The sequence below is a fragment of the Nannocystis sp. genome (assembly GCF_016714285.1).
Lineage (GTDB): Bacteria > Myxococcota_A > Polyangia > Nannocystales > Nannocystaceae > Nannocystis.
In genome coordinates this window covers 286,795-330,134 of sequence record NZ_JADJNN010000010.1, presented here as the reverse complement: position 1 = coordinate 330,134, position 43,340 = coordinate 286,795, and the positions used below count along the sequence as shown (strand labels likewise).

Below are 43,340 nucleotides of genomic sequence, written 5' to 3'. Positions count from 1 at the left end.
AGCTTGTTGGCCGCGCGCTCCATGGTGATGTCGGCGATGCTGGCGGCGTACAGCTCCTTCTTGAGGAAGCGACGCAGCAGGATGTCTTCATGCAGCCACTGGCGGTATCGAGCGTTCTCGAACCACTTGGAGCTCCACGTACGGACAACCCCGATGCGGAAGCCGATCGGATGTGTTTTCTGGCCCATTAGCTGCGTCCCTCCGCCACTTCGAGCGTGATGTGGCTGGTTTTCTTCAGGATCCGGTTGGCGCGACCCATCGCGCGGGGACGCCAGCGCTTCAGCGTGGGACCCTGGTCCACGGTGACCTTGGAGACGACGAGGTTGTCGACGTTGACGTCCCCCCGATCCTCGGCGTTGGCCACGGCCGAGACGAGCAGCTTGAAGAACTGCTTGGCGCCGGCCTTATGGAGGAAGCGCAGGTTGTTGATCGCGGCGGTGACCCGCTGCTCGCGGATCAGGTTGGCGATGATCCGCGCCTTGCGCGGGGTGAGCCGCGTGTTGTTGAGTCGTGCGATGGCCATGAGCTGATCTCCGACGCCTACTTCTTGGTCGCCTTGCGGTCACCGGAGTGCCCGCGGAATGTCCGGGTCGGGGCGAACTCGCCGAGCTTGTGACCCACCATGTTCTCGGTGATGAACAGTGGGATCCACTTGTGGCCGTTGTGGACCATGACGTTCGCGCCGACGAACTGCGGCAGGATCGTGGAACGCCGCGACCACGTCTTGATCACCTTGCGGTTGCCCTCGCGGATGGCACCATCGACCTTGCGGGCGAGGTGTGAGTCGACGAACGGGCCTTTCTTTACGGAGCGAGGCATGCTTACTTCTTCCTGCGGCTGACGATGAAGACTTGCGTCCGCTTGTTGTGGCGCGTGCGGTAGCCCTTGGAGAGCATGCCCCACGGGGAGCAGGGGTGACGACCACCGGAGGTACGACCCTCGCCGCCGCCCATCGGGTGGTCAACGGGGTTCATCACGACACCGCGGTTGTGCGGGCGGCGGCCGAGCCAGCGCGTGCGACCGGCCTTGCCGAGCTGCACCCGGCTGTGATCGCCGTTGCTGAGGGTGCCGACGGTGGCGCGGCAGTTGACGTGGACCCGACGAACCTCGCCTGAGGGCAAGCGGACCTGCGTCCAGTCGCCCTCACGGGCCATCAGACGGGCGCCGACACCGGCCGTTCGCACCAGCTGACCGCCGCGGCCGATCTTGATCTCGATGTTGTGGACCACGGTGCCGACCGGGATGACCTTGAGCGGCAGACTGTTGCCCGGCTTGATGTCGGCGGCCTGGTCGCTGACGACCGTATCACCGACGCTCAGCCCCTCGGGAGCGAGGATGTAGCGCTTCTCCCCGTCCGCGAAGTGGACCAGGGCAATGAAGCTGGTGCGATACGGGTCGTACTCGATCGTGGCGACCTTGCCGGGGATGCCGAAGTTGTCGCGCTTGAAGTCGATCTGGCGGTACAATTTCTTGTGACCGCCGCCGCGAAAGCGCGAGGTGATTCGGCCGTTGTTATTGTGGCCGGTATGGTTGTGGAGGTGCTTGACCAGCGGACGATGCGGCGTGTCAGTCGTGACCGCGCTGCGCTCGTTGGTGCTCATGCCGCGGCGACCTGGCGAGGTCGGCCTGTAGATCTTGATGCCCATGACGATGCTCCGTAAAAGCGGGGGGCCGGTTAGCCCGCGGCCTTGTCAGCCTTTTCAGGCGACTGGTCTGGTTGCTCACCGTAGAAATCGATGGAGTCACCATCGTGGAGGGTGACGATCGCCTTCTTCCAGAAGGGGCGGCGACCGAAGAAGCGGCCGACGCGACGGACATCACCACGAACGACCATGGTGCGCACGTCCGAGACACGGACCCCGAAGACCATCTCGACGGCCTTGCGGATCTCAATCTTGTTGGCCTTCTTCACGACCTCGAAGACGTACTGGTTGTGTTGCGCCTGCAGGTCGGTGGACTTCTCGGTCACGACCGGGCGAACGATGATCTGCTGCGGGGTCGTCATGCCTTGGTCTCCTGCGACACGGGCTTGGCGGTCTTGTTGAGGCGCGCCTCGATGGCGCGCAGCGAGGTCTCCGAGATCAGCAGCTTGGGGAAGCGCAGGATGTCGTAGACGTTGAGACCGCGAACGTCGAGGAAGCTGGAAGAGGCCAGGTTCTGCGCGCTGATCCGCAGGTTCTTGTTCTCACCGCTGTCGACCAAGAGAGTCTTGGGCGCCTGAAGCTTGGCCAGCGCCTGGAACAGCGCCTTGGTCTTGATCTCCGGCAGGGCGAGCTCACGGACGACCAAGAGATCGCCCTTCTGAGCGCGCAAGGTGAGAGCCGAACGCAGCGCGCCGGCCATGACCTTCTTGTTCACGCTGAAGGCGTAGCTGCGCGGGCGCGGGCCGTGAACGCTACCGCCGCCGCGGAAGATGTTGGAGCGACGAGAGCCGTGGCGAGCGCCGCCGGTACCCTTCTGCTTGGTCATCTTCTTGCCGGTGAGGTGGACCTCGGCCCGGGTCTTGGTGCTGTGGGTGCCGGCGCGGCGAGCCGCCCGCTGATAGCGGACGACCTCCCACAGCAGGTGTTCCTTGACCTGTGCGGCAAATACCTCGTCGGCGACTTCGATTTCGCCGAGAGAGTTCCCTGCCAGGTCGGTGACGTTGAGCTTGGCCATGGCTTGAATCTCAGGTCTTGATCTCGACGTCCACGCCGGCCGAAAGGTCGAGCTTCATCAGGGCGTCCAGGGTCTGCTTGTTCGGTTCGAGGATGTCGAGGAGCCGCTTGTGCGTACGCACCTCGAACTGCTCGCGGGACTTCTTGTCGATGAAGGGTCCGCGCAAGACGGTGTACTTGTTGATCTTGGTCGGAAGAGGGATCGGGCCCGCGACGGTCGCACCGGTGCGGCGCGCGGTCTCGGCGATCTCGCCAGCCGACTGGTCGAGCAGCTTGTGGTCGAAGGCTTTGAGCCGGATTCGGATCTTGAGGCTGTCCACGGTCGTTGGTCCGTTCTGCGCGATGACTACTCGATGATCTTGATGACGACGCCGGCGCCGACGGTCTTGCCGCCCTCACGGATGGCGAACTTCAGGCCGTCCTCGCACGCGATCGTGTTGTGCAGCTCGACGATGATCTCGATGTTGTCACCGGGCATCACCATCTCCACCCCTTCGGGCAGCACCACTGAACCCGTCACGTCCGTCGTCCGGAAGTAAAACTGCGGCCGGTATCCCTTGAAGAACGGCGTGTGGCGACCGCCCTCCTCCTTCTTCAGGATGTACACCTTCGCCGTGAACTTCTTGTGCGGCGTGATCGAGCCCGGCTTGCACAGCACCTGGCCGCGCTCCACGTCCTCGCGCTTCACACCGCGCAGCAGCAGGCCCACGTTGTCACCGGCCTGGCCCTCGTCCAGCAGCTTCCGGAACATCTCCACGCCCGTGATCGTGGTCTTCTGTGTGTCGCGGATGCCCACGATCTCCACTTCCTCGCCCACCTTCACCTTGCCGCGCTCGATGCGACCCGTGCTCACCGTCCCGCGCCCAGAGATCGTGAACACGTCCTCCACAGGCATCAGGAACGGCTTGTCCAGCTCACGCACCGGCTGCGGGATGTAGCTGTCGCACGCATCCATCAACGCGAAGATGCACTTCGCATCCTCCGAGTCCGCGCTCGTCGCGCTCAACGCCTTCAGCGCCGAGCCCTGCACGATCGGCACGTTGTCCCCATCGAACCCGTACTTGCTCAGAAGGTCACGAAGTTCCACTTCCACAAGCTCGATCATCTCCGCACCGTCATTCCCCGGCGGCAGCATGTCGATCTTGTTCAGGAACACCACCATCGCCGGGATTCCCACCTGGCGCCCCAGAAGGATGTGCTCCCGCGTCTGCGGCATCGGACCGTCCGGCGCGCTCACCACGAGGATCGCCCCGTCCATCTGCGCCGCCCCCGTGATCATGTTCTTGATGTAGTCCGCGTGACCAGGGCAATCCACGTGCGCGTAGTGCCGCTTCTCAGACTCGTACTCCACGTGCGCCGTGCTGATCGTGATCCCGCGCGCCCGCTCCTCCGGCGCCTTGTCGATCTGGTCGTAGCCCTTGAACTCCGCCCACCCCTTCTTGCTCAACACGCTCGTGATCGCCGCTGTCAGCGTCGTCTTTCCGTGGTCCACATGGCCGATCGTGCCGATGTTCACGTGGGGCTTGTTTCGCTTGAATGTTTCCTTGGCCATGGCGCTGTCTCGTGTTGCTCAGGGAGTCTTGGCGTGGGATTGGGGAAGGGTCGCGGGATCTACCAGCTTGCGCGGCTTTGCGAAAGCCCGATCCATTGCGTCTTCGGCGTCTCGTTCGAGACTTTTGCGGGCAGACTCAGGGTCAATAACCCCGGGTCCGGGAAATGATGGCCGCCTGAAGGTCCGGAGGGACCTCGGCGTACTGGCTGAAGTGCATCGAGTAGCTGGCGCGACCCTGCGTACTGGAGCGGAGGGCGGTAGCATAACCGACCATCTCCGCCAAAGGAACCTCCGAATCGACGACTTGAAGGCCCCGACGGGGCGCCATGCCGAGAACGCGGCCGCGGCGGCCGCGGAGGTCGGACACCACGTGTCCGGTGAAATCCTCGGGGACCTCGATCTCCACCTTCATGATGGGCTCGAGGAGGGTCGGCGAGGCTTTCTCGAGGCCTTCCATGAGGCCCATGCTGGTGGCGGCCCGGAAGGACATGGGAGTTGAGTCACCTTCGACATAGGCGCCGTCGAGGAGACGGATCTCCAGGTCGACGATTGGGTAGCCGAGCAGCGGCCCGCGGGTCATTGCGTCGGCGACGCCGTCGCGAACGGCGGCGATCATGTCAGGGAGGAGCTTGGCTGGCTGTGCCGGGACGCCCTTGGCGGGGCGAGTAACCGGCTCTGGCAGAGTGTTGGTGAAAAGATTGCCGGTTCCGCGTTCGCGGGGGGCGAGCTCGAGGACCAGGCGGGCGTACTGCCGTTTGCCACCGATCTCGCGATCGTACTCGACGGGGAGGCTGAGGCGCTGGGCGACGGTCTCGCGGTACGCGACCTGCGGCTTGCCGACGTTGGCGGCGACCTTGGACTCGCGGGCGATGCGGTCGACGACGATCTCCAGGTGGAGTTCGCCCATGCCGCCCATCAGGGTCTGGCCGGAGTCGGGGTCGATGCGGACGCGGAAGCTCGGGTCCTCGCGCTGCATGCGCTCGAGGGCCTCGGTGAGTGCGTTCTGGTCCGCGGTGGAGCGGGCCTCGATGGCGCGGAAGATCACGGGCTCGGGGATCTCGAGACCGGGGAGGATCACCTGCTCGCCGTCCTTGGCCGAGATCACGGTGTCACCCGTGGTCGTGAAGCGCAGGCCGACCGCGGCGGCGATGTTGCCGGCGGTGACCTCGTCGATCTCCTGGGTCTTGTTGGCGTGCACCTGCAACAGCTTGGTGACCCGCTCTTTGCGGTCCTGGGTGCAGTTGTGGATGCCGTCCTTGACCCTGAGGACCCCGGAGTACACGCGGAAGAACACCAGAGGGCCGCGGTGAGGGTCGTGCAGGACCTTGAACGCGAGGGCCAGCAGCGGCTGGTCGATCGAGGGCAGGCGCTCGACCTCCTTCTTGTCGTGCTTGCGCACGGCGATCACTGGCGGCAGGTCGAGGGGTGACGGCAGGTAGTCGAGGATCGCGTCTAGCAGCGGCTGGACCCCCTTGTTCTTGAGCGACGAGCCACACAGCACGACCACACCCTTGTTGGCGATCGTGGCGCGACGCATGCCTGCCCGGAGTTGATCGAGGCCGACGCCGGAGGAGCCGCTCTCGAGGAACACGCCCATGATCTCATCGTCGATCTCGGCGACCGCCTCGACGAGGGCCTCGCGGGCTCGCACGGCGTCGGCGTATTGGGGATGGTCGCTGGTCAGCGGCTCGCGGACGACTTGCTCGCCGAGCTTGTCGGGCCAGGCGATCGTCTCCATCGTCAGCAGATCGATCACGCCGTGGAAGGCCGACTCGAAGCCGACCGGCAGCTGGGCGACCAGCGGGTGCGCATGCAGATTGTTGCGCATCATGGTGACGGAGTGCTCGAGCGTGGCGCCGACGCGATCCATCTTGTTGATGAACGCGATTCGAGGCACGTGGTAACGCGTGGCCTGACGCCACACCGTCTCGGACTGCGGCTGCACACCGGCGACGGCATCGAACACGGCCACCGCGCCGTCGAGCACGCGGAGCGAGCGCTCGACCTCAATGGTGAAGTCGACGTGCCCGGGAGTGTCGATCAGGTTGATTCGGTGGCCCTTCCAGAAGCAGGTGGTGGCGGCCGAGGTGATCGTGATGCCCCGCTCCTGCTCTTGCGGCATGTAGTCCATGACGGCCGCGCCGTCGTGGACCTCGCCCATGCGGTGGGAGATCCCTGTGTAGAAGAGGACACGCTCGCTGGTCGTGGTCTTCCCGGCATCAATGTGGGCCATGATGCCGATGTCGCGGATGGCCGCGATGTTTTCAGGGGGATTCATGAGGGCTTCGGAGAACGACCCAAGGGCCGCTCTGCTCGCCATCCGTCTCCATCTGGAGCGGGTGTGGCGAGCGAGGGGCCCGTTCGGTTTCCCTGACGCCAGGTACCGGTTGGTACGAGGCGAGCGAGGGATCGAAGATTTTTCAGATCAGGGTGGTGGAGATCCTTACCTACGGCTCACCAGCGGTAGTGCGCGAAGGCCTTGTTGGCGTCCGCCATCTTGTGGGTGTCTTCCCGCTTCTTCACGGCGCCGCCGCGATTCTGCGAGGCGTCCATCATCTCGTTGGCGAGGCGCTCACGCATGGTCTTCTCCGGGCGAGAGCGGGAGAACCCGATCAGCCAGCGGTAGGCCAGGGCCATGCCGCGCTCGGGGCGGACCTCAACAGGGACCTGATAGTTCGAACCGCCGACGCGGCGCGAGCGGACCTCGAGGCGGGGGAGCACATTGGCGACGGCCTTCTCGAACACCTTGACGGGGTCGTCCTTGGTGCGCTCGGAGATGATGTCGAAGGCGCCGAAGACGATCTTCTCGGCGATCGACTTCTTGCCGTCGTACATGATGCCGCAGATGAACTTGTGGATGTTCCGGTTCATCTCCTGCGGATGATCGGTGTACCGGATGTCGTTGCTCGGCCGCTCGCGGGTGGTGATGCCTTTACGGGACATGGCAGCTTGAACTTTCTAAGGGCCTACTTCGGGCGCTTGGCGCCGTACTTGGAGCGGCGCTGGCGACGGCCGTTGACGCCGGTGGTGTCGAGGGTGCCGCGGACCACGTGGTAGCGGACGCCGGGGAGGTCTTTCACGCGACCGCCACGGATCAGCACCATCGAGTGCTCTTGCAGGTTGTGGCCCTCGCCCGGGATGTAGGTCGTGACCTCCATGCCGTTGGTGAGGCGAACGCGGGCGACCTTGCGGAGGGCGGAGTTCGGCTTCTTCGGCGTGCAGGTATACACGCGGACGCACACGCCACGCTTTTGCGGGCAGCTCCGGAGGGCGGGGGCGGTGCCCTTCTTCTTTTGCTGTTGACGTCCCTTGCGGACAAGCTGGTTGATCGTCGGCATGCGCAGTGAAGGCTTTCGCGGTCGGGCGGGCTGGCCTCGGTGGAGGTACGGCCCTTGGAGCGTCCTCGCCCTTGGAGGCGTGGGGCGCTGTTTATATAGGTGGGCAGGGCCCAGATCAAGCATCGTTCCAGGCGGACCATCCGTGGGAACGACGCGGGAGGCGGTCCGAAGGCCCTGCCAGGAATGGCTTTGGGCCTCGCTTGTGGCGACTGCGGGGCTGTAGGGCCAGCCCCTGAGGGCTGGCGGCTGGGCCGCGCGTGAGACAGCGCCGGGCAGGAGGGAGATCTCCCGCTTCGGCTCGCGCTTCAGTCCTGAAGGTTGATCAGGTCCCGTTCGATGGTGCGGCGGGCGACCGGCTCGGCCGCGGCGTCGGTGTATGAGCTGTCATCCGAGCCCATGTGGAGGCGCTCGTAGACGGAGAGGCCGGTGCCCGCCGGGATGAGGCGGCCCATGATGACGTTCTCCTTGAGGCCGCGGAGGAAGTCGATCTTCCCCTGGAGGGCCGCCTCGGTGAGCACCTTGGTGGTCTCCTGGAACGACGAGGCGCTGATGAAGCTCTCGGTCGACAGCGAGGCCTTTGTGATGCCGAGCAGCAGCGCCTGGCCGGTGGCCGGTGTGCCGCCGAGCTGGGCCACGCGGTTGTTCTCCTGCTGGAAGATCTGCCGCTCCACGTGGTCGTCGGCGAGGAAGTTGGTGTCCCCCGGCTCCTTGACGCGGACGCGACGCATCATCTGACGGATGATCGTCTCGATGTGCTTGTCGTTGATCTTCACGCCCTGCAGACGATAGACCTCCTGGATCTCGTCGAGCAGGTAGGAGGCGAGCGCCTTCTCGCCGAGCACCGCGAGGATGTCGTGCGGGTTGGCAGGGCCGTCCATGAGCTTCTCGCCAGCGCGGACGCGATCGCCCTCACGGACGAGCAGGTGGCGGACCTTGGGTACCAGGTACTCCTTGGGGTCGCCGTGCTCGGGCGTGACGATGACGCGGCGCTTGCCGCCCTTGTCCTTGCCAAAGGAGACCACGCCATCGATCTCCGAGATGATCGCGTGGTCCTTCGGGGTGCGCGCCTCGAACAGCTCGACGACGCGGGGCAGACCGCCGGTGATGTCCTTGGTCTTGGTGGTCTCGCGCGGCATCTTGGCGATGACGTCGCCGGCCTGGATCCGCGCGCCCTCGGTGAGGGTGAAGGCCGCCCCGACCGGGAGGAAGTAGCGGGCCTCGTGCTTGCTCTGGACGCGGAGGACCTCGCCGTCATCGTTCTTGAGGACGAAGCGGGGGCGGGCGTCGGGATCGCGGCTCTCCTGGATGACCATGCTCGAGTGGTTGGTGATCTCGTCGACGCGGACCTGCATGGTCACGCCCTCGATGATGTCGCCGTACTCGATCACGCCGCCGACCTCGCTGACGATCGGCAGGGTGTAAGGGTCCCACTCGCTGAGCAGCTGACCAGCCTTGGTCACGTCGCCCTGCTTGACGCGGAGCTTGGCGCCGTACACGAGGTCGTAGCGCTCGCGGATGCGGCCCTTCTCATCGAGGAGGTGCATCTGGGCGTGGCGGTTCATGACCACGGCGTAGGGGCCATCCTTGTCCTGGCGGCCGTGGACCAGCTCGATGTCCTCGAGCTTGACCTCGCCGCCGAAGCGCGCCTCGAGGGTGGTCTGCTCGGTCTGGATGTTGCCGACGCCGCCGATGTGGAAGGTACGCATCGTCAGCTGCGTACCGGGCTCGCCGATCGACTGAGCGGCGATGATGCCGACCGCCTCGCCGACGTCGACCAGGTTGCCGCGGGCCAGATCGCGCCCGTAGCACTTGGCGCAGATGCCCCGGAGCGCCTCGCAGGTGAGCACGCTGCGGATCTTCACGGCCTGGATGCCCGCCTCTTCGACCGCGATGACCTTGGCCTCGTCGAAGAGGTCGGCCTCGTTGATGATCACCTCGTCGCTGCCGGGCCGGTACACCGGCTCGAGGGCGACGCGGCCGAGGATGCGGTCACCGAGGCGCTCGATGATCTCGCCCGACTCGACCAGAGCGGTCATATCGAGGCCCTGGATCGTTCCGCAGTCGAACTCGGTGATCACGGCCTCCTGGGCGACATCGACCAGGCGGCGGGTGAGGTAACCCGAGTTGGCGGTCTTGAGCGCGGTGTCAGCGAGACCCTTGCGAGCGCCGTGCGTCGAGATGAAGTACTGGAGGACGGTGAGACCCTCGCGGAAGTTGGTCGTGATCGGGAACTCGATGATCTCACCGGAGGGCTTGGCCATGAGGCCGCGCATGCCGGAGAGCTGGCGCATCTGCTGCCGTGAGCCGCGGGCGCCCGAGTCGGCCATGATGTAGATCGAGTTGAACGAGGGCTGGATCGTGGTCTTGCCGGTTCGCTCGTCGGTGAGGGTGGTCTTGCTGATGCCATCCATCATCGCGTTGGCGATCTGCTCGGAGACATTCGCCCAGATGTCGATGATCTTGTTGTAACGCTCGCCGGAGGTGATGAGGCCGTCGGCGTACTGGGCCATGATGCGCTTGACCTCGGCGGTCGCCCCCCCGAGCAGCTTCTTCTTGGCCTCGGGGATGACCATGTCCTCCATGCAGATGGAGATGCCGGCCTTGGTCGCCTCCGTGTACCCGGTGCTGCGCAGGTAGTCGGCCATCAGCACGGTGGCCTTCTGGCCGCACAGGCGGTAGCAGTTGTCGATGAGCTCGTTGAGCTCCTTCTTGCCGAGGTTCTTGTTGACCATCGAGAAGGGGATCTTCTTCGGGATGCCCCCCTCGAACAGCAGCACGCGACCGGCGGTGCTGTTGATCATGGCGCCGCCGGGCTCCATGCGGACCTTGATCTTGGCCTGCAGGTGCAGCGCGCCGTGGTCGTAGGCCATGCGGACCTCCTTCGGCGAGCCGAAGTGGCCGGCGAAGTAGCCGTCGCTCTGCGGGTCCTCGTTGGCGCTGCCGTGGGCGTAGGCCCGCTCGCGCGTCATGTAGTAGAGGCCGAGGACGATGTCCTGCGAGGGCACGATGATCGGCCGCCCGTGCGCGGGGCTGAGGATGTTGTTCGTCGACATCATCAGCACGCGGGCCTCCATCTGCGACTCGATGCAGAGCGGGAGGTGGACGGCCATCTGGTCGCCGTCGAAGTCGGCGTTGAAGGCGGTGCAGACCAGCGGGTGGAGCTGGATCGCCTTGCCCTCGATGAGCACGGGCTCGAAGGCCTGGATGCCGAGGCGGTGCAGCGTCGGCGCGCGGTTGAGGAGCACCGGGTGCTCCTTGATCACGTCGTCGAGGATGTCCCAAACCTCGTCGGCCTCCTTCTCGACCATGCGCTTGGCGCTCTTGATGGTCGTGACGAGGCCCTGCGCCTCGAGGCGGTTGTAGATGAACGGCTTGAACAGCTCGAGCGCCATCTTCTTGGGGATGCCGACCTCGTGCAGGCGCAGCTCGGGACCGACGACGATGACGGAGCGGCCGGAGTAGTCGACGCGCTTGCCGAGCAGGTTCTGGCGGAAGCGGCCGGACTTGCCGCGCAGCATGTCCGAGAGCGACTTGAGCGGGCGCTTGTTGGGGCCGGTGATCGTCTTGCCGCGACGGCCGTTGTCGAACAGGGCGTCGACGGCCTCCTGCAGCATCCGCTTCTCGTTGCGGATGATGATCTCCGGCGCTGCGAGCTCCTGCAGGCGCTTGAGGCGGTTGTTGCGGTTGATGACGCGGCGGTAGAGGTCGTTGAGGTCGGAGCTGGCGAAGCGGCCGCCGTCGAGGGGGACCAGCGGGCGCAGGTCCGGCGGGAGCACGGGGATGACGTCCAGCATCATCCACTCGGGCTTGTTGCCGGAGTTGCGGAAGGCCTCGACCACGCGCAGGCGCTTGGCGGCCTTCTTACGCTTGGCCTCGCTGGTGGCGCCAGCGATCTCCGTTCGCAGCGCACGGGCTTCGACCACGGGGTCGATACGTGAGAGCAGCTCCTTGATCGCCTCGGCGCCCATGCCGGCGGCGAAGGCCTCGGGGCCGTGCTCATCGACCAGCTGGTCGTAGCGCTCCTCGCTCAGCAGCTCGCGCTCCTCAAGGCCCGAGTCCTTCGGGTCGATGACGATGTAGGCCTCGCAGTAGAGGACCTTCTCGAGCTTGGTCAGCGGGATGTCGAGGATGTTGCCGATGCGCGAGGGCAGGCTCTTGAGGAACCAGATGTGGGCGACCGGGGTGGCGAGGTCGATGTGGCCCGCGCGCTCGCGACGGACCTTGCTGTGGATGACCTCGACGCCGCACTTCTCGCACACGACGCCGCGGTGCTTCATGCGCTTGTACTTGCCGCAGAGACATTCGTAGTCCTTGATCGGCCCGAAGATCTTGGCGCAGAACAATCCGTCGCGCTCGGGCTTGAAGGTGCGGTAGTTGATCGTCTCGGGATTCTTGACCTCGCCGAAGGACCACTCGCGGATCGTCTTGGGCGAGGCGATGCCGATCCGGAGGGCGTTGAAGTAGGTGGCCTCTTTGGGCTTCTCGAAGAAACTGAAGATGTCTCTCATGGCCTTCGCTCCTTGCTTCCCGGATCAGCTCACTCCGCGGCCGACATTTGGTCGCGGACGGTGTTGGTGACGACGCCAGTCTCGGCGTTCACGTCGACCAGCTCGATGTTCAGGCACAGGGCCTGCAGCTCCTTGAGGAGCACGTTGAAGGACTCGGGCACGCCCGCCTGCATGCTGGGCTGGCCCTTGACGATCGACTCGTACATGCGCATGCGACCGACGACATCGTCGGACTTGACGGTGAGCAGCTCCTGCAGCGCGTAGGCGGCGCCGTAGGCCTCGAGCGCCCACACCTCCATCTCGCCGAGGCGCTGGCCGCCGAACTGGGCCTTGCCGCCGAGCGGCTGCTGGGTGACCAGCGAGTACGGCCCGATGCTGCGCGCGTGGATCTTGTCGTCCACGAGGTGGTGCAGCTTGAGCATGTACATGATGCCGACGGTGACGTTCTCCTCAAAGGCCTCACCGGTGCGGCCGTCGAACAGGATCGCCTGGCCCGACTCGGGCAGGCCGGCCTTCTGCAGCGTCGTCTTGACCTCGGTCTCGAGGGCGCCGTCGAACACCGGGGTGGCCATGTGGACGCCGCGGCGCAGCTTGTCGGCGAAGCGCGTGACATCGTCGTCGTTGAGGCCGTCGATGAAGCGCTGGGCCTCCTTCGTCTCGTAGATCTTCTTCAGCTGGGTACGGAGCACGTCGCTCGAGTACTTCGTCTGCATGTAGCGGTCGATCTGCTGCCCGAGCTCGAAGGCCGCCCACCCGAGGTGGACCTCGAGGATCTGACCGACGTTCATGCGCGAGGGGACGCCGAGGGGGTTCAGCACGAGGTCGACCTGAGTGCCGTCCTCCAGGTACGGGAGGTCCTCGACCGGCAGGATCCGCGAGATGACGCCCTTGTTGCCGTGGCGGCCGGCCATCTTGTCGCCGACCTGCATCTTGCGCTTGATGGCGACGTAGACCTTGACCATCTTGATGACGCCGGGCGGCAGCTCGTCGCCCTTGGTCAACTTGGCGATCTTCTCGCGGTAGATGGTCTCGATCTCGTCGAGGTCCTTCTCGAGGCGGCGCGCGAGCGCCTCCACGATCTCGGTGTCCTCGGCGGTGGTCATCGAGAAGGTGCCCCAGTACTTGCGCGGGACATCGCCGAGGAGCGCGTCGCTCAGCGTGGTGCCGGCGGTGACGAGGGTCTTGCCGGCGTCATCGTTGAGGTTCGCCGCGGTGACCTTGCCACCGAGGATCTCCTTCATGCGGTTGTAGTAGCCGTCCGAGACGATCGAGACGTTGTCGCGGTGGTCCTGGATGAGCTTCTCGCGCTCGGCGTCCTCGATCTGCTGGGCGCGGGTGTCCTTCTCGACCGACTTGCGGGCGAAGACACGGGCGTCGATGATGATGCCGCTGACGCCCGGCGGGAGGCGCAGCGAGGTGTCGCGCACGTCGCCGGCCTTCTCGCCGAAGATGGCGCGTAGCAGCTTCTCCTCGGGGCTGAGCTGGGTCTCACCCTTGGGGGTGATCTTGCCGACCAGGATGTCGCCGGCCTTGACCTCGGCGCCGATCCGGACGACGCCGGCCTCGTCGAGGTTGGCGAGCGCCTCTTCACCGACGTTCGGGATGTCGCAGGTGATCTCTTCCTTGCCGAGCTTGGTGTCGCGAGCGACACACTCGAACTCCTCGATGTGGATCGAGGTGTACACGTCCTCGCGGACGATGCGCTCGGAGACGAGGATCGAGTCCTCGAAGTTGTAGCCCTGCCACGGCATGAACGCGACGACGACGTTCTGGCCGAGCGCGAGCTCACCGCGCTCGGTGGCGGCGCCGTCGGCGATGACGTCGCCCCGCTTCACCCGGTCGCCGACGCGGACGATCGGCTTCTGGTTGAGCGCGGTGTTTTGGTTGCTGCGCTGGAACTTGACCAGGTTGTAGATGTCGGGCTTGGCGCCGAGGATGCCGCGGTTGTCGTCGCGACCGTCGTTGCGGTTGGTGACCGGCTTGACCACGATGCGAGCGCCGTCGACCTGCTCGACGATGCCGTCGCGCAGGGCGACCACGGTGGAGCCGGAGTCGCGGGCGACGTGGGACTCCATGCCCGTGCCGACCAGCGGCGCCGCGGTGCGCAGGCAAGGGACGGCCTGGCGCTGCATGTTGGAGCCCATGAGGGCGCGATTGGCATCGTCGTGCTCGAGGAAGGGGATCAGCGAGGCGGCGACCGAGACGAGCTGGCTCGGCGACACCTCCATCAGGGTGACCTCGGCCGGGGAGACCAGCGGGAAATCCTCGTTGTAGCGGACGGAGATCTGGTCGGCGATCAGCTTGCCCGCGTCGTCAGTGGCAGCGTTGGCCTGGGCGATGTAGTGGCCGGCCTCCTGCAACGCGCTGTAGTACTGGACCTCGCTCGAGGCGACGCCACCGTCGACGGCACGGTACGGGGTCTCGATGAAGCCGAACTCGTTGATCCGCGCGTAGGTCGAGAGCGAGGCGATGAGGCCGATGTTCGGACCTTCCGGCGTCTCGATCGGGCAGATGCGGCCGTAGTGCGTTGAGTGCACGTCGCGGACTTCGAAGCCGGCGCGCTCGCGGGTCAGACCGCCCGGGCCGAGCGCCGAGAGGCGGCGCTTGTGGGTGACCTCGCTGAGCGGGTTGGTCTGGTCCATGAACTGGCTGAGCTGCGAGGAGGCGAAGTACTCCTTGACCACCGCCGAGACCGGCTTGGCGTTGATCAGGTCCGCCGGCATGAGCGCGTCCATCTCCTGGGACATGCTCATGCGCTCCTTGATGGCGCGCTCCATGCGGACCAGACCGATGCGGTACTGGTTCTCCATCAGCTCGCCGACAGCGCGCACGCGGCGGTTGCCGAGGTGATCGATGTCGTCGATCTGGCCGCGACCGTTGCGGAGCTCGACCAGGTACTTGACGGTCTCCATGATGTCGCGCTTGGTGAGCACGGTCGACATCAGAGCCTCGTCGAGGGCGAACTTGTGGTTGAGCTTGAGGCGGCCGACCGTGGAGAGGTCGTAGCGCTCGGGCTTGAAGAACAGCGACTCGAAGAGTGTCCGCGCGGTCTCGGCGGTCGGCGGGTCACCGGGGCGGAGGCGGCGGTAGATCTCGAGCAGCGCCTCCTCGGGGGTGTGCAGCTTGTCCTGCAGCAGGGTGTTGCGGAGGAAGGGGCCGACATTGAAGTCGTCGATGAAGAGGATCTTGAAGCTCTTGATCCCGGCCTGGCGCAGGCGCAGCAGGTGCTCCTCGTTGATGTCTTCGTTGCAGTTGAGGAGCACCTCGCCGGTGTTCTCGTCGATGATGTCCTCGGCGCTGACCTTGCCGACGAGCCCGGCGGACTCCATCGGCAGGCGCTTGATGCCGGAGGCACGCATGCGCTTGATGTGCGCCTTGCTGAACTTCTTGCCCTTCTTGACGACGGTCTCGCCGCTCTCCGGGTCGCGGATGTCGTGCGAGGCGCGCTGGCCCGAGAGCAGCTCGAAGTCGACGGCGCGGGTGACGGTGCCGTCCTCCTCAAGGTGGATGCTCTCCTTCTCGTAGTAGAAGTCGAGCAGCTGCTGGGTGCTGAGGCCGAGGGCGCGCAGCAGGACGGTGGCGTAGAGCTTCCGTCGGCGATCGATGCGGACGTAGATGTGGTCCTTGTGGTCGAACTCGAAGTCGAGCCACGAACCGCGGTAGGGGATCACGCGGGCCGAGAACAGCTTCTTGCCGGAGCTGTGGGTCTTGCCCTTGTCGTGGTCGAAGAACACGCCGGGCGAGCGGTGCAGCTGCGAGACGACGACGCGCTCGGTGCCGTTGATGATGAAGGTGCCGTGCGCCGTCATCAGCGGGATCTCGCCGAAGTAGACCTCCTGCTCCTTGACGTCGCGGATCGATTGGGTGCCGGTCTCGTCGTCGACGTCCCAGACAACCAAGCGTACGACCACCTTGATGGGCGCCGCGAAGGTCATGCCGCGAGCGCGGCACTCGTCGACGTCGTACTTCGGGCGATCGAGGCTGTAGCTGACGAACTCGAGGGAGGAGGTCTCGCCGAAGTCCTTGATCGGGAAGACGCTCTTGAAGACGGCCTGGAGGCCGATGTCCTCGCGCGACTCGAGGGGGGTGTCGCGCTGCAGAAACTTGTCGTACGACCGCTTCTGGATGTCGATGAGATTGGGGACCTCGATGATGCGCTTGAGCTTTCCGAAGTTCTTACGCACCCTGAAGTTGTTCTGAATCATCGGTGGCATCGGCGTTCCTTGGATGGAGTCGCTGCGGCGGCGGGCAGCGGGCCAGGCGGCTGAGTTCGGTCCGGGGGGACCGTCGGAGGGTCTGCAGATTGTCTAGGTGCCCAGAGGGCCATTAAGGTGCGGAGGAGCGGGCGCCGTGGGCGCGAAAATGCTCCGGGAAAATTACACGGGTGTACGGCACCAGGAGGGGACCCCCTGGCGCCATACACACGAAAGCTGGACGGGCGCCGCGGTGGACGCCGCGTGCTCACTTGACTTCGACTTCAGCGCCTGCCTCCACGAGAATCTTCTTCATCTCCTCAGCCTCGGCCTTGGAGATGCCGTCCTTGATGTTGGCCGGGGCGCTCTCGACCAAGTCCTTGGCCTCCTTGAGGCCGAGGCTGGGGTTGAGGGTGCGGACGGCCTTGATGACGTTGATCTTCTTGTCGCCGAAGCCCTTGAGGACGACAGAGAACTCGGTCTTCTCCTCGACGACCGGCGTCGGGGCAGTACCACCGCCAGCGGCGGGGCCAGCAGCGGCGACCGGCGCAGCAGCGGAGACGCCCCACTTGGCCTCGAGCTCCTTGACGAGATTGGCGATCTCGATGACCGGCAGATTGCTCAGGTAGTCGATGACTTGATCACGGGTACAGCAGCGGACATGTTCAGATTCCTTCAGAGTGTCGTTTCGGGGTGAATTCAGGTGCGGAGCCAGCTCAGGCAGCGAGCTGGTCCTTGCGGGCGTTGAGGACGTAGAGGAGGCTCTGCGGGGCGGCGTTGAGGACGCGGACGAAGCTCGTCGCCGGGGTGTTGAGCAACGCCAAGAACTGGGCCTTGAGCTCGCGCGGCCCGGGCATATCGGCGAGACGATTCACGCCGGATGCATCGAGGACGGTGCCCTCGATGACGCCACCCTTGATCTTGAAGTTCTTGGCGTCGCGGGCGAACTCGCGGGCGATGCGGGCGGCGGCGCCCGGATCGGTCGGCGAGTAGGCGATCGCCGTCATGCCCGTAAGCATCGACGAGATCGGCTCGTGGCGGGTGCCCTGGATGGCGTAGTGCACGACCGAGTTCTTGAAGACCTGGTACTTGCACTCGCCAGCGCGGAACTTGTTCCGCAGGTCCGTGGCCTCGGCCACCGTGATGCCCGTGTAGTCGAGCAGGATGAAGGCGGGCACGTCGCTGAGGGCGGCGCGCAACTGGCTCGATTGCTCGTGTTTGTTCAGCCTCATGGTCTTTGGTCTCCTTGGCCCTCCGGGAGGGAGGACCGCCGAGTTCGGGGACTGGCATGCGCCGGCCCTCTCCTCAACGTTCGCTCCACTCTCGGCGGGCCGCTCTCTGGCGTTCAAGGTCGGGCTGGCCGACCACCTGCTGTCTGCGAGTGTGTTGCCCGGGAATCCGGGTCCTTCGTGACATTCACCTCGATGCGGACAGCCTCCTGAAGTCGTGGCTCGGACAAGAAAGGCAGGGTGACTCAGCGCTCGACGAGCGCGGCCACATCATTGGTGTCGAGTCGGATGGATGGACCCATCGTCGACGACAGCGCGACGCTCTTGAAGTACTTGCCCTTGGCGGTGGAGGGCTTGAGGCGCTGCAGGGTGTCCAGCAGCGAGGTCAGGTTCTCCTGGAGCTTGGCGCCACCGAAGGAGAGCTTGCCGATCGGCGCGTGGACGATGCCCGTCTTCTCGGTGCGAAATTCGATGCGGCCGGCCTTGATCTCGCGGATCGCCTTGGCCACGTCCATCGTAACGGTGCCAACCTTGGGATTCGGCATCAGGTTACGCGGGCCAAGCACCCGGCCGAGGCGCCCGACCAGACCCATCATGTCAGGTGTGGCGATCGCGCTGTCGAAGTCGAGCCAGTTCTCCTTGAGGACGCGCTCGACCAGATCCTCAGCGCCCACGAAGTCGGCGCCTGCATCGCGGGCCTCGGCCGCACGATCGCCCTTGGCGAACACCACCACGCGCAGCGACTTGCCGGTGCCGTGGGGGAGCGCGCAGCTCGACCGGATCATCTGGTCAGCGTGCTTCGGGTTAACGCCCAAGCGGGCGGCCACTTCGACGGTCTCATCGAACTTGGCGAACTTCAGGGACGGGAGCAGCTCGCAAGCCTCGACCACCGTGTAGCGCTTCTCACGGTCGACCAGCTTGAACGCCGCGTCATACTTCTTGCCCATTTCTCTCGCTTGCCTTTCCGGGGTCCTGGCGGGGCTCGCTGGCGAGTTACCCTCCCCCGGGTGTTGGGGTGTCGGCGTTACGCCGGCAAAAAACACTGATCGGCGCCGGTCAGGCGTCGACGACGTCGATGCCCATCGAGCGGGCGGTGCCAGCGATCGAGCGCATGGCGGCCTCGATCGAGGCCGCGTTCATGTCCTTGAACTTGGTCTCGGCGATCTCGCGGATGGTCTTGGAGTTGACCTTGCCGATCTTCTGGATGTTCGGCACGCCGGAGCCCTTCTCCTTGCTCATCGCCTTGAGCAGCATGATCGATGCTGGCGGGGTCTTGGTGATGAAGGTGAAGGAGCGGTCGCTGTACACGGTGATGACCACCGGGATGACCAAGCCCGCGTCCTTCTGCGTGCGCGCGTTGAACTGCTTGCAGAACTCCATGATGTTGACGCCCTTGGAACCGAGGGCGGGGCCGATCGGCGGGGCGGGATTGGCCTGGGCGGCCTTCACCTGGAGCTTGATGTACGCGGTAACCTTCTTCATGACTTCTTGCTGACGGCGAAAGGGACGATGGCGACGCGAGGCTCACTCGAGGTGAGGGATGAGGCGACGCGGGCGAACTGGGTCGCGGCGGGCTGGAGATGTCGCAGATCCGCGAGCGCTAAGCAACAGGCTCGACCTCAGAAAAGTCGACTTCGACACGGGTCGGGCGGCCGAAGAGGGACACGGACAGCCAGATCTTCTGCTTGTCGGCGTTGATCTCCTCGACCTCGCCCGTGAAGTTGGCGAACGCACCACTGCGGACGCGCACCTGCTGGCTCACGTGGTACGTGATATTGGGCACAACCTTCTCCGGCACAGGTTGCTCGGATGGGATCGGCTCCTGACCGCGAACGCGGTTCATCTCGGGCGTGGGGACCTTGCGGGGGTTCTGACCGCCGAGGAAGCCGGTGACCTTGGGTGTGGTCTGGACAAGGTGCCAGCTCGCCTTGGTCAGCTCCATCTCGATGAAGATATAGCCGGGGAAGAACTTGTTGGTCTTCTGAACCGTGCTCTTGCCACGGCGCTCAGCGACCTTCTCGGACGGTATGAGGATCTCTCCGAACTGCTCGTGGAGGCCGCCCTTTTCGATGCGCTCCTCGAGGTTCTTCTTCACCGTGTTCTCGTAGCCGGAGAAGGTGTTGACGACGTACCACTCCATGAGCGAATTTCCTGTACTCCGTGAGAGGGCCGGTGATACCGGGGGTTGCCGCCAGGGGGGCCGAGGGGGGAGACGAGAGGGAGAGAGCGAGAGGAGCGACCGACCGCCGTAGTTCGCGGCCTGACCGCAGTCAGACCTCGGCCAGACCGCGGCCAAGCCGCAGCCAGTCCGCAGCTATAGGCTGTAAAGCCAGTCGGTCACGTTGGACCAGAACAGGTCCATGATCGCCAGGATGATGGAGCAGATGATGGTGAGGACGACGACGACGATGGTCGCGGCGCGGGTCTCGGCGCGCGTGGGCCAGGTGACCTGGGAGACCTCGGTGGCCACTTCACTGATGAACTTGAACCAACGCTTGTTGCGCCAAGCCATCACCGCCAGCACCAGAGAGATCAGGATGCCGATTGTGGTCGACATCTCGGAGTTCGGCCGGCCGAGCGCGCGAGGGTAATACGACCACAAGATGGCCCACAGATCCTCCGTGAAGTTGGTCAGCACGAAGGCCAACATCAGGAAACCGACAAAGAAAGCCGCATGCGCCCAGCGACTTGGATCGAAGTCGCGGGAGACAACAAGCTTTCGTTTGCGGGGAGGAGTTGTGGACATGGCGGGTTTCGCGGTCAAGGTGGCATGAAGGCCGCCATCTCTGACAGGAAGCAGGGCGTGGGGGGCTCGAACCCTCGGCCTGCGGATTTGGAGTCCGCTGCTCTACCAACTGAGCTAACGCCCTGTATGAACCGCGATCCGCGCCGGCCTGGCGCGGGTTGTTACTTGGTCTCTTTGTGCTCCGCGTGCTTCCGGCAGTGCCGGCAGAACTTCTTGAGAACGAGCTTCTCCGGGGTGGTGCGCTTGTTCTTGGTCGACGAGTAGTTGCGCCGCTTGCACGACTGGCACTCGAACTGGATGATGATGCGGTTACCGGCAGCCATGGGTGTTCTCGCGCGGAGCGGAAGGGCCAAGACATAGCAAGGCCCGTTCCAAAAAGCAACTTGGGGCAAAGACCTGGGTCTGCGGTGACATCCGCAGACCCAAAGGCTTGAGATTATTCGATGATCTTGATGACGACGCCGGCGCCGACGGTCTTGCCGCCCTCACGGATGGCGAACTTCAGGCCGTCCTCGCACGCGATCGTGTTGTGCAGCTCGACGATGATCTCGATGTTGTCACCGGGCATCACCATCTCCACCCCTTCGGGCAGCACCACTGAACCCGTCACGTCCGTCGTCCGGAAGTAAAACTGCGGCCGGTATCCCTTGAAGAACGGCGTGTGGCGACCGCCCTCCTCCTTCTTCAGGATGTACACCTTCGCCGTGAACTTCTTGTGCGGCGTGATCGAGCCCGGCTTGCACAGCACCTGGCCGCGCTCCACGTCCTCGCGCTTCACACCGCGCAGCAGCAGGCCCACGTTGTCACCGGCCTGGCCCTCGTCCAGCAGCTTCCGGAACATCTCCACGCCCGTGATCGTGGTCTTCTGGGTGTCGCGGATGCCCACGATCTCCACTTCCTCGCCCACCTTCACCTTGCCGCGCTCGATGCGACCCGTGCTCACCGTCCCGCGCCCAGAGATCGTGAACACGTCCTCCACAGGCATCAGGAACGGCTTGTCCAGCTCACGCACCGGCTGCGGGATGTAGCTGTCGCACGCATCCATCAGGTCGAAGATGCACTTCGCATCCTCCGAGTCCGCGCTCGTCGCGCTCAACGCCTTCAGCGCCGAGCCCTGCACGATCGGCACGTTGTCCCCATCGAACCCGTACTTGCTCAGAAGGTCACGAAGTTCCACTTCCACAAGCTCGATCATCTCCGCACCGTCATTCCCCGGCGGCAGCATGTCGATCTTGTTCAGGAACACCACCATCGCCGGGATTCCCACCTGGCGCCCCAGAAGGATGTGCTCCCGCGTCTGCGGCATCGGACCGTCCGGCGCGCTCACCACGAGGATCGCCCCGTCCATCTGCGCCGCCCCCGTGATCATGTTCTTGATGTAGTCCGCGTGACCAGGGCAATCCACGTGCGCGTAGTGCCGCTTCTCAGACTCGTACTCCACGTGCGCCGTGCTGATCGTGATCCCGCGCGCCCGCTCCTCCGGCGCCTTGTCGATCTGGTCGTAGCCCTTGAACTCCGCCCACCCCTTCTTGCTCAACACGCTCGTGATCGCCGCTGTCAGCGTCGTCTTTCCGTGGTCCACATGGCCGATCGTGCCGATGTTCACGTGGGGCTTGTTTCGCTTGAATGTTTCCTTGGCCATGGCGCTGTCTCTCCACTCGAGATGGCCCTGCGTGGGGCCGCGAAAGTCGGGGGTTTGTGTAGGGAGCCCATGAGCGGAGTCGAACCGCTGACCTCATCCTTACCAAGGATGTGCTCTACCAACTGAGCTACATGGGCGAGATGATTGAATTTTTCGGAGAGCGGGAGACGAGGGTCGAACTCGCGGCATTCAGCTTGGAAGGCTGACGCTCTACCAACTGAGCTACTCCCGCGGGGAGTGGATGGGGAAGGATTCGAACCTTCGAAGCAGTGACGCGGCGGATTTACAGTCCGCTCCCTTTGGCCAACTCGGGCACCCATCCGGGAGGATCATTAAGGGGAAAGAGTTGCTTGGATCTGGCGGATTGAAAGAGCTGGCGATGGGACTTGAACCCGCAGCCGCCTGATTACAAATCAGGTGCTCTACCATTGAGCTACGCCAGCGAGAGATCGCGGTGGGTCCTCCGGGGAAGGGATGAAGATCCACCTCTGGACCTGGGGAGGCCCAAAAGTGGAGGCGCTGTATAGCTTTCGATCGGAGGGAGTGTCAAGCCGCGCCCGCGCCGTCTCGCGCGGGGATCCTCGACCGGGAGACGGTTGCTACGTGACCATAGGCACATGTTGCCTGTGGGTCAGAGTGGGGTGGGCTCAGGGACGAAGAGCTTGCGGTCGACGGGGCTCGGCTCGGGGCTCGCGGGGTCAGCGGTGGTGGAAGTGTCGCCGGGACTCCAGTCGGGGCGCGCCTCGGGGGCGAGCCGGGGGTGCGGGCGGCCGAGGCTGGTGTCGCCGGCGAGGAGCACGGCCTGCAGCTCGCTGAGCTTGGTCTCGGTCCTGGCCACGAATTCGCTGTCGTAGCCGAGCTTGCGGGCGGTCTCGAGGTTCTTCTCGAACACCCAGATGGCCTTGTTCACGACCGGGCGGAGCTGGTTCTTGAGCTCCTCGTAGTAGGTCTGGCGCTGGGCCTCGTCGAGCCACTCGGGGACCGGCGCGTACATCATCGCGTCGTAGAACTCCTCGAAGAGGGAGCCCAGCTGGTAGCCGGCGGCCGAGACCCAGAACATGTGGCGGGCCTTGACGGTGTAGTTGTAGCCATCCTGGGCCTGCTCCAGGGCGGCGAACTTGCGGGCGAAGTCCTCGGCCATGACCTTCTCGGGCAGTCGGATGGCGATCTCGCGGAAGTGGCGGTGGTGGATCGCTGCGCGATAGAAGCGGGCCATGCCGACGAAGTAAAATGTGGTGAAACGCTCGCGACGGGCGTCCTGGGCGGCGAGGAAGATCTCGTCTGCCTGTTTGAGGGGCGGGTCGGCGTGGTCGAAGTCGCCGAGCTGGAAGAGGGCGTAGCCCTGGCGGGTCAGGGCTTCGACCTGGGCGCTGGGGAGGGTGGCGCGGGCGAACGCTGCGGCGAAGTCATCGGCCGAGGCCTGCCACTGGGCGAGCTCGGCGTGGCAAGCGCCACGAGCGGAGTAGAGATCTCCTGGAGCGTCGGCGGCGAAGCGGCTGAGGTACTCGTCGTAGGCGCGGACCGCCGCCGCGAAGTCGCCGAGCTGCTCGTGGGCGCGGGCGAGGCCGGGGTAGGCCTGGCGGGCGCCGGCGGGGTCGTGTTCGCTGGCGAGGTAGGCGGCGAACAGGGCGACGGCGCGGGCCGGCTCACCAGCGGCGAGGGCAGCTTCGGCGTCGCCGAGGCTGCCGGGGTTTGGCAGATCTGCCGGGGTCGTGGGGGCGGCGCGCTCGGGCTCACCGGGGGTCACGCTCGCGGTGGTGGGTTTGCTGGCGCAGGCGGCGAGCAGCAGCAGCGCGCAGGTCCAGCGACGGGCCATGGTCCCGAGCATGACACAGGACGCCGGGTACAGGTTCTCCACCGGATTCGAGGCGCAGGGAGTTGAGCGGGCCAGTCCTCTCGACAGGTTCTCCGCCGGTTCGACGAGCAAGGCCGCCCGCGGGCGGCCTTGGAGGCGGGAGGCGCCGGGGTCACTCGGCGACGCGGGCGATGGTGGTGCGGGCGGTGAGGACGGGGAGCTGCATGGTCGCGTCCATCGAGCCCTTCTCGCCCTTCATGACGTCGTCGAGGGCCGTGGCGCACTCGGGGCACTTGGCATCGCCGAGGACGCGGGTGACGAGCAGGGCCATGCTGACGCGGGCATCGGGGTTGCGGACCTTGAAGGCCTTGGCGAGCTCGAGCGCGGTCGCCTTGTCGCCCGGGGACAGGCGTGCGAGCTCGAAGGCGGCCTTCTCGCGGGCGAACCAGTCGGCGTTCTGGTCCTGGAGGGTCTTGAGGTAGCAGGCCTTGTCGGCCTTGCAGGTCTCGAGGACCTTGAGGCCGGCGTCCCACTTGGGGAGCTCCTCGGCGACCTTCTTGTCGTTGGCCGCGCCGGCGCCCTTGAGGGCGTCCTGCAGGGCGGTGAGGTCGTCGGGGGAGGCGGTGAGGATCGCGAAGCGGGCGGCCTCCCAGCGGATCTGGTAGCGGAACTCGGAGTTCTCCAGGGCCTCGGGGTCGTACTCGCCGGACTTGGTGACCTCGGCGAGGCACTTGAAGGCCTCCGGACCGCCGATGCGGCCGAGGGCCTCGGTGATCGGGAACATGTCGCCGGGGTTGTGGGTGGCGTTGATGCACTTGCACATCGGCTCGACGCCCTTGGGGTCGCCGATGAGGCCGAGAGTGTTGGCCACGAAGGCGCGCAGGCTCGCGTCGGCGGCCTCGTCCTCGAGCGGCTCCTCCTCCTCGTCCTTCTTCTTTTTCTTCTTGTCGGGCTTCTTGACCTCGACGGGCACGCAGTCTTTCTGCGGCATGAAGGCGATGAGCTCGTCGGTGGCGCTGCGGGTGCCGAGGGCGCCGAGGATCGCCACGGCGGTCTGCTGGACGACGAGGAGATCGACGCCGTTGTCGGTGGCGAGCTTGTTGACCTCCTCGAACTTGCCCGCGAGCATGTCCTTGAGGCGCGGCACGGCGGGCTCGCCGATCGAGACGACGGCGATCTTGGCGCGGTTGCTGATATCGGTGGTGGAGGGCGCGTCGGGGACGCGGAAGCTGACGGTGAGGAGGGCGTCGACGGCGGCCGGGTCTTTGATCATGCCGAGGGCCTTGGCGGCCTCGCGGTGGACCGAGACGGGCTGGCTCTCCTTGGTCTGCAACATCGACTCGATGAGGACGGGGACGCCCTTCTTGTCGCGCAGCTCGCCGAGGGTCTTGGCGAGCTCGAGGCGGACCTCACCCTCGTTGGTCTTGCCCTTGTCCTTGCCGGGGTCCTTGATGAGGCTCTGGAACAGGGCGATGACGGCGTCGGTGGCGTCGGTGGCGCGGGCGCGCTGGATGCCCTGGAGGGCCGCGAGGACGCGCTTGCGGGCGCCGTCGGAGCCATCGAGGACGAGCGCCCGGATCCACAGCTTGGCGCCCTCGGGGCGGCCGACGTCACGCAGCATGTTGAGCATCGTGACCTGCTGCTCGGGCGTGACCTGGTCCCACACCTCGTCGAAGATCGGGACGATCTTGTCGACGAACTCCTGCTTGCGGGCGGTCTGGTCGCCCTGCGCTGTCGTCACTGTCTTCACCAGCGCCTCGAGCTGGGAGATGCTGGCGGCCCGCGCGTTGACGTCGCGGATGCCCTCGATGTGCGTCTCAAAGGCGTTCGGGTCGGATTCCTTGCAGCCGGACCACGAGACCATCGCCAGGGCGAACAGAGATGAAACGACGAGCTTGCGCATGAGACCCCTCTTGCGAGGCATGGTACATCAGCCTCGCGCCCTTGTTTGCCTCAGTCCGTCGCCGCCGCCAAAAAAGCCGAGCGAGGCCGGTCCGGGGCCGGTCGGGGCTGCTCGGGCAGGGGTGGGGACCTGCGGGCGCGTCTGTGCGCCCCCCCGGGCGCCCCGGGGCGGGCCGGGCGCGACCAGGCCAGGGGCCTCGCACCGAGGGCGATCGGCCTGCGGCGACGGCCGGATGGGGCCGTGAAGGAAGCCGCGACGCGGCCGACCCAGGCCCCGGATGGGGCCGTGAAGGAAGCCGCGACGCGGCCGACCCAGGCCCCGGATGGGGCCGTGAAGTGAAGCCGCGACACGACCGACCCAGGCCCCGGATGGGGCCGTGAAGTCAGTCCACCCGCTCGACCTTGTGTTTGCCGCGGGGGAGCGTGCGGGGGCGGGCGAGCTTCTTGGCGTCGGTGGACGGCTCGGAGGCGGCGGGGAGGGGCTCGCTGCGACGGCGCAGGCGGTCGTCGCTGCTGCGGATGGCCGGGTGTTGAACGACGACGATGGGGGCGGCGATCGGGGGGATCGGATCGGCGTCGAAGCGACGCGGGGCGGGTGTGGTCCAGGTGCGGGGCGCGGGCGCGGCGGCGGTGAAGGCCTGAGCGCGGCGCGGTGGGAGGCGGACGGCCTGCTGACGCGCGGGCGTGCGGCGGGCGTCGCCGTTGCTGGCCGCGACCGGACGCTCGCCGACCGCGAGGGCGCCGCGGGCCGAGGCGCTGCGGGTGTCGCTGCGGCTGTAGCTGCGGGCGGCGGTGGCCTCGGCGGCGAGCTCGTCGGCGTCGACGGGCTCCATGCTGATCGCGCCGCGGAAGGCGGCGCCGGGCTCGACGCTGACGCGGGGCGAGCGGATGTCACCGACGACGCGGGCGCTGGCGGTGAGGAGCACGGCGCTCTCGGCGTGGATGTTGCCGACGACGGTGCCGGAGACGACCACGTCGCGGGCGAAGACCTCGGCGAGCAGAACGCCCTCGGGTTCGACAAACAGGGTCTGCGCGAGGCGGACGGTGCCCTCGACGGTGCCGTGCACGCGCAGATCTTCCTGGCCGGAGACGCGACCGACGACGCGGGTGCCGGGGCCGATATGGGCGATCACCTCGGCGCTGGCCTCGGGAGAAGGGAGATTGTTCCTGGTCTTCGTTGCCATCCCGCTAGCCCCCCATGTCGACGTTGCCCTTGAACGAAGCCCCGTCGGCGATGAGGATCCGCGGCGCGCGGATGTCCCCGACGACGGTGCAGCTCGGCCGCAGCTCGGCGCGCTCGCTGGCCGCGATGTCGCCGTGGATGGTGCCGTTGACGGTGATCGAGGCGGACTCGACCGTGGCCTCGACGAGGCCGCCGTTCTCGACGACGAGGGCGTCGCGGACGACGATGCGGCCCTTGACGGTGCCGTGCACGATGAGTTGCTCCTCGCCGGAGATCTCGCCGTCGATGACGATGCTGCTGCCGATGACGGTGGTGGCCATTGTGGGTCCTTCGGAGATCAGCGGCGCGGCTGACGGTTGAGGCCGCCGGGGAGCTGGACGTCCATCTCGACGCTGCCCTTGAACTGGGCGCCGTCGGAGAGGACGACGCGAGGCGCCCGCAGGTTGCCGCCGACGCGTGCGCTCTCGTGGAGGGTGATCGCGGTGGTAGCGACGATGTCGCCGTCGACCTGGCCGTGGACGTCGACGCTGTCGACCTCGATGTCGGCCTCGACGACGGCGCCCGGGGCGACGACGAGGTGGCCGCTGAGGCTGACGCTGCCCTCGACGCGGCCCTCGATGACGAGATCTTCTTCGCCGGAGATGTTGCCGCGGATGGCGATCCGCGGGCCGATGGTACAGATGCCCTCGGAGGGCCGGGGAGTGGCTGAGGTGCTCACGGGGGTGGCCATCGTCCGATCTGGTCGCCCGCCGAATGTGGCAGAGGCGACACGCGGGGCGGAGATTAGCGGTGTGAGCCGGACCGGGTCAAGCGAGGCGTGCACGCGATGAGCTGGCAAGTTTCTCGGGCGTGGTGGTCAAGTCGACGGGTGCTGCGGATACACTCGGCCCGCCGCGTCGGGGTCGGACCCCGCTGCAGGCCGTTCTTTCGCCCTGGAGGCGCCGATGAGCAGCACCCCGACCACCACCACATCGTCCGACCCGCTGCGGGCCGAAGACCTCACGGAGGTGTTTCGCCGGGCCGAGCGCCGCGATCAGGCGACCCACCTGGTGGGCACCGAGCAGGAGAAGTTCGGGCTGTACATGGATCCACAGGACCCCGCGGGTCCGCGGCCGGTCGGGTATGAGGCGCACGTGCTGCCGGTGCTGCAGGCCTTCATCGACGAGTTCGGGTGGCGGCCGGCGGCCGACCGGGGGCCGGGTGGGGAGATCATCGCCCTCGAGCGGGACGGGGCGTCGATCACGCTCGAGCCGGGGGGACAGTTCGAGCTGAGCGGCAAGCCGCTGCCGCATGTTCACGCGACCTGCGGCGAGTTCACGCAGCACTACCGCGAGCTGCATTCGGTGTCGCAGCGACTGGGACTGGCGTGGCTGGCGACCGGCTTCCACCCCTTCGCCACGCGCGAGGAGATCCAGTGGATGCCGAAGGGTCGGTACCGGGTGATGCGGGACTTCCTGCCGACCCGCGGCAGTCGGGGCCTCGACATGATGCTGCGCACGTGCACGGTGCAGGCGAACTTCGACTTCGCGTCGGAGCAGCAGTGTGGCGAGCGGCTGCGGATGGCGATGGGTGTCAGCGGCCTCAGCACGGCGATCTTCGCCAACTCGCCGTACCGCGAGGGCGAGGACCGCGGCTTCGCCTCGCTGCGCAGCGACAACTGGACCGACGTGGACAACGCGCGCTGCGGGATCTGGCCGTGGGCCTTCGAGCCCGGGTTTTGTTACGAGCGCTACGTCGAGTGGGCGCTGGACGTGCCGATGTTCCTCATCCGCCGCGACGGCGCGTACCTGCCGGTGCACCTGCCGTTCCGGATCTACATGAAGGACGGCTACACCGCGCCGGACGGCACCCATCATCGGGCCCAGCGCGGCGACTGGGACATCCACCTGAGCACCCTGTTCCCGGAGATCCGGCTCAAGCCCTACCTCGAGGTGCGTGGCTGCGACTCGGTGAGCTCGGCCTTCGTCTGCGCCTTGCCGGCGATGTGGAAGGGCCTCCTCTACGACGCCGACGCGACCGCGGCGGCGTGGGAGCTGGTCGCGGGGCTCGACTTCCCGGCGCGCCTGGCTCTGTGGCAGGAGTGCCGCCAGCACGCGATGCGCTCGCCGCGGGTCCACGCGCTGTGCGTGCGCCTGATGGCGATCGCCCGCGCGGGGCTCGAGCGTCAGGACGTGCGCGACAGCAAGGGCCGCACGGAGGCCCGCTTCCTCGACGGGCTCGAGCTGCTGGTCCAGTCGGGCCGCTCGCCCGCGGACCTCGCCCGTGAGGCGCTCGGCGCCAGCCCTGGACGCGGCGCGGCGGCCCGGCGTGCGTTCGCGCGTCACTTCCACTTCGCGGGCGCGGGCGGGGAGCCGAGCCCCGACCCGGACGCCTGACCTGTCCGGTGGGACAGGTCACCCGGACGCCTGACCTGTCCGGTAGGACAGGTCGATTCGCTGGCTGGAGGCGCGCGCCAGCACTGCGCCGGGTGGGCTCACAGCTGTCTCATGGGACAGGTTAGTCTTCGTCGTCGCGGAGGTAGTCGGGCACGCCGCGGGCCGCCGAGGCCGCGTCGCCAGGGGCGGTCACCGGGCGCGTGCCGGAGCTCGCGGGAGAAGGCGCGGAGGCCTGGCGAGCCGCGGGCGAGGGCACCGACACCGGGCGAGCGACGGGCTGACTCAGCTCGACGACCTTCTTGCGGTTCTTGCCCTTCTTCGGCTGGGGCTTCGCGGCCGCGGCGACGACTGGTTGGGGGGCGGTCTTCTTGGACGAGCGCCGGCCAGAAGGCGGCGGCGGGACCCGGGCGGCGGGCTGCGGGGCGGAGGGGGCTCGCGGCGGTGGCGGTGGCGGCGTCGCGGCGCGCACGGGGCCCGATGCGGCGCGCTCCGAGGGGTTCACGGCGGCTTGTGGCGAGCTCGCAGCGGCCAACGGGCTCGAGGTGGCGCGCTCGAGTGGGCCTGACGCGGCGCGCTCGAGTGGGCCTGACGCGGCGCGCTCGAGTGGGCCTGACGCGGCGCGCTCGAGCGGGCCTGAGCCGGCGCGCTCGAGTGGGCCTGACGCGGCGCGCACTGGACCCGACGCGGCGCCCTCGAGTGGGCCCGATGCGACGCGTTCCACTGGGCCCGACGCGGCGCCCTCGATCGGGCCTGACGCGGCGCGCACTGGACCCGACGCGGCGCCCTCGATCGGGCCTGACGCGGCGCGCAGAGGGCCCGACGCGGCGCGTTCCACGGGGCCGGACGCGGCGCGCACGGGGCCCGATGCGGCGCGTTCGACCGGGCCCGACGCATCACGATGCGGGGTCGCGGACTGCACGGTCGCGGGCTCCGGGACGGACAACTCGGACGGCACGGGCTGCAGATCCGAGGGTTCGATCAGCGCGTCGAAGGCCGCGTCGGTGAGCCCGGAGGAGCTCGAGTCTGCTGTGATCGCGTCGCTGCGAGGCCGACCGCGGAACACCGGGATGTCGCTGTCGTCGTCGGGGATGCCGAGCACGAGGCCCTCGGAGGACTCGGCGTCGAGGTTGGCGAGGTGCATGCGAGCGCTGTCGCCGAGGCGAGCCTCGAAGCCGGGGGGCTCGGGGACGTGCTCGTCGTCCCAGGCGCGTGGAGCCTGCGACTCGGCGTGGAGTTCGAAGCCGCGGCTGAGGCTGCTGGAGCGCGGCGGCGGCTCCTCGGGCTGGGGTTCGGCGGGGCGGCGGCGGAGGCTGAAGGCGAAGCGGTTGAAGCCGCCGATCGACGGGTCATCCTCGAGCGGTGGGGGCTCGGGTTCGGGGCTGGCCTCGAGGACAGGTGGCGGCGGGACGGGTTCAACCTCGGCGGCGGCGGTCTCGATCGCCAGCTCGAGGTCCTGCTGCTTGCCGCTCAGCGCCGCCTCGACGGCGGCGTTGAGGTACGGACGACTGACGCTGCGGGCGATCGGCCGCGGGACGTTGCGGGTCGCGGGGTGCGAAGCAGGTGCGTTGACCTCGGGCGTGCGTCCGCTGCTCGGGTGATGGTTGCCGGCGAGCAATTCGGCCAGCGGAGAGCCGGGCTCGATGCGGGCGATCAGCGCGTGCGAGCGCTGTTTGGCCCACTTCAGCAGAGCTTCTACGTCACCGGGCTCGATGCCCTCACGCGCGAGCAACGCGGACAGATCCATGCCAGGCCACGCTATCACAGCCCGCGCCACGGCCGCCGGGGCAGCGACAAATTCCCGCGATGCGGCGCATCGGAGAAACCCTGATCGGATGTCCGGGGCCGTGTGGTTTGCTCTACCACCGCGACCGCCACCGTGGCCCTGGTGGCGGTCGATATCAGCCGGCGATCTGGGCGGCCAGGGCCTCGCGGGCGGCGCTGAGGGCCTGCTGCAGCCCGGCCGGATTGGCGCCGCCGGCCTGGGCGAGGTCGGGGCGGCCACCGCCGCGGCCGTCGACGTGGCCCGCGATCGCGGCGATCAGGTTACCCGCGTGGATCTTGCCGCTGAGGTCCTTGGTGACGGCGACGATCAGGCTGGCCTTGCCGTCGCGCTCGGCCCCGAGGACGACGACGCCGGAGCCGAGGCGGTCGCGCAGGATGTCGACGGCCTCGCGCAGGGCCTTGGGGTCGCCGACGGTGACGAGCTTGACGAGCAGCTTGACGCCGCTGACCTCGATGATGCTGTCCCCTGCCCCGCCGCCGCTGCCGGTCGCGAGCTTGCGCTGGAGGTCGGCGATCTCCTTGTCGCGCGCGCGCAGGTCGTGGTGCAGGCGCTCGAGCTTCGGCAGCAGCTCGTGCGGGCCGGCGGCGTGGAGCTGGGTCGCGGCCTCGCCGACGATCTGCGCCGTCTGTTGCAGGTACGCGAGCGCGTTCATGCCGGTGACGGCCTCGATGCGGCGCACGCCCTGGGCGATGCCCGCCTCGCTGACGATCGCGAACAGGCCGATGTCGCCGGCGCGGGCGACGTGGGTGCCGCCGCACAGCTCGATGCTCTCGCCGCCGATGTTGACGACGCGGACGACCTCGCCGTACTTGGCCTCGAACAGGCCGATCGCGCCGGTCTCGCGGGCCTGGGCCATCGACAGGCTGCGGACCTGGCTGCCCTGGTTGCGCAGGACCTCGACGTTGACGCGGCGCTCGATCTCCGCCCGCTGCTCGGCGGTGAGCGGGCGGGTGTGGGAGAAGTCGAAGCGCAGGCGGTCGGGGCCGACCAGCGAGCCCTTCTGGGCGACGTGGGTGCCGAGCACGGCGCGCAGGGCGTGGTGGAGCAGGTGGGTCGCGCTGTGGTTGCGGCGGATCGCGTCGCGGCGGGTGACGTCGACGGCGAGGGTCAGGCTCTGGCCGACGCGCAGGGTGCCGCGCACGAGTTTGCCGCGGTGCACGTGGAGGTCGCCGGTCGGCTTGTGCACGTCGTCGATCTCGAGCTCGACGCCGTCGCCCTCGGCGCGGCCGGTGTCGCCGACCTGGCCGCCGCTCTCGGCGTAGAAGGGCGTGTGGTCGACGACGAACTCGACCTGCTGGCCGGGGCGCGCCTCCTTGTGTTCGCGACCGTCGACGGCGAGGGCGAGCACCGTGCCGCTGCCCTGCACGGTGTCGTAGCCGGTGAAGCTGGTCTGGCCGGCGAGGCGCTCCTTGAGCTTGAAGTAGAGATCGCCGATCGCCTTGTCGGAGCCGAGCGAGCTGTGGGCGTCGCCGTCCTGGCTCTGGCGCTGGCGGACGGCGGCCTCGACGGCGGGCTCGTCGAGGGTCAGGCCCTTCTCCTTGCAGATGATGCCGGTGAGGTCGACGGGGAAGCCGTAGGTGTCGTAGAGGTCGGCGGCGACGGGGGGCGGGAAGGCCTGCTCGCCGGGGGCGAGGTCGGAGAGGGCGGCCTCGAGGCGCTTGAGGCCGCGGCTGAGGGTGCGACGGAAGCTCTCCTCCTCGGTGCGGACGACCTCGTCGATGGTGCTGGCGCGCTCGCGCAGCAGCGGGTAGGCCTCGGCGAATTCAGCGACGACCTGCTGGCAGACCTCGTGGAAGAAGGGCCGCTCGAGGCCGACGTTGGTGCCGTAGCGGATCGCGCGACGCATGATGCGGCGCAGGACGTAGGAGCGGCCGGCCTTGTCGGGGAAGACGCCGTCGGCGATGAGGAAGGCGGTCGCGCGGGCGTGGTCGGCGATGACGCGGAAGGGCGACTCACCGGCGCCGAGGTCCGAGGGTGAGGCGCCGGCGAGGCGCTTGGCGAGGTCGACGAGCGGGGTGAGCAGCGAGGTGCGGTAGTTGCTGCCGACGCCCTCCATCACGGCGGCGAGGCGCTCGAGGCCGGCGCCGGTGTCGACGCTGGCCTTGGGCAGGTTGACGAGGGTGCCGTCGGGGTGCTTCTCGTACTGCATGAACACGAGGTTCCACAGCTCGGTGTAGCGGGTGTCCTCGTAGGCTGGGCCGAGCTTGCCGTCGCGCTTGGCGTCGCCGGGGGCGCGCTCGCCGTGGAAGATGTGGATCTCCGAGCAGGGGCCGCAGGGGCCGGTGTCGCCCATGGCCCAGAAGTTCTCCTTGGCGGGCAGGCGGTAGATGCGGTCCTCGGGGACGATCTCGGCCCACAGCGCGTAGGCTTCGTCATCGGCGGGGGCCGACTCGCCCTCGCCGCTGAACACCGACACGACGAGCTTCTCGGCGGGGATGCCGAGGTCCTGCGTGAGGAACTCCCAGCCCCAGCGGATCGCGTCCTGCTTGAAGTAGTCGCCGAACGAGAAGTTGCCGAGCATCTCGAACAGGGTGTGGTGGCGGTCGGTGAAGCCGACGTTGTCGAGGTCGTTGTGCTTGCCGCCGGCTCGCAGGCAGCGCTGCACGCTGACGGCGCGCTTGTAGGGGCGAGGGTCGCGGCCGAGGAAGGTGTCCTTGAACTGGACCATGCCCGCGTTGGTGAACAGCAGGGTCGGGTCGTTGGCCGGCACCAGCGACGACGAGGGCACGATGGCGTGCGCCTGCGCGGCGAAGAAGTCGAGGAAGCGACGGCGGATCTCGTGGGCGCGGGGCCGGGACTGCATGGCGGCGGGAGGATACTCGATCCCGTCCACGCGCTGCCTGGGCTCGCTACCAGGTCGTACATGATTTTCCCGACCCGCCCCGACCCGGTCGAGCCGCGGGGCTGCGGCGATGTTCCGCGACCCGAAACGGGGGCCGCGTACTAGTCGAGCTGCAGGAGCTTGATCTTGAGGTAGCGGCCCTCGACGAAGGCCGGCGGCACCGGGAAGTCTGGCGGCAGGCCGCACTCGCCGACCAGCCGGGCCGAGCGCTTGGCGGCGTGCACACCCTCGCCGAGAGCGAGGAAGAACTCGTCCTCGGGCAGGCGCACGGCGTTGGAGATCGCGAGGACGTGGCCGCCGGGGCTGACGACGCCGGCGACCGCGGCCATGAGCTGGTTCCAGTCTTTGAGGGCGCTGAAGGTGTTGCCCTTGACGTTGGAGAAGGGCGGCGGGTCGACGACGATGAAGTCGAACACGCGGCCGCGCTGGCGGAACTTCTCGAGCAAGGTGAACACGTCGCCGGTGATCGCCTCGATGGCCTCGGGGTCCATGCCGGAGGCGGCGAGGTTCTGGCGGCAGCGGGCGTGGCTGCGGGCGGCCGAGTCGACGTGGGTGACCGCGGCGGCACCGGCTCGCACGGCGCGCAGGCCGAAGGCGCCGGTGAAGCTGAAGAGGTTGCAGACGCTGCGCCCGCGGACGAGGGTCTCGAGCAGGCGGCGACCCTCGCGGAGGTCGAGGAACAGGCCGGGCGAGACCGGGGCGGTGACGTCGACGAGGAACTTGAGGCCGTCCTCGCCGACCTCGACCTCGGGCGGGGCGGCCTTGCCGGCGAGGTGGAAGGCGGGCGGGCGGCGGTCGTCGGCGGCGGTGACCGAACGGATGCGGTCTTGCAGGTAGATGCCGGCGGGCTTCAGCTCCTGCTCGAGCAGGGGGACCAGGGTGTCGAGGTAGCTCTCGGCGCAGCGGGCGTACTTGTAGAGGAGGAGGTAGTCGCCGAGGCGGTCGAGGGCGAGGCCGGGGAAGCCGTCGGCCTCGCCGTGGAGGAGGCGGACTGCGCCTTGCGCCAGCAGTGCCGGGCCGCGGAGGCGCAGGGCCTGGCGGATGCGGGTGAGCATCTCGGCCTCGTTCCAGCTGAAGTCGGCGTGGAGGCTGAGCATGCGGACGCCGATCGCCCCCTCGGCCTCGACCAGACCCCAGCCGACGCCGTAGCCGTCCTCGTCGATCACCGGGACGACCGCGCCCTCGCTGAGGTTGTCGAGGTCGCGGCGCACGGTGTGGCGGAACACCCAGGGGTGACCGGCACGCACGAGGCGGGCGACGTCCAGCGGGACCTTGACGCTGGGTCCACGCACGGTCGGACGCGCCGGGCGGCGGCCGACGGGCGTGTTGCGGCGCGGGGCCGGGGCGTTGGGGTCGGCCGGACGCTCGCTGGGGCGGATGCTGCGGTCCCGCGGGGCGGCGCTGCGGGGGGCGTCGCGGGGCCGGTCGCGGCTGTCACGAGGGCCGGCGTCGCGAGGACGGTCGCCGCCGCGGTCGTTGCCGCCGCGGTCGTTGCCACCGCGGTCGTTGCCACCGCGGTCGTTGCCACCACGGTCGTTGCCACCACGGTCGTTGCCCCGAGCAGTGGGTGCGGAGCGCGGGGCAGGTCGGTCGCGGTCGGTCATCGGCGGCGGAGCATAGGCGAGAACGCGGGGCGACGGGGAGGGCTTGCGCGTGCAAGTTTTCTCGCCTGGGCACCTGTCCGGCTTGGCGGGTCTGGGCGGGGGCTGTACCCTGGTCCGCCGTCGACCGCGTGCGTCGGGCGAGACGCTGCATCGCTTTTTATGGCAGACCGCATCGGCGAATTACTGGTCCGCGAGAACCTGATCTCGCTCGCCCAGCTCAAGCGGGCGCAGGCCGATCAACGGACGACCGGCAAGCGTTTGTCGTACAGCCTGTCGCGCCTGGGGATCCTCGGCGAGCGCGAGCTGGCGGACTTCCTGTCGGCGCAGTACGGCGTGCCATGGATGAGCCTCACCGACTACGAGATCGACCCGAAGGTCGTCGAGCTGGTGCCCAAGTCGCTGGCCAGCAAGCACACCGCGATCGCGGTGCAGCGGGCTGGCTCGACGCTGGTGGTCGCGATGGCCGACCCGAGCAACATCTATGCGATCGATGACCTCAAGTTCATCACCAACCTGAACGTCGAGCCGGTGGTCAGCACCGAGACGGCGATCGAGGACGCGATCGTCCGCTACTACGATCGCAGCGGAGAGCGCGACGGGGACCGCAGCGGGAACAGTGCGGCGTACGCCGACGTGCTCGGGGCGCTGAACCTCGAGCGGGTCGACGCAGCGCCCGGAGAGCGCGAGCGGACGCCGCCCGCGGCGGGGCTGCCGGAGCAGGACCAGGCGATCCGTCTGTGCAACCGGGTGCTGCTGCACGCGGCCAGCCGCGGGGCGACGCAGGTGCACGTCGAGCCGTCGGAGCGCGGGCTACGGATCCGGTTTCGCGTCGACGGCGTGCTGCACCCGGAGTCCGAGCTGCCGATCGGGCTGCGCAGCGCGGTGACCACCCGCTTCAAGCTGATGGCGCAGCTCGACGTCGCCGAGCGGCGGACCCCGCAGGAGGGCCAGATCCGTGGCTTCCACGCCGGCAAGGACCGCGAGCTCGACATCCGGGTGGCGACCATGCCGACCGCCGCCGGCGAGCAACTGGTGCTGCGCCTGTTCGACCGCAGCAAGCTGCCGCACGACCTCGCGGGCCTCGGACTCGAGCCAGAGCAGCTCCAATGCATGCGGGCGGCGCTGCAAGGCTCGCACGGGCTCACGCTCGTCGCGGGCCCGGCCGGCAGCGGGACCACGACGACGCTCTATGCGGCGCTCGCCGAGCTCGCGGGCGACAGCGTGAGCGTGGCGACGATCGAGGATCCGGTGGAGTTCACGCTGCCCGGATGCACGCAGGTGCAGCTGCAACGTGAGGGCGGGCTCGGCATGGCGGCCAGTGTGCAGGCGCTGCTGCGGCAGGACCCGGACATCATCATGCTCGGTGGGCTGCCGGACCTCGACGCGGTCGACGCGGCGGTGCGGGCGGCGGTCGGGGGTCGGCGCGTGTTGACGACGTTGCCGGCGGGGGACGGCGCGGCGGCGCTGGTCCGCCTGGTGCACCTCGGGGTCGAGCCCTACATGGTGGCCGCGGCGGCGCGGCTGGTGGTCGCGCAACGGCTGGTGCGTCGGCTGTGCGGCGAGTGCTCGAGCGAGGACCCGGCGATCTCGCCGCAGCGGTTGATCGACGCGGGCATGAGTCCGCAGCAGGCGCGCGAGTGTCGGCCGCGACGCGCGGGCGGCTGCAAGGCCTGCCTCGCCGGCTACCGCGGTCGGGTGGCGCTGTTTGAGGTGCTGCCAGTCGGCGCGGCGCTGCAGGAGCGGATCGCCGAGGGCGCCGGCGCGGCGGAGCTGCGCGCCGAGGCGACGGCGCAGGGCCACCGCAGCTTGCGTCAGGTCGGTCTGGCGCGGGTGGCGGACGGGCAGATCGCGCTCGACGACCTGCTGCGGGCGACCGGCGATCATCTGGCTTGAAGGACATGTCACTGTTCCACTGGCAGGCGCTGACCGCTGCGGGCGAGCCGAGGCAGGGCGCGCTGACCGGCGAGTCCGAGGTCCAGGTGATCGACGCGCTGCGGCGGCAGGGCCTGCGCGTGACCACCGTGCGGCGCGAGCTGGGCGTGACCGAGCTGACGCCCGCCCGGGCGATGTCGACGGCGGCGGTGGCGGTGCTGCGCGAGCTGCTGGCGCTGCGTCGCGTCGGGCTCGGCGTGCCGACGGCGCTCGGACGGCTCGCTGAGCTGCGCGAGGCGAGCGGGCTGGACATCGAGCTGGCGCTGGTGCGGCGGGCGATCGAGGCCGGACAGGCGCTGGGCGAGGCGCTCGCGCGGGTGCCCCAGCGCTTCGACGACCTGAGCTGCGCCGTGCTCGTGGCGGGCGAGCGACGCGGCGAGCTCGACGTGGCGCTGGCCCGGCTCGTCGATCATCTCGAGCGATCACACCGACGCGACCCGCTCGCGGCTGGCTTGCGGAGGATCTCCTGGACGGTCGTCGGCGCCGTGCTGGTGACCGCGATCGTGCTCGGGCTGGTCGCGCCCGCGGCCCTCAACTTGTATGCGCACCTCGGCGTCGCCGCGCCGCGGCCGCTCGCCGGGGCGGTCGCGCTGCTACCGGGACTGCGCTGGTTCGCGGCGGTCGCTGCGTTGCTCGGCCTCGGGCTCGCGGCCGCGCTGCGGACCCCACGGCTGCGGGCCAGGCTCGACGCGCTCGCGTTGCGCCTGCCCGGCCTCGGCCCGGCGCTGCGAGCCCAGGGCGCGCTGCGACTGGCGCGGCTGCTGGCGCTGCTCGTAGACCTGCCGCTGCTCACTGCGCTCGAGCTGAGCGCGCCCCGGCTCGGCAACCACGCGCTGGGGCTGGCGCTGCTGCGAGCGCGCACGCTGGTGGCCCAGGGCGTCGAGCTGCCGGCGGCCTTGGCCGACGCGCAGCTGTTACCGGCGCTGGCGCTGGAGCTGCTGCGCGTGGCCGAGGGTGGTGAGCGGGCCGCCGTCCTGACGGTGCTTGTCGACATCTGCGAGGCCGCGGCCGACGAGCACGCGCGCAGGATCAGGCAGCTCGCGCGGACGCTGCAGGTGGTGAGCGCCGTGGCGATCGTGCTCGGGCTCGGGCTGCTGCTCGCGCCGTTTCAGCCGTAGCTAGAACGTGATGACCGGACCGAACGCGAAGTCCAGCAGGAAGCTGCTGGTCTTCGGGAACCACACGTTCGCCTGGATCTCGCCGAACAACGCGAAGTTCTTGACGATCTGGTAGTTGAAGCCGAAGTTCGCGCCGACGAAGCCGCCGCCGATGCGCACGGTGTCGATGCGCTGCGTGCTGTCGGCGTTGGTGGCGACCGACCCGGCGAGCGCGTTGGCCTGGAGTTGGGCGTCCCCGCCGGCACAGCCGCCGCTGTAGGGCCACACCGGCTGGCACATGCCGAGGTTCAGGCTGGCGGGCAGCTCCTTGTCGTCGGGCACGCTGTTGCCGTTGCGGTCGTTGGCGAAGCCCATGGGCACGCGCAGGCGGGAGAAGCCGCCGCCGACCTGACCGCCGACGAACAGGCGAAACTTCTTGTCGTCCTTGCCGAGGAAGTACTTGACCTTGATGCCGCCGGCGCCGGTGAAGCCGGGCTTGGTGCGCACGCCCTGCGGGTTCGGGTTGAGCACCTCGTTGGTGTACGAGTCGCCGAGCGCGAGCTTGGGGTCGTCGCGATAGACCTTGGAGCCGGTGACGAGCTCCAGGCGGCCAAACACGGACAGCACGATCGCCCGGCCGAGGCGGAAGCCGACCTCCGGGGCGATGTGGAACGGGGCCGAGGCCATGCCCGACTTGACCGGGTGGTGCTCGCCGCAGCTCTCGGGGTTGTAGACGAGGGCCAGGTCGGCCGGGGCGTAGGGCGCGTACTGGGCCGGGGCGAGGTTCATCAGCCCGTTCTGGAAGCCGACCGCGTCCGGGAGGGCGCCGGTGCCTGCCTGCCAGCGAGCTAGCGAGCAGGCGAAGTCGGCCGGGGTGTAGCCGCCGCTCGGTGAGAGCTGCTTGTAGCTCTGGTCCGCGACGCCGCGAGCGATGCCGGCGCCGGTGCCGAGGCCGATGTTGATGAACACCCGCGGCAGCGTGGTCTTCGGCTTGGGCGGGGGCTCCTCCTTGGGCTTGGGCGCCACCTCCTTCTTGCACTCGATCTCGAGCTTGAGCGGGTTCTCCTGGTCACCCTTGTTGCCGAGGTCCTTGTTGGCGCCGTCGAAGATGTAGAAGAAGTACTCGACCGGCTTGTCGCCGTGATCACTCGCGGTGAGCGTGCTCTGGGCGACGTTGCCGAAGGTGTCCATCGTCACCGTCTTGAACTCACCGACGCCCGCCGGACGCCAGTAGAGCACCACCTGGCCGCCCTCCGGCGCCTGGTTGGCCAGCGCCGTGAGCACCAGGTCCTTGCCGCAGGCGTCGCTGATGTCCGGCGCGGTGTGCTGCACCGACTCGCTCGGGGCGCTCACGCCCGAGTCCTTGCGGGCCTTGTCGAGCAGCTTCTGCAGGTCGGTCCCCCGCAGCTCGGTCAGCAGGCTGACGTTGTAGTCGGCCTTGACCGCGTCGATGAAGGCCGCGGTGGTCTCATCGGCCTTGCCCGTGTTCGAGAAGATGATGACCGCCTTGAGCATGCGCAGCGGCGCGGTCATCGGGTCGTCGGGCGCGGCGCCGTTGAGCGCATCCTCGAGGCCGGCCTTGGCCGCGTCGAGCTCGAGGTTGTTGTACTGCCCGAGCGCCTTGTTGTACGCGGCCTTCAGATCCTCGCGAGCATCGAAGAAGGCGCGGCCGGGGCCCCTCAGGCCGGGCGAAAAATTGGGGGCGATCAGCGGCGCCTTGAGGGCGCGCGGGCTGAGCCCCAGCGGTGATGCGGAGGCGCTGGGCGCCAACAGGACTGCCGGCAGGACTGCGAGCAACGTGGACCCGCCCGTGGTGATGAGCCACGCGCGGGCGCTCCGGCGAGAGGTGGGCTGGATGCGGTCTCGGGTGCTCACGGCGGGGTCGCGGCTCCTTCAGGCAGTGGCGGGATGGATCGACGGGGACAGTGCCGTCGGTGTCGACGCCGGAGAGCGGCGCGAGCCTGCGCTCCCCCTCGCGGGCGAGCGCAGGTGCAGGCGAGGAGCGCCTACTGGATGGTCTTCTTGCAGTCCTTGAGGTTGAACTCGACGCGACGGTTGGCAGCGCGGCCGTCCGCGGTCTTGTTGCTGTCGGGCGTGAGCGGCACTTCCTCGCCGAAGCCACGCGGCTCGAGGCGACCACCGTCGATCTTGCCCTGCTCGACCAGGTACTTCTTGACGCTGTCGACGCGCTTCTGCGACAGCGTCTTGTTGAACTTGTTCGAGCCCTTGCTGTCGGTGTGACCGTCGATCCAGATCTTGATGTCCGGGGCGGCGTTCATGGTGTCGCGGACCTCGTCGAGCACCTTGAAGCTCTTCGGGTCGATGTCCCACTTGTTGAACTTGAAGTAGATCTTGTCCGACAGCTTGATCTGGCAGTTGTCGATCTTGAGGACATCCGGGCAGCCGTCCTCGTCCTCGACGCCGTCGAAGTCCTCGGGCAGGTTGCGGCAGTCGACCTCGACGCCGTTCTCCGTCTTGTGGTCGTTGTTGGTCCAGGTGTAGGTGCCGTCGCCGTTGCGGTTGAGCTGGGCCGCGTCGAGCACCTTGTCGTTGTCGTTGTCGACGTCGGGGCAGCCGTCCTGGTCCTCGAACTGGTCGAAGTCCTCGGGGTCGTTCGGGCACTTGTCGACCGCGTCGAGCAGCGTGTCGCGGTCGTTGTCGGGGTCGGGGCAGCCGTCCTCGTCCTCGAACTGGTCGAAGTCCTCGGCCTCGTTGCGGCAGTCGACCTCGCGGCCGTTCTCCGTCTTCTTGTCGAGGTTGATCCACTTGCCCTCCTTCAACTCGGAGGCGTCCAGGACCTTGTCCTGGTCGTTGTCCTTGTCGGGGCAGCCGTCGTCATCCTCGAAGCTGTCGAAGTCCTCCGGATCGTCCGGGCACTTGTCGATGCCGTCGTCGTAGCCGTCGCCGTCGCGGTCGCCGACGCGGGGCGCGTTGTCGCGGACCACGTTCGGGTCCTTGCAGCGGACCGGGTCGGTCTTCTTGCGGGCCAGCGTGGTGTACAGGTCGGCCTTCTCCGCGTGCTCCTTGCCGCGGTAGTACTCACCCATGGTCAGCGCGTCGCGGGCGAAGCGGATGTTCGCCTCGGCGATCGCCGTCTCCTTGGGCGCGCAGCCGATGGTCTTCGAGCCATCAGCGATCGCCTCCTGCAGGATCTTGTCGTAACCATCTACCTTGCCGTTCAAGGTCTGTCCGGCGCAGGACAGGCCCGCCGTCGTCACAGCCATCATGGCGAACATCGCACTGGTACGCCGGTTCACTTGCCACCTCCGACCGAGACGCCGGCCTTGACCTCACCACCACCGGCGCTGCCCGAAGCGCTGGCACCAGCTTCCGGTGCCGCCTCCTCGGGGGTGGCCAGGGCATCGCTGTGTTGCTCCATCTGGCCCTTGCGCCGCATCTCGGCCTTCTTGGTCGCCTCCTCGGCGAGCTGCTTGGCCCGCTCGCCGTAGTCGAAGGAGCGCTCGTACTCGCTGTAGCCCATCAAGATCTTCGACTGCTCGAGGTACGTCACCGACCCCCAGTATTCGTAGGGCGCGTTCTCCTCGGCGCCCGAGGACTCGGCCTTGGCTACCGCGCGGCTCGACTCACGAGCCACCTTCTTGATGTAGCCGAAAGGCCCGCAGCCGGCGCTGAGTACAACGAGCGAACACAGCGCGATGAGGGCGGGAAAAAGCTGACTTGGACGCGTCATTCGCAACACCAGAGGCTCCCTGGTTCGAGATCGTGACAGGCACGGCCGAGCCTCGAGGCCCGAGCGAAGCTGCCGAAATCGGCGCGACGATACCAGGGGGGCCTGCGGGGGGTCAACAAGACTGCCGGAAGGCCCCCGATTAGCTCCGCGGCGGTTCGCGGCGGTCCATGGCGCTCCGTGGCAGGCCGTGTGGGCCAGTGCCGGCACGATCGCGGCCAGCTGTGGCGGCAGGACAGGCTTTCACCGCCGTAGACCTGCCCGCAATGGGCAATAGGGCGGCGGCGCGCCCGTGCAAATGCAGCTGCAACGCTCTACCCCCTGGCTGATACCCTGCTGGGCATGCCGTGCCGCAGCCACGCGACCCGCCGCGCGGGTGCTCCCGGGGGCCCTCGCGCGGCGAGATCCACGATCGCCGCGGCCACGATCGCCGCGATGTTCGCGGGGATCGCTCCCTCGGCCTGCACGCGGGTCAGCGAGACGCAGCGCTTCCCGGTGGTCAGCGAACGACTCACGATCGCCCGCACGGTCCCCGAGCAGGGGGCGGTGATCGCCCGCGACGCCCAGCTCGACTTCTGCTTCTCCGGCCGCGTCGACCCCCGCGCCCTCGACGACTTCGACGTCAGCCTCTCCTCCGGCCTGGTCACCTTCGACGCCCAGCTCGAGCTGCAGCTGTTCGCCTGGCGTCCGCCCGGCGCCAGCGTCGGCGACTCCGACGCGGCCTGGTGTCCCGGCAGCGTGCTGTCCGTCCGCCCGAAGTCCCTCCTGCGTCCCGGCGTCCTCTACCACCTCCGCCTCCAGCCCTCCGCCGTCGGCTGGGCCGGCGAGCAGCTCGATGTCAGCGGTCCCGGGTGGATCCACAACGACGACGGCTCCGCCTTCCTGCTCGAGTTCACCGTCGACCCCGAGGCGCTCGACACGGACACCGACGGCGACACCGACGGCGACACCGACGGCACGGACACCGACGGCCCCGAAGCGCCGGCCCCGACCCTGCGCGACCTGTTCGCCGCCGGCCAGGTGTTCGCCAGCGACAATCCTGCGTGCAGCTGTCACCGCGACGGCGATGACCTGGCGCGCGCCCGCCTCGACCTGCGCGACCCGGACCGCGCCTTCGCCGACCTCGTGCTGGCGACCGAGCTGCAAGCCACCGGCTACCCGATGGTCGCGCCGCGCCGACCGGCCGAGAGCTACCTCGTACAGACGCTGCTGCGCGACCCCGATGGCACCGCCCTGTACGGCGTGCTCGGCGATCCCATGCCCCCCGACGAGCC

General features: G+C 68.0%; 34 protein-coding genes, 5 tRNA genes and 2 pseudogenes (1 of these 41 running past the window's edge). 4 read left to right on the top strand and 37 right to left on the bottom strand.

What is annotated here, in order from left to right; translation table 11 throughout:
* The 31 genes and pseudogenes from rpsC to IPJ59_RS19470 form a co-directional block, all read right to left on the bottom strand.
* Positions 1–188: pseudogene (gene rpsC, locus IPJ59_RS19620) on the bottom strand (30S ribosomal protein S3); the annotation flags it as partial.
* A complete protein-coding gene (rplV, locus tag IPJ59_RS19615; protein WP_293272855.1) occupies positions 188–523 on the bottom strand; it encodes a 50S ribosomal protein L22 in 336 nt (111 codons plus the stop codon). The gene rplV and the pseudogene rpsC, both read right to left, overlap by 1 nt.
* Before the next feature lie 17 nt (positions 524–540).
* Positions 541–819: a 30S ribosomal protein S19 gene (rpsS, locus tag IPJ59_RS19610; protein WP_293253446.1), complete on the bottom strand. Its 279-nt coding sequence runs from the start codon at positions 817–819 to the stop codon at positions 541–543.
* 2 nt (positions 820–821) lie between these two features.
* Complete coding sequence (gene rplB, locus IPJ59_RS19605; protein ID WP_293253444.1) at positions 822–1,646, bottom strand: 50S ribosomal protein L2; 825 nt, start codon at positions 1,644–1,646, stop codon at positions 822–824.
* Positions 1,647–1,675: 29 nt separating this feature from the next.
* Positions 1,676–2,005 carry a 50S ribosomal protein L23 gene (gene rplW / locus IPJ59_RS19600; protein WP_293272854.1) on the bottom strand — a complete coding sequence of 110 codons (330 nt, stop codon included), beginning with the start codon at positions 2,003–2,005 and terminating at the stop codon, positions 1,676–1,678.
* Positions 2,002–2,658, bottom strand: a complete 657-nt coding sequence (gene rplD, locus IPJ59_RS19595; protein ID WP_293272853.1) for a 50S ribosomal protein L4 — start codon at positions 2,656–2,658, stop codon at positions 2,002–2,004. The genes rplW and rplD overlap by 4 nt, the downstream gene beginning before the upstream one ends.
* A gap of 10 nt (positions 2,659–2,668) precedes the next feature.
* Complete coding sequence (gene rpsJ / locus IPJ59_RS19590; protein ID WP_293177727.1) at positions 2,669–2,977, bottom strand: 30S ribosomal protein S10; 309 nt, start codon at positions 2,975–2,977, stop codon at positions 2,669–2,671.
* Between the two features lie 26 nt (positions 2,978–3,003).
* Positions 3,004–4,209 (bottom strand): elongation factor Tu, encoded by a 1,206-nt coding sequence (gene tuf, locus IPJ59_RS19585; RefSeq protein WP_293253407.1) that lies wholly within the window; start codon positions 4,207–4,209, stop codon positions 3,004–3,006.
* 142 nt (positions 4,210–4,351) lie between these two features.
* Positions 4,352–6,487 carry an elongation factor G gene (gene fusA, locus IPJ59_RS19580; RefSeq protein WP_293272852.1) on the bottom strand — a complete coding sequence of 712 codons (2,136 nt, stop codon included), beginning with the start codon at positions 6,485–6,487 and terminating at the stop codon, positions 4,352–4,354.
* A 176-nt stretch (positions 6,488–6,663) separates the two neighbouring features.
* Positions 6,664–7,152 carry a 30S ribosomal protein S7 gene (rpsG, locus tag IPJ59_RS19575; RefSeq protein ID WP_293253433.1) on the bottom strand — a complete coding sequence of 163 codons (489 nt, stop codon included), beginning with the start codon at positions 7,150–7,152 and terminating at the stop codon, positions 6,664–6,666.
* Positions 7,153–7,175: 23 nt separating this feature from the next.
* Entirely contained in the window at positions 7,176–7,547 is a 372-nt protein-coding gene (gene rpsL / locus IPJ59_RS19570) for a 30S ribosomal protein S12 (RefSeq protein WP_293175064.1), read from the bottom strand.
* A 305-nt stretch (positions 7,548–7,852) separates the two neighbouring features.
* A complete protein-coding gene (rpoC, locus tag IPJ59_RS19565; protein WP_293253430.1) occupies positions 7,853–12,055 on the bottom strand; it encodes a DNA-directed RNA polymerase subunit beta' in 4,203 nt (1,400 codons plus the stop codon).
* A 92-nt stretch (positions 12,056–12,147) separates the two neighbouring features.
* Positions 12,148–16,269 (bottom strand): annotated as a pseudogene (gene rpoB / locus IPJ59_RS19560) (DNA-directed RNA polymerase subunit beta); the annotation flags it as partial.
* Positions 16,270–16,516: 247 nt separating this feature from the next.
* Positions 16,517–16,927 carry a 50S ribosomal protein L7/L12 gene (rplL, locus tag IPJ59_RS19555; RefSeq protein WP_366524641.1) on the bottom strand — a complete coding sequence of 137 codons (411 nt, stop codon included), beginning with the start codon at positions 16,925–16,927 and terminating at the stop codon, positions 16,517–16,519.
* Between the two features lie 37 nt (positions 16,928–16,964).
* Entirely contained in the window at positions 16,965–17,480 is a 516-nt protein-coding gene (gene rplJ / locus IPJ59_RS19550; protein ID WP_293253422.1) for a 50S ribosomal protein L10, read from the bottom strand.
* 242 nt (positions 17,481–17,722) lie between these two features.
* Positions 17,723–18,424, bottom strand: coding sequence for a 50S ribosomal protein L1 (rplA, locus tag IPJ59_RS19545; RefSeq protein ID WP_293253607.1), 702 nt, complete (start codon positions 18,422–18,424; stop codon positions 17,723–17,725).
* A gap of 109 nt (positions 18,425–18,533) precedes the next feature.
* Entirely contained in the window at positions 18,534–18,959 is a 426-nt protein-coding gene (gene rplK, locus IPJ59_RS19540; protein ID WP_293253419.1) for a 50S ribosomal protein L11, read from the bottom strand.
* A gap of 118 nt (positions 18,960–19,077) precedes the next feature.
* Complete coding sequence (gene nusG, locus IPJ59_RS19535) at positions 19,078–19,617, bottom strand: transcription termination/antitermination protein NusG (RefSeq protein ID WP_293253416.1); 540 nt, start codon at positions 19,615–19,617, stop codon at positions 19,078–19,080.
* Positions 19,618–19,791: 174 nt separating this feature from the next.
* Complete coding sequence (secE, locus tag IPJ59_RS19530; protein ID WP_293253413.1) at positions 19,792–20,241, bottom strand: preprotein translocase subunit SecE; 450 nt, start codon at positions 20,239–20,241, stop codon at positions 19,792–19,794.
* Positions 20,242–20,274: 33 nt separating this feature from the next.
* Positions 20,275–20,347, bottom strand: a tRNA-Trp gene (locus IPJ59_RS19525).
* 37 nt (positions 20,348–20,384) lie between these two features.
* Positions 20,385–20,546 carry a 50S ribosomal protein L33 gene (gene rpmG, locus IPJ59_RS19520; RefSeq protein ID WP_293253410.1) on the bottom strand — a complete coding sequence of 54 codons (162 nt, stop codon included), beginning with the start codon at positions 20,544–20,546 and terminating at the stop codon, positions 20,385–20,387.
* A gap of 113 nt (positions 20,547–20,659) precedes the next feature.
* On the bottom strand, positions 20,660–21,865 hold the full coding sequence (tuf, locus tag IPJ59_RS19515; RefSeq protein WP_293272850.1) for an elongation factor Tu: 1,206 nt from the start codon (positions 21,863–21,865) through the stop codon (positions 20,660–20,662).
* A 64-nt stretch (positions 21,866–21,929) separates the two neighbouring features.
* A tRNA-Thr gene (locus IPJ59_RS19510) sits at positions 21,930–22,002 on the bottom strand.
* 22 nt (positions 22,003–22,024) lie between these two features.
* Positions 22,025–22,097 (bottom strand) — tRNA-Gly (locus IPJ59_RS19505).
* 6 nt (positions 22,098–22,103) lie between these two features.
* Positions 22,104–22,187 (bottom strand) — tRNA-Tyr (locus IPJ59_RS19500).
* A 49-nt stretch (positions 22,188–22,236) separates the two neighbouring features.
* A tRNA-Thr gene (locus tag IPJ59_RS19495) sits at positions 22,237–22,308 on the bottom strand.
* A 188-nt stretch (positions 22,309–22,496) separates the two neighbouring features.
* Positions 22,497–23,681 carry a tetratricopeptide repeat protein gene (locus IPJ59_RS19490; protein WP_293272849.1) on the bottom strand — a complete coding sequence of 395 codons (1,185 nt, stop codon included), beginning with the start codon at positions 23,679–23,681 and terminating at the stop codon, positions 22,497–22,499.
* Positions 23,682–23,832: 151 nt separating this feature from the next.
* Positions 23,833–25,563, bottom strand: a complete 1,731-nt coding sequence (locus tag IPJ59_RS19485; RefSeq protein ID WP_293253401.1) for a HEAT repeat domain-containing protein — start codon at positions 25,561–25,563, stop codon at positions 23,833–23,835.
* A gap of 382 nt (positions 25,564–25,945) precedes the next feature.
* Positions 25,946–26,746, bottom strand: coding sequence for a bactofilin family protein (locus IPJ59_RS19480; protein ID WP_293253398.1), 801 nt, complete (start codon positions 26,744–26,746; stop codon positions 25,946–25,948).
* A 4-nt stretch (positions 26,747–26,750) separates the two neighbouring features.
* On the bottom strand, positions 26,751–27,065 hold the full coding sequence (locus IPJ59_RS19475; RefSeq protein ID WP_293253395.1) for a bactofilin family protein: 315 nt from the start codon (positions 27,063–27,065) through the stop codon (positions 26,751–26,753).
* A 17-nt stretch (positions 27,066–27,082) separates the two neighbouring features.
* Positions 27,083–27,463: a bactofilin family protein gene (locus tag IPJ59_RS19470; protein ID WP_293272848.1), complete on the bottom strand. Its 381-nt coding sequence runs from the start codon at positions 27,461–27,463 to the stop codon at positions 27,083–27,085.
* 226 nt (positions 27,464–27,689) lie between these two features.
* On the opposite strand from IPJ59_RS19470, the gene IPJ59_RS19465 reads away from it, so the two are divergent.
* The gene (locus IPJ59_RS19465) at positions 27,690–29,120 is read left to right on the top strand and encodes a glutamate--cysteine ligase (protein WP_293272847.1); all 1,431 of its coding nucleotides are present in this window, start codon (positions 27,690–27,692) and stop codon (positions 29,118–29,120) included.
* A gap of 121 nt (positions 29,121–29,241) precedes the next feature.
* Here the strand turns inward: IPJ59_RS19465 and IPJ59_RS19460 are convergent, their stop codons facing one another.
* The 3 genes from IPJ59_RS19460 to IPJ59_RS19450 all read right to left on the bottom strand — a co-directional run bounded on the left by IPJ59_RS19460 (position 29,242) and on the right by IPJ59_RS19450 (position 35,349).
* On the bottom strand, positions 29,242–30,864 hold the full coding sequence (locus tag IPJ59_RS19460; protein WP_293272846.1) for a hypothetical protein: 1,623 nt from the start codon (positions 30,862–30,864) through the stop codon (positions 29,242–29,244).
* A 154-nt stretch (positions 30,865–31,018) separates the two neighbouring features.
* Complete coding sequence (gene alaS / locus IPJ59_RS19455; RefSeq protein ID WP_293272845.1) at positions 31,019–33,706, bottom strand: alanine--tRNA ligase; 2,688 nt, start codon at positions 33,704–33,706, stop codon at positions 31,019–31,021.
* Positions 33,707–33,846: 140 nt separating this feature from the next.
* Entirely contained in the window at positions 33,847–35,349 is a 1,503-nt protein-coding gene (locus IPJ59_RS19450) for a class I SAM-dependent rRNA methyltransferase (protein ID WP_293272844.1), read from the bottom strand.
* Between the two features lie 159 nt (positions 35,350–35,508).
* Between IPJ59_RS19450 and IPJ59_RS19445 the strand changes: the two genes are divergently transcribed.
* Both IPJ59_RS19445 and IPJ59_RS19440 read left to right on the top strand, forming a co-directional pair.
* Positions 35,509–37,242, top strand: a complete 1,734-nt coding sequence (locus IPJ59_RS19445) for a GspE/PulE family protein (RefSeq protein ID WP_293272843.1) — start codon at positions 35,509–35,511, stop codon at positions 37,240–37,242.
* Between the two features lie 5 nt (positions 37,243–37,247).
* Positions 37,248–38,399, top strand: a complete 1,152-nt coding sequence (locus tag IPJ59_RS19440; protein ID WP_293253604.1) for a type II secretion system F family protein — start codon at positions 37,248–37,250, stop codon at positions 38,397–38,399.
* Here the strand turns inward: IPJ59_RS19440 and IPJ59_RS19435 are convergent, their stop codons facing one another.
* From IPJ59_RS19435 to IPJ59_RS19425, 3 genes are all read right to left on the bottom strand, one after another.
* Complete coding sequence (locus IPJ59_RS19435) at positions 38,400–40,175, bottom strand: hypothetical protein (protein ID WP_293272842.1); 1,776 nt, start codon at positions 40,173–40,175, stop codon at positions 38,400–38,402.
* A gap of 209 nt (positions 40,176–40,384) precedes the next feature.
* A complete protein-coding gene (locus IPJ59_RS19430; RefSeq protein WP_293253371.1) occupies positions 40,385–41,602 on the bottom strand; it encodes an OmpA family protein in 1,218 nt (405 codons plus the stop codon).
* Positions 41,603–41,631: 29 nt separating this feature from the next.
* On the bottom strand, positions 41,632–41,973 hold the full coding sequence (locus IPJ59_RS19425; RefSeq protein ID WP_293253368.1) for a DUF4398 domain-containing protein: 342 nt from the start codon (positions 41,971–41,973) through the stop codon (positions 41,632–41,634).
* Positions 41,974–42,501: 528 nt separating this feature from the next.
* Between IPJ59_RS19425 and IPJ59_RS19420 the strand changes: the two genes are divergently transcribed.
* On the top strand, positions 42,502–43,340 hold the 5' portion of the coding sequence (locus IPJ59_RS19420) for a hypothetical protein (protein ID WP_293272841.1). 61 nt of this gene lie beyond the right edge of the window; the window shows 839 of its 900 coding nt (coding positions 1–839); the start codon lies at positions 42,502–42,504; its stop codon lies off the right edge, out of view.

Coding starts and splice junctions, on each gene's coding strand:
- rpsS (WP_293253446.1), bottom strand. CDS start 819: ATGCCTCGCTCCGTAAAGAAAGGCCCGTTCGTCGACTCACACCTCGCC.
- rplD (WP_293272853.1), bottom strand. CDS start 2,658: ATGGCCAAGCTCAACGTCACCGACCTGGCAGGGAACTCTCTCGGCGAA.
- fusA (WP_293272852.1), bottom strand. CDS start 6,487: ATGAATCCCCCTGAAAACATCGCGGCCATCCGCGACATCGGCATCATG.
- IPJ59_RS19465 (WP_293272847.1), top strand. CDS start 27,690: ATGAGCAGCACCCCGACCACCACCACATCGTCCGACCCGCTGCGGGCC.
- IPJ59_RS19430 (WP_293253371.1), bottom strand. CDS start 41,602: ATGGCTGTGACGACGGCGGGCCTGTCCTGCGCCGGACAGACCTTGAAC.
- rpsL (WP_293175064.1), bottom strand. CDS start 7,547: ATGCCGACGATCAACCAGCTTGTCCGCAAGGGACGTCAACAGCAAAAG.
- IPJ59_RS19475 (WP_293253395.1), bottom strand. CDS start 27,065: ATGGCCACCACCGTCATCGGCAGCAGCATCGTCATCGACGGCGAGATC.
- IPJ59_RS19490 (WP_293272849.1), bottom strand. CDS start 23,681: ATGGCCCGTCGCTGGACCTGCGCGCTGCTGCTGCTCGCCGCCTGCGCC.
- IPJ59_RS19485 (WP_293253401.1), bottom strand. CDS start 25,563: ATGCGCAAGCTCGTCGTTTCATCTCTGTTCGCCCTGGCGATGGTCTCG.
- rplK (WP_293253419.1), bottom strand. CDS start 18,959: ATGAAGAAGGTTACCGCGTACATCAAGCTCCAGGTGAAGGCCGCCCAG.
- tuf (WP_293253407.1), bottom strand. CDS start 4,209: ATGGCCAAGGAAACATTCAAGCGAAACAAGCCCCACGTGAACATCGGC.
- nusG (WP_293253416.1), bottom strand. CDS start 19,617: ATGGAGTGGTACGTCGTCAACACCTTCTCCGGCTACGAGAACACGGTG.
- IPJ59_RS19450 (WP_293272844.1), bottom strand. CDS start 35,349: ATGACCGACCGCGACCGACCTGCCCCGCGCTCCGCACCCACTGCTCGG.
- IPJ59_RS19460 (WP_293272846.1), bottom strand. CDS start 30,864: ATGGATCTGTCCGCGTTGCTCGCGCGTGAGGGCATCGAGCCCGGTGAC.
- alaS (WP_293272845.1), bottom strand. CDS start 33,706: ATGCAGTCCCGGCCCCGCGCCCACGAGATCCGCCGTCGCTTCCTCGAC.
- rpsG (WP_293253433.1), bottom strand. CDS start 7,152: ATGTCCCGTAAAGGCATCACCACCCGCGAGCGGCCGAGCAACGACATC.
- rplJ (WP_293253422.1), bottom strand. CDS start 17,480: ATGAGGCTGAACAAACACGAGCAATCGAGCCAGTTGCGCGCCGCCCTC.
- rplA (WP_293253607.1), bottom strand. CDS start 18,424: ATGGGCAAGAAGTATGACGCGGCGTTCAAGCTGGTCGACCGTGAGAAG.
- rplW (WP_293272854.1), bottom strand. CDS start 2,005: ATGACGACCCCGCAGCAGATCATCGTTCGCCCGGTCGTGACCGAGAAG.
- IPJ59_RS19440 (WP_293253604.1), top strand. CDS start 37,248: ATGTCACTGTTCCACTGGCAGGCGCTGACCGCTGCGGGCGAGCCGAGG.
- rplV (WP_293272855.1), bottom strand. CDS start 523: ATGGCCATCGCACGACTCAACAACACGCGGCTCACCCCGCGCAAGGCG.
- IPJ59_RS19480 (WP_293253398.1), bottom strand. CDS start 26,746: ATGGCAACGAAGACCAGGAACAATCTCCCTTCTCCCGAGGCCAGCGCC.
- IPJ59_RS19445 (WP_293272843.1), top strand. CDS start 35,509: ATGGCAGACCGCATCGGCGAATTACTGGTCCGCGAGAACCTGATCTCG.
- tuf (WP_293272850.1), bottom strand. CDS start 21,865: ATGGCCAAGGAAACATTCAAGCGAAACAAGCCCCACGTGAACATCGGC.
- rpoC (WP_293253430.1), bottom strand. CDS start 12,055: ATGAGAGACATCTTCAGTTTCTTCGAGAAGCCCAAAGAGGCCACCTAC.
- rplB (WP_293253444.1), bottom strand. CDS start 1,646: ATGGGCATCAAGATCTACAGGCCGACCTCGCCAGGTCGCCGCGGCATG.
- rpmG (WP_293253410.1), bottom strand. CDS start 20,546: ATGGCTGCCGGTAACCGCATCATCATCCAGTTCGAGTGCCAGTCGTGC.